Consider the following 56,776-nt stretch of genomic DNA (forward strand, 5'->3'; position numbering starts at 1 on the left):
GCCCTGTCCGGGTGCAGGCGCCGGCGCACGGACTGGGCCATGGCAAGCGGTGTCCCCTGCTCGTCGGTCAGCAGCAATCCTATCTGGGGTTCTCTGGGGTAGTCGAGAAAGAAGGCGAGCTGCTCGGCCGTCGCAGGCTGCTTGGCCCGCATGAAGCGCAAATAGACGCTCTGCTCGCTCAGGGCGTCATAGGCCGCGCTTATCCGCTCCGGGTCGCTGCCCGCCAGCTCCTGCAAGCGGCAAGTCAGCCCCCCCACTACCATTGTCATCGGCAGGTCGCCCCGTGAGGCGGGAGCCGTCCAACCCGTCATCCCCTGCCACAAGCGCGTCTCATTGAGCGGCCAGCAAAGATAGCGAGCCATTTACCAGCGCCCTGCCACGCCGCGATCCTGCCACTGGGCGGCATCCTGCAGGTTGAAGGGGTCGTCGAGGTAGAGCGCGATGCCAAGCTCCCGGGAGCGCTGGATGAAGCGGGCCAGCAAGGAGTCGGCCGCCATCGCCTCCAGCTCGGGCAGCAGGTGTTGCCCGAGTAGCAGGGATTGCAACGGCAGACGCTCGATGAGATCAAACGGCAGGTGCTGGGCATGATCGAGCAGCAGCGCGAGTCTGGCCCCCGCGAGGCTCGCCTGCAGCACCAGGGCGAAACGGTCCGCCTGGCTCAGCAGGTGATCCCGTCGATGGATGACCAGGGTCAGCTCGCCTGCTTCTCGTCCATGCTGCTCGAGCCAGAGCTTGAGCGGCTCCCAGTGAGGGGGAAGGCCGCTCAGGCTCAGCCAGATCGGCAGCGTGCAGGAGGCCGCATCTGTCAGCAGCCCAAGCTGTCCTCTCGCCTCTCCCTGCCAGCTACGCACGGTGCGCTTGAGCCCGCCCAGCCTGCGCTGACGCTGGGGGCCAAGATAGAGCATCTTGAGCAGACGCAGCAGATCGTCGCTTTGCAGCGGCTTGGCCAGGGCGGCCAGCACGTTGAAACCCGCATCGTGCAGGAGACGCCGGGCACCGTCTATCAGGGTCTGATCATGAGCGGAAAGCAGGATGATGGGCAGACCGCTGTGGCGATACTGGGGATGGCTCATCAGCAGGCTGATGGCATCCTGCTCCGCCAGACTGAGATCACAGATAAGCAATCTCACGCCCCCCTCTTCCAACGCCTTGAGGCACCCTTCGCCATCCTGAACCCAGTGGCAGGGCAACCCCAGTCCCTGGATCTCCTGCTGAATGCAGGCTCCCTGGAAGGGGTGATCTTCGAGCAGCAGGATCTGGCACTGGGCGAGCCAGGCACGCCACCCCTGCTCCCGTGCCTTCAACCCCTCGAGCCAGGGATCGCTGAGGCGATAGATCCCCGCCCCGGGAGCCAACAGATGAGGCAGATAGTCGGCCCCCTGATGAGAGGCAGGATCAAACAGGGCGATGGCCCCGGCGGCAAACAGCCCTTCCCATTGCCAGCCGGCATCGGGTCGGGTGCGGTGCAGATTGGCATAGGCCGGCAGGCCCGCCCCCTTGACCGCCTGATGGGAGACGGCGTCCAGGGCATAGACGCTGACCGGGTAAAACGTTGGCTCCTGGCTGTCATCAGACTCCAGCAAGGCCATCAACTCTTCATCTGTGATGATCATGTCATGCTCTCTCGCCCAGTTGTCGGCAGACCTCTTCCACGCACTGCCTCAAGGCGGCTCCAAGGGGATGTCCGGGGGCCTCCTGCCAACGGTCGATCACCTCTACCAGGGGGGTAGCCCCCACCATTTTGGCGGCCCCCTTCATCTTGTGTAAAGCCGTATTGAGGGCCTTCTCGTCCCCTTGTGTGACACACCGCTCAATGTCGGCCAGATCCTGGTGAACCGATGCCAGATAGATGTCAACGAGGGCCGGGCTGAGGGACACGGGTAGGGAAAGGGCTGCCGTTGGCTGCGGTGCCTTCCCCCCGTCATGGGGGCCAAAGACGGTACGAAGCAGTACGGCCAGATCCCTGAGCAAGACGGGTTTGTCCAGATGGCCCTGACAGCCGCATTCCGCCAGTCGCTGCGCCGCCTGCTCGCTGAGATCGGCGGTGATCACGTAGACGGGTAGATGCTGCCAGCGTTCATCGGCGTGCAATTGCCTGCAGAGCTCGGCGCCGTCCATCACCGGCATCTGCAGGTCCGTCAACACCAGATCCACCGACTCCGATTGCAGGATCTCCAGTGCCAGACGGCCATTGGCCGCGCTCAATACCCGTGCACCCAGCTGCCCCAGCTGCATACTGATCAGCATTCTGTTCACTTCGTGATCTTCCACCAGCAACACCCGCCTGCCTGCCCCCGGCAGATCCGTGATCTCCTCGGCGCCACGGACGAGTCTGGGTTGCAGCAGGCTGACCACAGAGCCCGGGATCCAGGGTTCCCCCTGCCAGTACCAGGCGCGCAAGCCCCCATCGTCCTGCATGGCCCCAAGGCAAGGTGCAGCCGGGTCCTCGGCCACGCCAAACGCTGCGAGCCAGGCCCGCATATATTCGAGCTCCCCGGGCAACAGTTGCAGGGAGACCGTCTTGACGCGCGGTTGCCAGGGCGCCTTCTCCTGCGCATGCCTGAGGGGCAAGGAACAGAGGAAACGGCTGCCCCCGCGAGCCAGAGGTTCGACCCGGATCTCGCCCCCCATCTGTTCCATCAGCTGGCGGCAGATGGCCAGCCCAAGCCCGGTCCCCTGGGCTCTGGGCTGGCCAGGCTCCTCCCCTTGCTCAAAGGGCTGGAACAACCGGGGCAACAGCTCGGCACTGATCCCGGGCCCCTCGTCATCCACCCCGCACAAAATCCACTCCCCTTGCCGCCGGGCCCAGAGCACCACCTCTCCCCGCTCGCTGAACTTGATGGCGTTGGAGAGCAGGTTGTGCAGCACCTGTTGCACCCGGTGGGGATCGAGTTCCATCAAGGCGGGCAGCGCCGGGTCGAGCGCCAAGCGCAGCTGCAGATGGCGGGATCGCGCCTTGGACCAGTGCACCGCCGCCACATGCTCGCACAGCTCCACCAGATCCGTGGGCAGCACGGAGAGGCGCAACTGGCGCGTCTCGTTGCGGCTGAAATCGAGCACGTCGTTGAGCAGTCCGAGCAGTTCATTGCCCGCCTGCCTGACATGGGCCAGAACCGAGGCCTGCTCTGCATTGAGTTCGGTCTGCTCGAGCCACTCCAGCAGGCCGAGCATGGCGTTCATGGGGGTGCGGATCTCGTGGCTCACGGCGGCCAGGAAGCGCCCCTTGGCAAGCACGGCCTGCTGGGCCTGCTCGTGGGAAAGTTGCAGGGAGTGCTCCTGCTCCACCCTGGCCGTCACATCCTGCACCACCCCGTAGATCCGCCACCCCTCTCCCTGACGGCGCCCCCTGCCGGAAAATTGCAGCCAGCGGGTTCCCTTGGCGGGGTGCTGATAGCGCAGCAGATGGGAGAACGGTCGTCCGGCTTGCAGCATGGCCAGCATGGGAGCTCGCATCTCGCGCCTGTCCTGGTGGGAAATGCGGGTCAGGGTCTCGTTGGGATTGACCCTGATCTGCTGGCTCGCCAGCCCCAGCAGCTCGTGACTGCCCCGGCTCACAAACTCCACCCGGGTGATGGCTCCCCCCAGCAGGGTGAATTGCAGCACCACACCGGGCACCGTATTGGTGAGGGCGCGCAGGCGCCGCTCCGCCTGACGCAGCAGGCGGGTACGCTCGCGCAGAGCGCTGATGTCGGAGAGGGCGATAAGATCCCCTGCCGGTGCCTGGGGCCCCAGTCGCAAGGGGATCTGGGCATAGGAGTAGACCTGCTCGTGCAGCGCCAGCTCCCCTTCGGCGCCCTGCAACTGTGGCGCGGGCAGCACCAGATCGGCGGCGTAGCGCGCCTCCATGCGCTTGGCCCGCTTGTTGCGCTTGATCACCTCCCCTTTGTCATTGCGCAAGAACACGGGAACGGGGAGCGCCTGGAAGAGAGACTCCCTGAACTTGCTTTCCAGCGCCAGCGCCTGCTCTACCTTGTGACGCTCGCGGGCCTCCTGGGCCAGTTGCTGGCGGGATCGCCAGACTGACCAGATCACCGCCATGCTGATCAGCAGTGCCAGCAACACGGAACCAAGCCAGAAACCGTAGCTGACACCCTCCTGCTGGTTGACCACCAGGTGGCGCCAGCGTTGCACCAGCTCGTCCACCTGCCGATCATTGAGGGTCATCAGGCTCTGATCCAGCACCCCTGCCAGGCTGGTCTGTTCCGGCCGGATGGCAAAGCCGAGGCCGAAACGCTCCGGCAATTCGGTGATGGTCAGCTCGCTCAACTGGTTGTTTCGAATGGGATATTGGAGCTGGTACAACTCCGCCAGCATGGCCTGGGCATCCCCATGCCGCACCGCCGCCAATCCCTGCAGCAGGTTGTCGGTGACCTCCCACTCATGCTGGCCGAACCGGGCAAGCAGGCCGGGATCATAGAGCATTCTCGGGACCACCACCTTGCCACTCACGTCCGCGAGGGAGACAGGCCCCCTCTTGCTGCGACTGACCAGGGCATAGCGGCTGGTCGCCACCATCCTGGTGAAGTCGAACTCCTTGTTCAGGGCGGCGGACTCCATGAGTCCGACCATCATGACGGCATCGCCACTGCGCAGCAATGCCAACGCCTCCTCCCGGCTGGCGGCGGGCACCAGCTCGAAGCGCAGCCCCGTCTGCCGACTCACTTCCCGCAAGACATCCGCACTCCAGCCAATGAGCGCTCCCTGCCGGTTGACGCCGCTGTACGGCATGAAGCCGGGATCCGCCACCATCTTGATGGTGTGGGCCTTGCCGACCAGCCAGGCCTGCTCCTTGTCGGTAAAATGCAGGGGATTCACATCCTGCTCACCCTGAGGCAGATACTTGCCAAGATCCCGGTAGAGACTGCCCGGCGGCAAATAGCGGATGACCGTATCCACCAGCTCCAGCAACTCGGGCTGGTTGCGCATCATCAGCCGGTAGCTGATGACCAGATCGTCGCTGCGAAGACGACGAAGGCGCAGCCCTTCATCCGGGAATTCCCGCATCAGGTAGCGCAGTTGCAGATAATCACCGAGATAGGCGCTGCCCTTGCCGGCCACCAGGGCGCCATACCAGTTCTCGGCATCGGTCAGCAGTTGCTGGGATGAACCAGGATAGAGACGCTTCAGTGCCTCCTGGGCCTGCCAGATGGGTGACACCAGAAACTGCGCCTGATCGAGCTCACCCCGATAGAGGATGGCAGACTCCGCTTCCAGCATGGCGCGGCTCAAGACGGTATTGCTCGAGTTCGACCGGGCAGGCCCGACGTGAGGAATGAGATCGCAGCGCCCGTTCAGCAGATCCTGCGTCATGGCTGCCCAGCTCGGCCGCTTCTCGACATGTACCGGTACCGGCAACAGCTCTGCCAACCGCGTCATGCGATCGATAAGCAAGCCCCCCTCCGCCTCCAGATAGGGAGGACGTTGCAGGGCCGGGTAACAGAAGGTCAGTCCAGTGAGCGAATCGGCATAAGCCTGGGCATCCGGTGACAGCGGGAGTATGGCGGCACGCAGTGGCAAGGTCAGCAGCGCGCCGGACAACAGAAGGATTTTTATCATCGGAATGGAAAAGCCAGGCGATTGCCTGGCTTTTTGTCACTCGTTGGGTTCAACATTTTCTACCCTGGCCTTGAGCTTCTGGCCGGGCCGGAAGGTCACCACGCGACGGGCGCTGATGGGAATATCCTCCCCCGTCTTGGGGTTGCGTCCGGGACGCTGGTTCTTCTCGCGAAGATCGAAGTTACCGAAGCCGGAAATCTTGACCTGTTCGCCACGCTCGAGCGCCTGTCTGATCTCCTCAAAGAAGGCTTCCACCATATCTTTGGCTTCACGCTTGCTCATCCCGAGCTGGGTGAACAGGTGCTCTGCAATGTCGGCTTTGGTAAGCGCCATAGATCAATCCCTCAAGGATGCATTCAACTCTTCACCGAGGGCCCGCACGACATTGTCCACGGTCTCGGCGATCTCTTTCTCCTCCAGGGTGCGCTGGGTGTCTTGCAACACCAGGCTGATGGCCAGGCTCTTCTTGTCCTCTGCCATACCAGCGCCCTGGTATACGTCGAACAAGTTTATTCCAACTAACTGATTTCCGCCAACTTTTTTAATTACTGCCAGAACGTCGCCTGCCAGGATCTGTCTGTCAACCACCACGGCGATATCGCGACGGTTGGCCGGGAACTTGGATACTTCGGCAGCAACCGGCACCTTGGCCGGCGTCAGTTTGTCCAGCTCCAGCTCGAACATGACAGCGCGGCTCTTGAGCCCCAGCTTCTTCTCGAGGCTCGGATGGATCACGCCGATGTGGCCGATCACGACGCCATTGCGCAGAATGGCTGCGCTCTGGCCCGGATGCAGGGCACTGTGCTCGGTGCGCTCGAAGGTGAAGGTAGCCCCTTCGGCAGTCAGATCCAACACCGCTTCCAGGTCACCCTTCAAATCGAAGAAGTCGACGGGACGGGCCTTGACATCCCAGTGCTCGTCCCCCTGGTTGCCGGTGATGATGCCGGCCAGCATGGGCTCCTGACGGATGCCGTTCTCGGCATTCTCGTCCTTGATGAAACGCAGGCCCTGCTCGAACAGGCGCACGCGCGGCTGCTGACGGTTCTGGTTGTAGACCACCGCCTGCACCAGACCCGGGAACAGAGAGACGCGCATGGCGGACATCTCGACGGAGATCGGGTTCGGCAGCACGATGGCATCGCTCTGCGGGAACAGGGTCTGCTGAGCCTTGGGATCGACGAAGCTGTAGGTGATCGCTTCCTGGAAGCCGCGATCAACCAGCAGGTCGCGCACCCGCTTCAGGGTCACCTGCCCTTCTGCCTGCTCCACCATCGCCAGAGAGGCGGCGGGTTTGAGGTTCGGGATGTTGTTGTAGCCGTAGATGCGGGCCACTTCCTCAATGAGGTCTTCCTCGATGGCGATGTCGAAACGCCAGGAGGGTGCCAGCGCGGTCCAGCCGTCGGCGTCCACAGTGACCTGCATGCCAAGGCGAGTCAGGATCTCGACCACCTGCGCATCCGCCACGCTGATGCCGATCACCTTGTCGAGCTTGGTGCGACGCAGCTTGATGGGGGCAGCCTTGGGCAGATGGGCATCGGATTTGACCTCGATAACCGGGCCCGCTTCGCCGCCGCAGATATCCAGCAGCAGACGGGTGGCACGATCCATCACCTTGGCCTGCAGCTCGGGATCCACCCCGCGCTCGAAGCGGTGGGAGGAGTCGGTGTGCAGACCGTAGGCACGGGCACGGCCGGTGATGGAGAGCGGCGCGAAGAAGGCGCACTCCAGCAGGATGTCGGTGGTGGTCTCGGAGACACCGGTGCGATCGCCGCCGAAGATGCCGGCCATGCAGGCAGGGCCTTTGGCATCGGCAATCACGAGCGTGGTCTCTTTGAGCTTCACTTCGTTGCCATCGAGCAGAGTCATCGGCTCGTCGGCCTTGGCGCGGCGCACCACCAGTTCCCCTTCAAGCGTCGCCAGGTCGAAGGCGTGCATCGGCTGACCGTATTCCAGCAGCAGGTAGTTGGTGATGTCAACGATGGCGTCGATGGAACGAATACCGCCACGGCGCAGCTTCTCCTGCATCCAGAGCGGGCTCTGGGCGTGCAGGTTCAGCCCCTTGATGACACGGCCCAGATAACGGGGGCAATCTGCCGGCGCTTCAACCCGGATCGGGAAGGTAGCATCGATAGTGGCAACAGCCGGCGCCCAGGTCGGCTCGACCACGTCCACGCTGTTGAGCACGCCGATTTCACGGGCCAGACCCGCGATGCCTAGGCAGTCGGCACGGTTTGGGGTCAGATCCACATCGATGCTGACGTCGTTGAGCGCGAGGTATTCACGGATATCGGTCCCGATGGGGGCATCCAGCGGCAGCTCGATGATGCCATCAGCCTCGACGTCGATGCCCAGCTCGCTGAAGGAGCAGAGCATGCCGTGGGACGGCTGGCCGCGCAGCTTGGCTTTCTTGATGGTGAAATCACCCGGCAGGGTCGCCCCGACCTTGGCCACGCACACTTTGAGGCCGGCACGGCAGTTCGGTGCACCGCAGACGATGTCCAGCAGCTCGGCCTCGCCCACGTTGACCTTGGTCACCCTCAGCTTGTCGGCGTCCGGGTGCTGGGCGCACTCGACCACTTCACCCACCACCACATTGTTGAACTGGCCGGCCACCGCTTCCACGGCGTCCACTTCCAGACCGGCCATGGTGATCTGCTCGGCCAGTGCATTGTCACTCAACTCGGTGCGGACCCACTCCATCACCCAGGATTTACTGAATTTCATGTTCTCTCGCCCTTACTTGAACTGCTTGAGGAAGCGCAGGTCGTTTTCGAAGAAGGCACGCAGGTCGTTGACCCCGTAACGCAGCATGGTCAGGCGCTCAACGCCCATGCCGAAGGCAAAGCCGGAGTATTTTTCCGGATCGATGCCGACCGAACGCAGCACGTTCGGGTGCACCATGCCGCAGCCCAGCACTTCCAGCCACTTGCCGTTCTTGCCCATCACGTCCACTTCGGCGCTCGGCTCGGTGAACGGGAAATAGGAAGGACGGAAGCGAATGGTCAAGTCTTCCTCGAAGTAGTTGCGCAGGAAGTCGTGCAGGATGCCTTTCAGCTCGGTGAAGCTGGCATGCTCGTCGACCAGCAGGCCTTCGACCTGGTGGAACATCGGGGTGTGGGTCATGTCGTAGTCGTTACGATAGACGCGGCCCGGCGCGATGATGCGGATCGGCGGCTGCTGATGTTCCATGGTGCGGATCTGCACACCGGAGGTGTGGGTACGCAGCATCAGATCAGGATTGAAGTAGAAGGTGTCGTGATCGGTACGCGCCGGGTGGTGAGCCGGGATATTCAGCGCATCGAAGTTGTGGAAGCCATCTTCAATCTCGGGACCACGGGCAACCTTGAAGCCCATCTCGCCAAACAGGCGCTCGATGCGCTCGATGGTACGGGTCACCGGGTGCAGACCTCCATTCTCGATGCGGCGGCCCGGCAGGCTGACGTCGATGGTCTCGGCGGCCAGCTTCTGGTTCAGCACGGCGACTTCGAGGGCTTCACGACGCGCGTTCAGGGCATCCTGAACCTGCTGTTTGGCCTGGTTGATCACGGCGCCCGCGGCGGGACGCTCTTCAGCGGACAGGGCGCCCAGGCCCTTCATCTGCTCGGTAAAAAAGCCCTTTTTACCCAGATATTTGACCCGGATTTCGTCGAGGGCGGCGATGTCGCTTACGCCCTCAATTTCGGCCTTGGCCTGGCCGACTACTTCTTCAAGCTGTTGCATGTCTTCCTCGTCACCACTCCCGGAACAGGAGCCTTTAGGCTAAATAAGGTCAAGAGGGGAATAATACAAAAAAAGCCCCTTGGCTGACCATAGTTATGACGGGCTTTTCTCCCTGCAAATCATTTTGTTATATGGAGAAAGCCACAAGCCAGATGCAACAGGATTGAGACAAGCGTCGTTTGTTCTAGTTTGTTGGCATATGGAAGGATAAAGCATTCATGAACGTGGCATGCTACCTGCCCACGCTCAAAAATGAGCAACAAAAAAGGAGGCCTGAGCCGCCTTCACATATCCAGTCAAAACAATTACTTAGATAAGTATCAATGAGTTAGGTGCTACTGGGAGTGACGCTAAGTCACCCCGGATGACCCTGTTTGGGGCAATTTGTGGACACTTCATCATGCGGCAGGTAGCGGGTTTTCCAGCGGGTTGAAGCGCACCGCATCGCTCAGATAGTCCGGTGCAAAGTGGGCATAGGTCATCGTTTGCTGGATGTTGTGATGGCCCAAAATTTTTTGCAGCGCGAGGATGTTGCCCCCGGACATCATGAAATGTGATGCAAAAGTGTGCCGGAACACATGCACCGCCTGCCCTGCTGGCAGATCCGGCGCCACTGACTTTATCACGTCGCGCACCAGTAGATAGTCGAGGTCACGGAACAGCGGGCCCCGGTTCACCCCGTTCGTTATCTCCTGGCACAGCTCGGCCGAGATCGGCACGGTGCGGTTCTTGCCATTCTTGGTGTTGATGTAGGTCACCCGGCTGGCCAGCACATCCTCGCGGCGCAGATTGGCTGCTTCACTCCAACGCGCTCCCGTGGCCAGGCAGAGTTTGACCACTTTCAGGTTATCCCCCGATAGCGCAGCCAGAACGTCCTTGATCTCATCCTGGGTCAGGTAGCCCATCGACCGCTCAACCAGTTTGACCTTCTTCATCTCTTTGAGCGGGTGCTCGTGGTGGTAGTGACCGAGATCGGTGAGCACCGAGAACACCCCGCCCAGCATCTCCTGCTCGCGGTTCACCGTCTTGGGTTGTCGGCCGGCATGCAGTCGCTGCGCCCGATACTCGGAGAACAGCGCCCGGGTCACCTGTCTCGCCAACGGGTGGCGCAACGCAGCATCGATATTGTGGAGTTTCTTGCGCACCGCCTCCCCTGCTTTCAGGGTCTGGCCATGGTAGCGCCACCAGAGCTCGATAAGCTCGGAGAGCGGCCGGTTGTCTGCCGGGCGATCCACCCACTCTTTGTTGTGCTCGGTGGCGATCACCCAACGCTCGAACTGCTGGGCCTCGGACTTGGTCTTGAAGCGCTTGCGGATCCGCTTGCCCTCCCTCCCCTGCGGACGGATATCGACCAGGTACCCCTCGGGCGTGGACTTGATGCTCATTGCCCCTCCTTATAAAGGAAGGCACTTACCCATCTCCGCGACCAGCTCATCAACACCGAACACGACCACTGCAGTCTCACTGTTACCCCCCTCCATCAAAACACTGTGCTTTTATACAGCATTCGGTGATGATTAGCAGTGTTTAACTCAGGTTAAAGCAAACATGCGGAAATGGGGATGACATAACGTATATGGGAGGAAAAGGTAATCTTATAAAAACCGTACTCAATAGCTCGATGTGATGGATGACTTAGTCAACTGTTTAGTTAATTACCCAGTCTTTCCATTCAATACTTAAGTTATTTCATAGTTTATAACTGTTGGTAAAAACATAAAGCATTACATTCATTGAGACAATAGAAGTTCAACAACGAACTGTAGATTCCAAACAATTATAGAAAGTACAGTATACACAATCGCAGTGAATGCGCCGACAATAAGCAATGTGATCAGCCGTGATGTTAAAGGCTCTATAAAACGCTGAACCCTGTCTTCACTCGATGAATATTGCTGTAATACAGTAAGCCATGTTCGGCTTTCTTTATATGACAGCGTTGCATCACGCCAATGAATAAAAAGTGTAACAAAGCACGTTATTGCCAAATATATTGAGATACACTTCAGCATTAAACCTGCTTCATTACTTGACAACAATTCATGTATTTGCTTTCGGTCAAACTTACCAATAAAAGACATAGAAACGAATAGTAAAACACCTAGCGCATCCCGAGCTAAAGAACCAATAAGATCTCTCACTTTAGCTGCATATAAATCTGCTTGAGATTTCATATCCTTCATTATCTCACGCAGCTCTTTATAATAAGAGTCCTTGCGATCTAATATTACAAAGGCATAGCTATCCCTTGCCTGCTGCAGAGCAAAATCAATATTTTCACAAACATTTGTCAAAAAACATTTGTCTAAGCTTGCATCAATCGACAAACGGTCAGTAATTAGCTGAAGTCGCGTTTCTGCTCGTTCCGAGTATATCCACCTTATGGTGTTCATGATGTTATCAAAGCAATTTGTTGATACTAAAGCATTCTGAGAACATAACTTTAACGTTACTTTTTTGGCACCACGAATGGTAACAAAGTAATGCCCGCTCTCTTTTTTTATTTCCTGAGCAAGACATGCCACCATAACTTCAGACAATTTTCTTATTAGTGGTAGAATATCATCGCTTTGATAATTACCCCATGTTAAGCAAAATAACTCAGGTGACACCCTGATGCCATCAGAGCTGTTTGTGCGAATCAGACTACTAATATCACCACTATTTGGAAAGTCAGCGATAGAAAAATCTAAAATTTCTTCTTGACCATATGGGACATACCAAACTTCGTTATTCCCGAATGCAGTTGTGAGTCCAACAATAATAATTGTCGTTTTCCTACCTAACCTTAAAGAAGATGGCGTATCGAATCTGAAGGGGTCATAATCAGACATTAACTCATTAAATGAGCCAAGAGATAAGAAAATATATTTACTCTCATTTTCTCGGTAACTTACATCAGAAACAAGGGCTGCTTTACTGAAGAACAGAACCCACTTTTCTCCATCTAAGTGATCATCATCAAAATCTTCTTCATGGAAATAATCTTCTGCACATCTTATGTTTGGCTCAGGAATTTGCAATTCTCTGCAAAGCTCATAAAATGCAGAGAAGCAATGACGGATAGACTTATTAAGATTATCACCAGTTATCCGTACTCGTGCTGATTCCTCACAATAGACCTGTGATAATGATTTCAACCTCTGTAAAATTTCCAGTAATTTAGTTAAGTCTCTCACGCCAATTCACCATTACCTAATTGTTAATTTACTTGTTTTTATTGTTATTGTTGATGAACCATCTTCTAATGATTTTACCTCTATATTTGCAGCATCTGCTGGACCTTCATAATATATGGTAACACCTTCCTCTGTCAGATAAACCTGTTTTCTGTCTTTCAGAGTTATGGCTTTAGGCATAATTGTGAAGCTTTGGCCAGCAATACCTTCTTCAATTAAAGTATTTCTTAATGATGCCGTTGCACGCTGCCTTCTTTCTGGATCAGAGTCTCGGATTACAGTTTCAATAAATCTATCTGTATCAAAGGTAATATGATCTAGCAAATAATTTAATGACCGACCAGATAAGGTATTTGCATCTTCACCATCCGCTAAAAACTCTAACGGCAATGTTTTTGCCCATCGCCTAACTGCTCGATGTGTTTTCTGAGTTAAAGTAGTATTAGTTAACCGAGGCTCAACATTTAAAAATTCTCTGAAATAGTCACTCAAGTCTGGTTTCTTCGTTCTATCATAAGCTAATACATGCCAAGCATATTGGCTCGAGACATCAATTAGCGCACTTTTTTGGATTGTATCTTTCTTCTCACCAAGACTATTTTCATTTTCTTCTATTACAGCTATTCGTCGCCCGTCACGCTCAATAAAGCTATATTTGAATGATGATTGCTTATCCATTTTAACTAGGAAAACAAACTTCCCTATTTTTCCATTGGAAATGTTATAGTCAATCTTACACACAACAAATATGCCAGATGACATGTTCCCACTATGATGTTTAGCGAAATCCGCCGTCACATTTTGAGAAAACTGATCGAAAGTCAGTTCATGCTCTGGGTCTTCTAAATCAGCTATTATTCTTTTAAGTGAAACTTGGGGGGTAGAGAACAAATATTGAGTGCCAGAGGTAGCATCTTTTATTCTTTCAAGGAAAAATTCTTTTTGCCGTTCATTCAAAACAATTTCATCAAGGTAAACAACACCTTCATTTTCTTCTTGGTGTTCAACATCAATTATATGAAAAATAAAATCTGTAATTCGAAAGCTATTCTTCTGTCCATCAGAAATGCTTGATTCTATTTGTTGTGTCATAACGTGGCACTCTTTTATTTACATTCTCATAGCTAACAAACAGCTAGCTCCCAAAAACAAAAAAACAGGGCAATTTAGCGCCCTGTTTGTCTTTTTCTGTATGACCTGTGTTCTACCATCACGCCGATGATCTGGATGTGCTGCCGGTCGGAATGCATGGTGGGGAAATCGTCATTGAGGGGGACCAGTTCAAACACCTCTTGTCCACTCTCGTCGATGCCACGGGGCCGGTACTTCTTGAAGGTAGCTTCTTCGCTGCCGTTCCTGGCTACGACGAAATCCCCTGGTTGGGGCGCTTCGTCGGGATCGACGATGATGAGGTCGCCTTCTTTAAAGAAGGGTTCCATCGACTGGCCACGCAACCAGAGACCGAAACCACAAGGGCCGACATCCACCCCCGCCGTCACATACTCGACGTTGCCATCAAAAGCGGTGGCCTGTTCACACATCTCGTGCCAGTGGCCGGCCTGAACATAGCTCAACACTGGCACGCGCGTTCCTTGCGGGATCACGGCCGGTTCGACGTTGTGATATCCGGGCATCGCCTCTGGTGCAGGTTGTCCCCTCGCCTCCCCGTCTCCAGTCAAAAGCCAGTCAACAGTGACCCCCAGCGCTGCCGCTAGATCATTGAGATAGCGGCCTTTTGGCTGGTTAAGTCCCGACTCCCACTTGCTAACAGACGCATGGGAAATACCAACACGTCGGGCAAGCTCAGCCTTACTCATTTTCTGTGCCTGCCGGCTGGCAGTTATGCGGTCATTGATCGTTTCCATGAAACCTAAGTTACCACTCCAAAATCGCACTTAAGTATCAAACTCTCTTGACTCCCGTTTATTACATAAGTTACGCTTCGGCCATTGATGATCCTTAAGTTATATTTTGTGAGGTCGAGAATGCAGAAACATGACGTCTTAGAACACTTCGGCAGTATCACTGCCATTGCCAGGGCTATTGGGATCTCTCACGCCGCTGTCAGCAAGTGGGACGAAACCATCCCCCAAGGCCGCGCCTACCAGATCGAGGTGCTGACCGGCGGCAAATTGAAGGCCGGCGCGCACAGCAACCCGCAACAACCCACCCCTGTGTTTGAACCCCCTGAGTAGGATTCATCATGGTTACTCGAACCAAACCCATCCGTATCCCCAGCGATGTGAGCCAGTTGCCGCTTGATTACCCCTTTGGCAATCGCGTCAGCGAAAGCCTGGAGGAGTACGCCAAGCGTCAGGGCTTAACGATTGGGGCAGTTAAAAAGCGCGCCGACCGCGGCCAGTTGCCCATCTTGCAAGACGGCCCGGGCGCACCTCGCGAGGTCAACCTTTACGCCCTGTTCCTGCAGGCCCGTTATCAGGCCGAGCGCTACGTCACCATGACGCTCGCGTGAATCTGCCAACACCATAACGAGTCAAGGAGACGCTCGCATGTTTACCGAATACGCCAGCAAACATCCGCACTGGATCAGCGCCTGCCAACGCTTTGCGGCCAGTCACAACATGGCCGAGATAGCCCAGCGGGCTGGCATGAATCCGCAGCTCCTGCGCAACAAGTTAAACCCCGACCAGCCCCACGAACTGACAGTGGCCGAGCTGATTGCCATCACTCAGGCGAGTGAGGGCGATGAAACCCTGTTCGATGGCGCCCTGTTTGGCTGTGGCTTGACGGCCGTTGCCATCCCCCAGGCAGAACGGGCCCCTTCCCTGCCCCATCAGGCCATCGATCTGAACGCCAAGATCGCCAGCATAGGCCAGCGCGCGCTGGAGCTGACCGACCGCGGCCGGATCACTCGCTCGGAGCGCAACACCCTGGTGAGCGTGGCCACCTCGGCAATGGGATCGCTCGCCATCTTGATCCACGACATCGAGGCCCGCTTTCAGGCGGTACCCGCCCTGGCCTGCGCATCAGACATCCTGATGCAGGCCGCGACCATGTGAAGGGGAAACCACCATGCAACGCATCGAACATGAACAACGCAATCTGGCAGGCCTGACGCCCACCGAACAGATAGCCATGAACACCGCCGGCTGCCTGCTGTTGCGCGAGCTGTTCAGCAAGACACGCTCAAGTCTGGATACCGACTGGCTGGCACTGAGCCAGACCAAGAAAGCAGCCATCTGTGCCATTGCCCGCCAGCCGCGGGGCGAGCTGATGACCGCCACCCTGTCAGCCCTGCCCCATGCACAGCGTGAGGCGATCAGGCTGGCGGTGATCGCGCTGGAGTATCAGAAAGCCTTTCACGGCGGTTGTGACAGCAAAGTCTGGCATCCAGCACTAAACACCAGATCCATCGGGGATATCGAGAGGGAGAAGAAAGAGAGAGCGGAAAAGCTTCGCTTGAAGCGCGCCGTGCTGGCGGCAAGCCAGATGACCGGGCAAGGGCCGCGCCCTATCGGGCAGTAAAAAGCCCGCATAACGGAGCTGCAACTCCAAGCGGGCCTCTATCAACAACGTATGAGGAAGTCGACATGGCAACTTTAGCGATCCCCTGCGCCCTGCGCAACCTTCGCATCCAGCAACGCAAGCTGACGGGCCGCTATGGCACCCGTCTTAGCCAACACCCTGACGGGATTGCGCTTATGGAACGCACCACCGCACTGGCTTGGGCTTCTCTGTTCAGCCGCATCAATCCCTGCACTCTTTCACAAGGAGCCTGACCATGCACACCCAACCAACCCAGATCAACCTGCTCAACCACCATGCGGCCAAGCGCCTGCGCCAGTTGCGGGAGCAGTTGAAACTGAGCCGCCCCAAGTTTGCCGATCAGCTCGGCATTCCAGCCACCACGCTCAAGAACTATGAGCTGGGATACCGCGAGATCGGCGGCGGTCTGTTCCTGCTGATCGCCAATCACCCGGATCTGAAACACCACTGCGACTGGTTGCTGACTGGCATCGCCACGCCGGAGGTGCAGGCATGAGCCGGATTTTTCATCCCATATCGGAACAGGAGGCACTGGCCCGGGCGGCAGAGCTGCCCCTTAACCTCGCCAGATTAACCCGTGTGCGTTTGCGCGGGTCGGAAGGGCGCAACCTGCGTGCCCAGGGCAAAACCAGCCAAGGCTGGCACCAGCTCTTTGTCACCTTGAACCGGAGGGCCTGCCCATGAGCGACGCCATCAAGATTGCCCGTCAGGCCCCCAAGCTCGTCGAAGGGCTGCTGGCCGACATGTTCGCAGCCAATGCCGAAGATAACCGCATCGCCCTGGGCGGGATTTACTCCGGCCAGCAATACATCCAGCTCCAACTGGTCGCCACCTGCAATCCGGCCGCCCTGCTGGATGACGACAGCGGTGAGGACGATGACGAAGAGGGGCCGGCCATGACCCCGACTCATGGCCCGCTGGTCACTCACTGGCTGGCAGCCCGCGCCGAGTTTATCGCCGCCGGTGGTGAAGCCCGGGGGGATAGAGACATCGCCCGGGAGCTGCTGGCACTCGGGGCCGTGCGATCCGTCTATTGGCTGGCGCTGGGTCAGGGTGAAACCGCCCTGGCCCGGGAGATTGGCGAGTGGTGGCGCGAGTGCGCCCCGCTGCACGGACAAGGTGAGGTGATCCAGTGACCCATCACCTGCAGCAGGAGCTGGCCAGCCTGATGCACCGCTGGCAAGAGACCTATCGGGAAGACGCAGCGCGGCTGCGTCTTTATCAACGGGAGCTGGCCAAGGTGCGCCAGCTGCCTGCACGACCCCGGGCAAGCATTACGCTGTTACTGCGCCAGTGTGCGGCAGCCCGCCGCATGAAAGCCCATGCGCAGCAGCGCATCCAAGGCTGCCAATCCCGCATCAGCTTGTTATCTGGTACCGCCATCCAATGAGTCGAACAACCACCCGGCTGCCGCTGTCGAAAAGGACACTGCGGCAGCGCATCGATACCCTTTCCAATGCTCTACCCGGCGTCAATCTTGACGCTGCTTTCATTGGCGTACCCGGTCAATCTGATCTGGCGTGGGCCGTGCAACTGCTCGATGGCCTCCCCCCCCAACTCAGCCTGACCCTGTTCAAACAATACGTGCGACGCCGTAAAGATGGCAGCACCCGCCATGCCCGCAATGGCAACATCTGGCTTCGTGAGCGGACCAAGCTGGTGCGCGGCCTTATCCAGGCCTTGCCAGTGGACTCGCAGGTCCTGCGCGATGAAGAGAGCCGCAAGCGGGTGGCGCATCAGTTCGCCAACCAGACGGCCGCCATCTGGCACAACATCGAGCAGGGCATCAAAGCCGGCGATGAGCCGGATCTGCTGCTGACATGGGAAGCCATCCGCCAGCCTGCCGACCAGTGGGACTTTATAGGGGAGTTGCCCGAATTCAAAACCGAGGAGGTGCGTGATAACTGGATCCTGAGCGTGATGGTGCGCCTGCTCTCTGCCAAGTGGTGGGAAAAGCGGATCAACCGCACCTGGGACAGACTGCAGGAGCACATCAACATCGTGCTCGGCAAGGTGCGCAAGGGGGTGTCGGCGTATGTGTCGAACGCCACCATGAAGGTAGTGCGTGAGCGCAAGCGGGCCATGATGCGCTGGTTGGCTGAGTCGGAGGTAATGAACACACAGCATGACCTGGTGATCTCGATGAAGGATTGCTGGGAGGCCAGCAACGCCAACCCGGTCAACCGCCGCAACGAGATGATGGTGCGGATGCGCGGCTTTGAAGATTACGCCGAAGAGCAAGGGCATGTGGGGGTCTTCTTCACCTGGACGGCACCTTCCCGCTTTCATGCCTGGACACAGAAACACGACGGCAAGACCGTAGAGAACAAACACTATGAAGGGGCAACGCCGCGGGAAACCTGCGCTTATCTGGCCAAGCTATGGAGCCTGACTCGGGCCGCCCTCAAACGCAATGATTTACCTGTCTACGGCTTTCGGGTGTGCGAACCGCATCACGACGGTACCCCGCACTGGCACATGCTGCTCTTTATGCGCCCTGCCAATAAATGGCGGGTGATCAGCACCCTGCAACGCTATGCCCTCACCGATGATCATCAGGAGCTGGTGCGCGAGATCCAGGGGCGCCCGCCCTTCACTGACATCAAACCCCGCTTTGACTGGAAAGAGATAGACCCGGCCAAGGGCGACGCCACCGGCTACATCGCCGCCTATATCGCCAAGAACATCGACGGTGAGCATGTGAATGGTGATCAGGAGTCTGACACTCCTGCTGATCAAGGGGCCCAGCATGCATGCGCCTGGGCCAGTTGGTGGGGGATCCGCACCTTCCAGCAAATTGGCGGCGCCCCTGTTGGGGTGTGGCGCGAGCTGCGTCGCATCAGCAACGCCAAGAAGCATGGCGATCTGGTGGGCCCACCTAAACCGGTGTTGCAAGACCCACGCTTTGAGGCCGCCCGCTTTGCCGCGGATAACGGCATCTTCCGCTGCTACCTGCAGGCCATGGGCGGCGCCCTGGCGACCCGGGCCGAACACCCCATCAAGCTGGCCCACCTCATTGAGGAGCAGGCCAACACTTACGGCGAAGACATCAAACGCCTGATGGGCCTGCACACTGCCCGCCTGGGTGTGCGCACTCGTTTGACCGGGTGGGAAGTGGTGCCTGCCGGTACCTTTGAGGCCACCAAGGCCGCCGTGGGTTCGGCTTGGGGGGTTGGGGTTAAGACGGGCGACAGCCCGGCTCCTTGGAGCTCTGACAATAACTGTACGCGGCCGGATCCTGATGCCTTCGCAGACCAGATCATGAGGGAGCAATGGGGTTTATCACCCTTCTCTATCGGCCGTTTATGGGCAGGCGCCAGCGTCAGCGCGAACGGTTATACCCATTGGCTTGAAAACGGGCAGTTGCAGAGCCACCGAACGATACCGAGTGAACCAGATTGGTTACCGGATTGGTTGCCGGCAGCAGAATCGGATCCGCAGGCAGAACCAGATACCATTGATCCAGATGATGAACGTTGGCCAGCACTGGTGATGGATTGTTACGAGTTGTTCAACGCCTACGGATTCGCGGCATGCCAGCAGTGGATCGAAGCGCAGCCCAATCCATATCGGTGTGAACTCTGGCGCGTGCTGGATAAAATAGACCGTGCCGATCGGCTCGAAGTAGAAGGCCATCTTTTTGACGAACTGATGAACGAGGTAGAGTGTGACTGACCTATTTGCCAAGCTGGCGGCCCTGCAAGGCGAGCTGCCTACGACATCCCATACCTATAAACCGTTGAGCGCAGCACAATACGAAGAGCTGGAGTGCCAAATCTACCGAATGGGACCGCAGATTGACGGCACTCCGGCTTGGGAACCTGAATTGATGCTTGAGTGGCTGCAGCAACAAACGCCGCAGAGCAGAGGCATAGCTATTACCATGATGCGTCGGGCCTACAAGCCGCAGCGGGTGGGGCTCCCTCCCTTGCCCCACCCTATTGCAGGCCGGAGAACGGCTATTAAGCAGAAAGCAAAACCCACCACCTCCCCGCCAATGACAACGCTGCTCTCTGAAGATGGACGCACGTTGGGTAAGCGCCACCTTGTGGGCAACCTCCCCCCCGTGGTCATCGACCAAAGCGGCACCATCCGTTGCGCCAGCACAGGCCGTACCCTCTGGATAGCACCGGGTAGCCCGATCGATCGCGCCAACCCTGGCGCAGCCGAACAGCTCAACCCAACATATCGGCCGGCACTGCATCAGGTAATAGCTGACCACCGTCAACATGTAAAAGCTGCCACCAGATGAGTTTCAGTGAACACAGATCAGGGCCTGCTGGTATGCTCACCAGAAGGCCCTATCCTTTCACTTCTCTCTCGTTTCGCCATCCTGCATCTTGGCCAACTGCATCATGTGTTACGGGTCGCCTCGATCACAGTCATTACTGATTCACGAAGACGAGGTTTGGTGATGCTTTCCATTGCAACTCCTTGGCTTTTTTTTTGTGCAACCGTAGTGGTGGCGCGAGAAAGATGAGGTCCAGCGAATACGTCTAGACAGCGAACATATACAGGTAATATCATGATATGAAATGATTTTTTCAGTGCCATGAGAGTAGGGTGGAGTTATATGAAAGGCTATATTAGTGGCTTAATACAATTTTCCATCTAATCACTTTTAATCTATTTGAACTAGGAGGATCAATTGATAGAGTTTTTAAGGGATATTCCAACTTCCATTTGGTCAGTAACATTGGGCTCTTTTATTACATTTCTCGGCGTATTAATTTCCAATAGACACAACAGAAAGAGATTGGAAATTCAACTAACCCATGATGAAGAGCTTAAAAAAATTGAAAGAAAGGCATCAATTAGACGCGAGGTTTATTTGAGCGCCACTGAAGAACTGGTCAAGGCAAGCAATTACCTTGGGTCTCTTGCACAAATAGACCCTACCAAAACCAATATTGCTGACGGCCTTCAAGGCTTTTTTATTTCAGCAGCCAAATTAGGATTGGTTGCCGAACAGGAGACGGGAAAAGCATTAAATGACTTGATGTTGTCTTATAGCGATCTATTCTTTAAATTACTAGCGAAAACCACCCCTATTAGTGATTTGAAAATCAGAATAAATATAATAGATCTTCACTATGAAGAGTCTCAAACACAAATCAAAAGACTTTTAGCTGCAATGACCAGTCAACATGAGTCTGGAAGGCCAGATGAAGCTATATTTAAAGCCTTAAGCGAGTCATTTGAGTTTCATAGTAACAGGTCAAATGAGCTATCAACCGAAAGAGAGCAACACTGGGACAAATTAAATGAACTCACAATCAAGTTTGCAATAGAAGTGGCCCAAGAAATGAAAACCATTGCACTACTTCAACTTCCAGTTATGGTAGGGATACGCAAAGAATTAGATATAGAAACCGATATCGAAACTTATAAACAACAAGCACTAATTAGTGCTGAAAAAGTTAGCAAGCAACTTGATGGATTTATATCAGAAATGGAAGAGCAGGTTTAACAAGTCAATCTGGCGGATGGTTTTCAAGTTGCATTTTTTCATTCTGCCTCGCTCCACTTCATGGCAAAAGTGCGACTTAAAAACCACCGTTATCCTCGGCGTCAGGCATTAATAAAACAAGGAGTAATAATCTTGAAAAAAAATGTTTTCATTTCCTACAATCATTCCAATGAAAACACTGAAGCTATTCGTAACATTGCCACTAAACTTAGTGAGATGGGACTTAAAGTTTGGCTTGACCAATATGAATTAAAACCGGGGGATAGTATTCTTAAAAATATAAATAACGCTATAGATAACTCTTCATACGTTATTGTTGTTGTTTCGCCCAATGATAAAAAAAGTTATTGGGCAACACATGAGCTTAACCTAGCTGTTAATAAAGGAAAGCGGATAATTCCTATAATGGTTAACAACGCAACACCTTCTGACTTACCAGATATAATTTCTGACAAGTTAGCTGTAGATATATCTAAAAATATAAATAATTTAAAGATTGTTTACAATTCAATTGAATCCGATAAGAGCGTCTGGAATAAACTTAAGGGGTATCTAATAAATGATTGATATCCCAGCAACTATACAAGTCTTTTTGTGTGGACTTACAGGAAGCATTTTAGTTGAAGTTTTAACGATTCTTAAATATTACCAAAGCCCAGGTAAATTCCCTATGCGCTATCAGAAAAAGGGATTCTGGTGTACTCGTATAGTGTTAGCTTTAGGGGGTGGTTTTTTTGCCTTTTTATATAATCCAGCGAGTTTACTTTTGGCAGTTCATATTGGTGTATCAACCCCTCTACTAATTGCTTCTTTAACTGAAAATTTGCCGAGTGAGTAAATATAAGGGGCGCTATTGCGCCCCCAGTCCCTTGAGTACCAACTGCCGCCCCTCTGGAGTCAGCGACCCCATCAAGCTGAGTACCAACTGATTCGTGGTCTTGGCCGAGGGGCTTAGGGTGTGGGCGAAAGACAAGGTGGCCACCCAGCTATGGCCACACTCGGCATCGGTGCACTGGCAGTAGAGATCCGAGACATCATCGCTCAGTCGGTTGGTCTTGGTAATGCGGCCCCGCTGACCACACTCTTTGCAATAAACCCGCATCAGATCTCCCCTTCCCCATAAAAATCAACGATCTATTTTGCCACAGCAATCACTGTTTGTTTATACAGTGGAGCCTACATTCTCCCGAAAATCGACCAAGAGGGATCGAGGGAGTCCAGCGCTGTTGATGGCATCCTGGATAAGCTCGCACAGCGGCAGCACCTCGTTCCTGGCATAGGTGGCGTCGTACTTCTCGGGATCCCCGAGCCCTCCCCCGCCATTGGTCGGGATGATGCCAGCCAGCGCCGCCGGGAAGCGATGGGATGTCAGCACATCCTGGGCGGTGATCCCCTTGATGGCCGCGAACTCATCCTTGGTCGCGATGTCCCCCACCGGGATCAGCTTGATGCCATCGGGCTTGCCGTCCGGGATGTTGACGAACATGGATCGGAAGTTCCCCACCCCCTTGCTGCTCGCGATCATCTCCTTCATCTCCTCCTCGGTGTCGTCGTCCATGTTGGGATCGGTGGCGTAGAAGATGAACCCCATGTGGGCACCGTTGAGGAAGTATTTGCGCCGAAACAGGGTGGCGTCCTGGTTGAGCAGTGCCGACTGCAGGCCGCCCAGGTAATCGGGCATGCCATAGACCTGCTGCTCGGGATCGTACTGGGCCAGCCAAATCACATCTTCAGGGCGGTAAATCAGGTTAGGCTTGCCCTGCTGCAGGTAGACAAAACACCCATCCTCGCGCCGGCGCAGATAGACGCTCGAGAGCGGGTGCAGCCCCACCACCTGGCCAAAGCCGTTGCGCAGTTTGAGTAGTCCCGCATCCCCAAACTGCAGGTAGTTGTGCACGAACGCCGTGATGGTCGCGCGCTGGTTGGTGAAGCGCCCCGCCACCATGTTGCGCCTTGCCATCAGGATGGCCCCATGGTGGGCGTTGGCCCGAGCCACCTTGGCCAGCCCCTTGCGCTCGATAGGCGGCTGGTAATATTCCCCATAGGGGTTGTAGAACACCCCGGTGTAATCGGTCATCCAGGCCGTGGGGTCGATGGCCTCTGGCATGCTGAAGGCCACGGCGCTGCGGTTGGGTGAGGCGACCGCGTGGGCCGGTTGTTGTTTCTGTCGCTTGGTCATGCTGCCTTCTTCTCCTGGCTAGTTGCCCAGGTGGATTTGCGTTTGCGGTGGGTATCGAGGGGCTCATTGGCCACGGCGTGGGCGATGGCAAAAAACACGTCGGCGTGTCCGGTCACGTTGTCGCGCGCCGCCCTGAACGTCATCTGGCCACCGCCGGTGGTGCTGCGCTTGATGGCGAGGAAGGCGAGCGGAATGTCCCGATCCGAGCTGTCCCACTCGATGCGGTTCGCCTCCACCACGTCGATCATCTTGAGCACCAGCCGCGATTTGCTCTCGATGCTGTAGTTGATGGGGTGGCACACCCCTTTGAAGACAGGCTTCAAGAGGTCAAACACCCCGGCGCCGATGCCGGAGACATCGACCCCGAGGTACGTGACCCGGAACTTCTTGGCGATGCGCTCTATCTCCTGGGCCTGGAACTGGAAGTTGAGCCCGCGCCAGTAGTGCTTTTCCAGCACCCGGAAACGCTCGCCGGCGACGGAGGGCGGGGCGATCACCACCAGGGTGGCGTTGTCGCGGGTGCGGCTCGGGTCATAGCCCAGCCACACCTCGCGCCGGCCAAACGGATCGGGGCGACCGGGCTTGTAGTCCTCCCACCGGGTCGGGTCCACCCCTGCCCGCTCCATGTCCTGGAACTTGAACACCGACAGGGCATCGTCGATAAAGCGGCACATGTAGAGCCTGTTGAACACCTCCTCCGGGTACTCGTCTTTGAGTTCCTCGATGTCGATGAGGTGGCAGCCAAGGCGAATGGCATCCTCGATGGTGATGACGTAGCGCCACTGCCTGTCCGGGCAGACGCGGCCACCGTCGCGCAGGTCATCCTCACCCGGGAAGTCGATGGCCACCCGGCTCGGGCGCTGCCCCTTCCAGCGATCTCCGGTCCAGAACCTATACGCTTCATGCACCTTGCTCGACGGGGTCGAGAAGTAGGTCTTGCGCCAGTGGCTCTGGGGGGCCATGGCACTGGCCACGTCCGAGAGCTTCTCGAAGTTGGGGATCCAGAAGTATTCGTCGATGTAGACGTTGCCGGAGCGAGATTGGGCGCTGTTGGAGTTGGTGGAGCAAAAATGCAGCTCCGCCCCGTTCGACAGGACGATGGGGTTACCGGTCAGGGGGACGCCGAGGAAAGTCTGGGCAATCTTGCAGATGTAAGAGCGAAACACCTCAGCCTGGGCGCGGGTAGCTGACAGGAAGATCTGGTTGCCGCCTGTAAGCACCGCATCTTCCAGCGCTTCGCCGGCGAAGTAGTAGGTCATGCCGATCTGGCGAGACTTCAAGATGTTGCGGGTTCGCGGCAGTGCCGGGTCGTTTTTGGCATCCCGCACCCGCAACTGATAGCCAAACAGGGTGCCCATCCACTCGGCAAAGTCATCGGCCGTCAGGTGGCCGATCTCGTTCTTGGCCTTCTTGCCTCCCTTGCGACTGCCACCTGCCTGGCTACTGCGCTCACGCTTGCCACGGCTGGGCCCGGGCTCATGCCCTTGCTCACGCTGGACCTTGAGGGCCTGCTCGCGCTCGGCCCACTTGAGCGCCTTCTCTTTGAGGCTGACATGGTGGCCGATAAGTCGGTCCAGCTCCTCCTGCTCGCCCGATGTTTTCTTCTCCCGGTGCAGCAACACCTGCACCCGGCGAGCGATGGCATCCTCGACCGCTTCCTCGGTTAGCAGGTCACGCCAGCCGAGCTTTTCGGCCCAGTAGTAGATGATGCGACAGGAGTTGAGCCCCAGTTCGTCCTTGATCTCCTGGGGTGTCCATCGTTTAAGGTAGAGTCCCTTCGCCGCATTGCGGATCTCTTCGGGGTACGCCACGGCGCCTCCATCCGGTGAATGATGGCGCCATCATAGCCAGCCCCCTCCCCCCACTTATCCCTCTGATGTTCTGAGCAATTCGGATTTCCTGCTGGATCCGAATCCCGCCGAACACCTTAGCGTGAAACCCCCTTGCCGACCCGATAGCCTGAGCCCGCATCACTTGGGAGCAGGCATGAACGAATCAACCTTGAGAACTGGCTGGGTCTGTATCGCCACCGAAGGCAAAGCGGTGGACGGGCGGGACATTACCCGCGACTGGCTCACCGACATGGCCGAGACCTACGACCCGACCTATTACACCGCCGTCATCTGGCCCGATCACGATCGCTGGTCCAGCTACGGCACCGTGCAGGCCCTCAAGACCGAAGAGGTGGATGGCAAGCTCAAGCTGTTCGCCATCCTCTGCCCGAATCGGGATCTCATCTACTACAACCAGAGCGGCCAGTATCAGTTCTGCTCCATCGAGCCCTTCGAGAACTTCGCCGATCTGGGCCGCACCTACCTGCTGGGCCTCGGCGTCACCGATGAACCGGCCAGCATCGGGACCACCCATCTCAAGTTCAGCAAGAGCAACAAGGGGCAGGCCGTTGGCACCAGCGAGCCGCTGGACCTCTCCACGTTCAAGCTGCCCAAGCACGAAAAAGCCGATGGCCTGATCGCCAAGTTTTTCAGCTTCCTGGCCAGCCACGGCGAGCAAGCGCCCCAATCACCCCCCAGCCAACCCGAGGATGAGGAAATGACCAAAGAACAGTTCGATCAGATGCTGGGGGCCCTCAATGGCCTTGGCACCAAGATCGATGGCTTCAGCGCCAAGCTGGGCACCAACCCCGCGCCCGATCAACCCGCCACCACAACCACCGAACCCGACAAGGTGGAAGAGAAACCCGGTATCAGCGCCGAGCAGTTCAGCAAGCTGGAGCAGACCCTGGCCAGCCTGACCGACAAGTTCGGCGAGCTGAACGGCAAGATCGACCAGTTCTCCGTCGAGAAGCCGGGCCAGCGCCCGGGCGCACTCGGCGGTGACGATACCCCTGCAGTCTATTAAGGAGCGACCGTGAGCCAGACCCTTACCGTCCAGGCCATGCAGCGCCTGGAGCAATACAGCCATGCCCTGGCCAAGGCCTACGGCATCCCCGTCAACGCCCTGGCCAAACAGTTCAGCGTCACCGGCCCGGTGGAAACCGGCCTGCGCGCCGCCCTGCTCGCCTCCGTCGAATTCCTCGGCCTGATCACCTGCCTGGACGTGGACCAGATCAAGGGGCAGGTGGTGCAGGTTGGCATCGGCAAGCTGTTCACCGGCCGCAAGAAGAACGGCCGCTTCAACGGCAAGATCGGCGTCGATGGCAACACCTACGAGCTGACCGAGACTGATTCTTGCGCTTCGCTGGACTGGGCGACCCTGTGCGTCTGGGCCAACGCCGGCAGCGAGGGCGAGTTCCTGCGCCTGGTGGGTGATTTCATCAACAAGGCGTTTGCCCTGGACATGCTGCGGGTCGGCTGGAACGGCGTGGAAGCGGCCGCCGATACCGATCCCGCCGAGCACCCGCTGGGGGAAGACGTCAACAAGGGCTGGCACCAGATCGCCCGCGAGTGGAACGGCGGCAGCCAGATCATCAAGGCCAAGGCTGGCGAGAAGATCTACTTCGACCCGGACGGCAAGGGGGATTACAAGACCCTGGACGAGATGGCCTCCGATCTTATCAACACCACCATCGATCCCCTGTTCCGCCAGGACCCGCGTCTGGTGGTGCTGGTCGGTACCGACCTCATCGCCGCCGCCCAGGCCAAGCTCTACAGCGAGGCCACCAAGCCGAGCGAGCAGATCGCCGCCCAGAAGCTGGCCGAGTCCATCGCCGGGCGCCGTGCCTACATCCCGCCCTTCTTCCCGGGCAAGCGAATGGTGGTCACCCCCCTGGACAACCTGCACATCTACACCCAGCGCGACACCCGCAAGCGCAAGGCGGACGATAACCAGGATCGCAAGTGCTTCGATAACCAGTACTGGCGCATGGAAGGCTATGCCCTCGGCGAGCACCTGGCATATGGCGGTTTTGAAGAGGCAGACATCGAGATCGGCGCCGCGCCGGCGGCCCCCGAGGCCTAAGCCATGAGCTCACCCGGTCAACGCCACAAACAGCGCGTGCACGCCGTGCAGGGGGCCCAGCAGGCCGCCAGCTCAGGCGTGGCCACCGGCGCGGTGGCCGACAGCCTGCACCTGCAACTGATTGCCCTGGAGCAGGACATGATCCGGCTGCGCAAGCTGGCCCGCATCGGGGACCGGGTGAACATGAAACGCGATGAGCTGATGCCCAAGTACCGCCCCTATGTGGAGCGCTATCTGGCCGCCGTCAGCGAGTCTGGCCAGCCCTATCAGAACGAACTGTTCCAGCGCCTCATCATCTGGGCTTTCGATGTCGGCGACTTCGACGCCGGCATCACCTGGAGCGACCTCGCCATCACCCAGGGCCAACGCACCCCGGCAAACATCAAGCGCAACTGGGCCCACTTCGTGGCCGACACCGTGCTGGAGTGGGCCGAGAAACAGGCGGCCGAAGGGCACGCCGTCGAGCCCTGGTTCTCCCGGGTGTTCGACAAGGTGCGCAATGACTGGCGCCTCAACGAACGGCTGACCGCCAAGTGGTTCAAGGCCGCCGGTTGCCTGCTGCTGCGGGGCCACAACGGCCAGCCCCGCCCGAGCGCCGTGGGGGACAGCGCCACCCTGGAGCAGGCCGATCACTGGCTGGCCCAGGCCGAGCAGCTGCACGGCAAGGTGGGCGTCGGCACCTTGCGCCAGAAGATTGCCATGCGCCTGCGGGCGCTGAACCCAGAGCACTGACACCGGAACAAACCGACTCTCCGCGCCGTCGCACCCCGGCGCGAATGCCATGGACCGCCTCTGGCGAACCCTGCGGCAATTGCGTGGCTACAGGGGTGCACCCATTCAACCAGCGAGGCAAGCCATGTTTGCAGGCAAGGACATCGACTATAGCGCCGCCACTATCCGCAATGACGGGTTCTGGCCGGATGTGGCCGTCGCCGACTTCGAACGCCGCCGCGCCCTGCCTGCCGATCTGGACCAGCAGACCACCGGCGCCGCCTTGCTGGCCGCCGTCTCTGAAATCAACCTGCAGCTCGCCAGCCATCAGACAGCGCTGCAGGGCAAGGGCTACACCACTGCCGCCGAGGTACCTGGGACCAGCCTGGAAGGTGGCAACAACGCCCTGACCGAGCAGTACCTGGCCGCCGTCTTCGCCCGCGCCAAGGCCGCCTTGCTGCCGGAGTTCGCCAGCGTCACCGAACGGGCCACCGCCAACAACCAGGTGGAGCGATCCCCGGACCAGCGTGCCCAGTTGCTGGCCGAGAGCCAGCAGCTGGTGCGCAGCATCAAGGGCAAGCACCGGGCGGGGGTATCGCTGATATGAGCGCAGCCATGAACGAGCAGCAGGCCCAGGGATACTTCCTGCAGGCACTCCACGCCGAGTTACTGCGGGTGCTGCCGGGCAAATGCCACAAGCGCCTGGATAGCTGGATGGAGAACGGCACCATCAAGCTCGAACCCAGGAACATGGGGCCCACCGGGGTGGATGTAGCCTGGCTCACCTACCAGGCGGTGTTCACCATTGAGCAACTGCCGTTTCGAGAGCTGGATCCGGCCATTCTGCTGGCGGCCGTCGCGGCCTGGGTGCAGGAGCACGACGACTTTCGCGAGCAGTTCGAGCTGCCTGATCCCGAGTACGCCGTGACCCCGAACGACGAGCAGACGGCCGACCTCGAGATCCAGCTCCCCTTCGCCGAGCCGCTGCGCCTTATCGAGCACCCGCAAGGGCCTATCAACTGGCTCGGCAAGCGCTGGAGCGTTGCCCCCTATGACATCTGGGTGGCCGAGCACATCGACCTGAACGTGGGTGATACCGGTCAGCACCGGGTCGGGGGCCCAGCATGATCACCATCACGCTCGACGCGCACCGCAGCAAAGACCAGCTCAACCTGCTGGCCCTGCCACCCAAGAAGCGCCAGCGGCTGGTATGGCGAGCCGCCAACGAGATGAAGAAGCTGGCCGCCCGCAACGTACGCCAGCAGCAAGACCCCAATGGCAATGCCTGGGCCCCACGCAAACGGGGCAAACGCAAGATGTTGCGCGGCCTGCCCAAGTTGCTGGAGATCCGCCCCCCCCGTCAGGACGTGGCAGAGCTGGGGTTCACCAAGGGCACCATGAGCGCCCACGCAGGGGTCATCGCCAACACCCACCAGAAGGGGCACACCTACAAGGTGACGGCCGCCAGCCGGCGCCGCATTGCCCCCAGTGATGTGGGCAAGAACAAGCAGGCCAGCAAGGCACAGGGCCGCAAGCTGCGCGAGCTTGGGTTCAAGCGTCCTGGCAAGCGCAAGCGGGCATACCGCTCGGCATCGCTGGGTTGGATCACCGCCAATCTCAACTACGCCCAGGCGGGGTTGCTTATCAAGAAGCTCAAGGACGAACCGGTGAAAGAGAGCTGGGAGATCCAGCTGCCGGCCCGCCCGTTCCTGGGCGCCAACGCCAGGCAAAGGCAGCAGGCCTTCGCCCGCGCCTTGCAGAGCATCGATTACGGCTGGGACGTCAACAAGCAAGACATGAAGGGGAAATAACGGCATGTGGCCTTATGTACAGATCAACAACTTGAACCAGATGCAGGGGCCAGTGACCGAGGTCGAGCGCCACCTGTTGTTCATCGGCAGTGCCGCCAGCAACACCGGCAAGCTGCTCTCACTCAACACCCAATCGGACTTTGACACCCTGTTGGGTGAGGGTGAAAGCGAGCTCAAGACCAACCTGCTGGCCACCCGTGACAACGCAGGCCAGAACTGGACGGCGGCCGCCTACGTGCTGCCAGAAGATGGCGACTGGCTGGCCGCCGTGCGAACCGCCCAGCAGACCCAGTCGTTTGAAGGTGTCGTGGTGCTGGGTCAGGAGTGGGACCAGGCAGGCATCAATGCCGCCCATGCGCTCAACCAGGAGCTGATCGCCAAATGGGGGCGCTGGCAGTTCATGCTGCTGGCGGTACCGGGCATCATCTCCACTGGTGAGGGTAGCCAGGACTGGAGCGAATACGAAGCCACGCTGGCCGCCCTGCAAAACGGTATCGCCGCGAGCTCGGTTTCTCTGGTGCCGCAACTGTGGCCCAACCTCGCCGGCGTCTATGCCGGTCGCCTGTGCAACCGGGCGGTGAGCATCGCAGACAGCCCCTGCCGGGTGAAGACCGGTGCCCTGGTGGGCCTTGGCAACAAGCCGGTGGACAAGGCCGGGATCCCGCTGCCGCTCGCCACCCTGCAAACCCTGGAACAAAACCGCTACTCGGTACCGATGTGGTTTCCGGACTATGACGGCACCTACTGGGCCGATGGCCGCACCCTGGACGCCGAGGGCGGTGACTACCAGGTGATCGAAAACCTGCGGGTGGCCTACAAGGTAGCTCGCCGGATGCGCCTGCGGGCCATCGCCCGCATCGGGGACCGCTCGTTCAACTCCACTCCGGGCAGTACCGCGGCCGCCATCATGTATTTCGGCAAAGACCTGCGCGAGATGGCCAAGGCCACCACCATCAACGGCCAGCCGTTCCCGGGTGACATCGCCTCCCCCAAGGATGGAGACATCAGCATCCAATGGACCGCCAAGAACCTGGTCTCCGTGTACGTGGTGGTGCGCACCGTGGACTGCCCCAAGGGGATCACCGTCAACATCATGCTCGATTTGAGCCTCAACAACGGGGAGGGCTAACCCATGACCAGACGCATTTCAGGCCAGAGCTTCGACACCACGCTGATGGGCACCATGGTCCATGTCGAGAAAGCCAGTCTCTCCATCACCGACAACAGCGCCGTGGCCCAGACCCGGGGGATCCCAGATGGCTTCGTCGATGGGGATGTCGCCGCCGAGGTGGAGTTCGAGCTCGATGCCAAGAATTTCACCCTCCTGAGCGATGCCGCCAAGCGGGCGGGGAGCTGGCGCGGTATGGCGCCGGACGACGTGCTGTTCTACGCCGACACCGGCGACGAAACCATGAAGGTGGAGGCCTTCGGCGTGAAGCTGCAGATCTCTGACCTGCTCGACGTCGATCCCAAGGGGGGCAGCAAGGGGGTTCACAAAATCAAGGGGTTCGTCACCTCCCCCGACTTCGTTCACATCAACGGCGTGCCTTACCTCTCCCAGGAAGACACCCGCCACCTGCTGGGTTAAGGGGGAAGCTTGGACGACATCGATCGCGCCAACCATCACGCCGCCCGCATGCTGGCGATCCAACTCGCCAACCAGGTGGGCAAGGGGCATTACCAGGGGGAGAGCCTGCACCAGTGCGAAGAGTGCGACGACGACATCCCCGAGGGACGCCGCCGCCACGTACCCGGGGTGCGCCTGTGCGTCCCCTGCCAGACCCGCCTTGAGAGGCTGGACCGCTAATCAGAGCAACGGACATGAACCACATGCCTCATAAAGACCCGACCCTCGCCACCGCCCTGCTGGCCTGGCTGATGGACAACTGGCCCGCCGTCTATGGGGCCCTGCTGGCGCTGGCCATCGCCTTCCTGCGCATCACCTACGCCGGTGGGCGGGGTCGCCGCCGGCTGATCGAATCCCTGCTGTGCGGCCTCATTACCCTGGCGGCCGCCACCGGTACCCACCTGCTCGGGATCCCCCAGGAGGCCACCCCCTTTCTGGGCGGCGTGGTGGGGCTGCTTGGGATCGACATCATCCGCGACAGGGCGGCCCTGATGTTTCGCAAGAAGGAGGACAACAATGCCGCGCAGTGACTGCCATCCCCAGATGGCCGCCTTTCTCGACCTGATCGCCTATGCCGAGGGCACCAAGGGGCTGGGCGACGATGGTTACAACAAGCTGGTCAACCCGGCCGGGTTCTTTCAGGATTACCGCGAACACCCCGATGTGTTGGTGCGGGTCAACCCGACCCTGCACAGCACAGCCGCCGGGCGCTATCAGTTCCTGTCCCGCCATTGGCGCCACTACCAGGCGGCTCTCCGCCTGCCGGACTTTGGCCCCGCCTCCCAAGACACATGGGCCATCCAGCTAATCCGCGAGCGCAAGGCGCTGGACGACGTGATCAAGGGGCGTATCCCCCAGGCAATCGCCAAGTGCGCCAACATCTGGGCCAGCCTGCCCGGTGCCGGCTACGGCCAGCGCGAGCACAAGCTGGCTGATCTGCTGGCCAAGTTCACCGAGTTTGGCGGGGTGCTGGCATGAGCACGCTCAGCAAGGTGCTGGGGATAGTGGGCCTGCTCCTGGTGCTGGCGCTTTATGTCACCCATCGCCGCACGGTGGATATGCAGCGCACCCTGACCGAGCAGCAAACCACGATCACCAATCTGCAGGATGCCAACGACCAGCAGGCCACCGAGCTCCAGGAACAGCAGTTGATAACGAAGGGCCTGCGCCTGCTGCTCAGCAACCAGAACGCCGCCTTGGCCAAGCTCGACAACCAGAACAGGAAAACAGCCGATGAATTGCAACAAGCCCTGGCCACGCCGCCGGCGGGCCGCCCGGATTGCGCTCGCGAGCCTTTGCCTGCTGGCGCTCTGCGCCTGCTCCAGCCACCCCACGACAGTGGTGCAGACCCGGGTGGTCAAGCGGCTGCCACCGCCGGGGCTGGTGCCCAACTGCCCGGAGCCTGAATTCACGGGGAGCACCTACGGCGATGCCGTGCAGTTTATCCCCACCTTGCAGACGGCGCTGCGCTGCTGCCAAACCCAGATCACCACCCTGACCAACTGGATTGAACAAGAGGAAACAACCCCATGAGCACACCGATCATCACCCTGGAAGTCGCAGGCAAAGAGCTGAAGTTTGCCCCAACCATGGTGGCCTACAACAGCTTCATCAACGACATGATGCCCAACGACAAGGTGGCACCTGCCCACAACTACTTGAAAAAGATCGTCTGCCAGGAGAGCAAAGAGGCGCTCGATGACCTGCTCAAGCGCCCCAGCGCAGCCCTGCAACTGGCTGGTGCCGTGAATAAGGAATTCGCGCCCGATCTGGACATCACCGTAAAAAACTGACGGCGCGTGCCGAGGCCATCGAGCGCAACCAACTGGAGCAGGTGCTGGCGCTGCGGCGTTACTACCTGCCCCATGAAGAAGACGACATCGACAGCCTGGCCCGCGCTATGTGGATAGACAAGCACCACCGAGAGTCCAACGCCGCCACCGTGGCCGAGGGCATTGCCAAAGCACTGAACGGGTAACGACTGATGGCCTGGATGGAAAAATTGATGATGCAGGTGGCTCTGGTTGACCAGGTCACCAAGCCCCTTGCCGGCATCAACGCCCAGATGGACAAGGTCAGCAAAGCGGGCCGCCAGGGCTGGAGCAATATGGCCATGGGGGCCACGACCGTGGCGGGCGGCGTCATGGCAATCCAAGGCGCCCTTGGCCCGGCCATCGAGATGGACAGGGCCCTCGCTGAGGTGGCCTCCCTTGATGTGCAAAAGGATGTGCTCGGGGCGCTCGGCCGCGAAGCACTCAAGTTGTCCGTGCAGTATGGCAATTCGGCCACCGAGATCGTGCGCTCCTCCTACGACATCCAGTCCGCCATCGCCGGGCTGGAGGGTAACGAGCTGCCAGCCTTCACTCGCGCCTCCACTACCTTGGCCAAGGCCACAAAAGCCGACACCGCCACCATCACCAACTACATGGGCACCATGTACGGGCATCTTCGAGCAGCAGGCCAAGCAGATGGGCAAGGCCAACTGGGTGGAAGATGTCGCCGGCAAAACGGCGCTGGCGGTCCAACTGTTCAAGACCACCGGCCAGGGCATGGCCGATGCGTTCGGCGCGATCGGTGCCAACGCCACGGCGGCCGGAGTATCGATGGATGAGCAGTTCGCTGTGCTGGGCCAGTTGCAGGCCACCATGAGCGGCGGCGAGGCCGGGACCAAGTTCAAGTCCTTCCTGGCTGGTGTAGGTGGCGCTCAGAAGGCGCTCGGCATGCAGTTCACCGACTCGGCAGGCAACATGCTGCCGGTGCTCACCATCCTGGACAAGCTCAAGATGCGTTACTGTGAGACCATGAGCGTGGCCGAGGGGGATGAGCTCAAGAAGGCGTTCGGCTCGGATGAGGCGGTCGCCATGATCAAGCTGCTCATGACCAACACCAAGGGCCTGGCCACCAACATCAACGCGCTGGCCAACACCCACGGCATGGGCAAGGCCGAACAGATGGCCGCGTCAATGACCGATCAGTGGGAACGGGTGACGCAAGGATGGTTCGCCATCCGTGCCGCCGCCTTTGGCGTGGTGCTGCCAGCCATCAATGCGGTGGTCGGTCTCTTTGCCGATGGCGCCAATGATGTGCTGCGGTGGACTCACCTTTTCCCTAACCTGACCAAGGTGATCAGCTATGCCATGTTGACCATCGTAGGCCTGAGCATGGTCACCGGGGCGTGGATGCTGGTCGCGGGGCTGGCCAAGTTGGCGACCCTGGGAATGGGTATCGCATGGACCATCATCATGGCGCCGCTCAACCTGCTCAAAGCGGGGCTGGTTGCCTTTCGTGCCATCCTGCTGGCGGTCAATATCGCCATGTATGCCAACCCAATAGGCCTGATCATTGCCGGGATAGTGCTGCTGATCGGCGCTGTCGCAGCGGTCAGCTACTACTGGGATGACCTGAAAAAAACCTTCTCAGACTGGGGCGTGTTCCAGTTGCTCGGCAAGTCTATCGACTGGCTCATCGACAAGCTGAACATGATCCCGGGCGTCAACATTGAGGCGGGCGCCATGCCGGACCTCAACCTGCCAAACCCAGAGAACATCAACGCACCGCTTGCACGCTATCGCCAGGGCGGTCAAAGCAACGTCCCATCCGGTGGCATTGGCCAGCAGCTGATCCAGGCCAACGCAGCAGCGACCACAGCGAACCAGAAGCCGACCAAGGCCATGCATATCGGCGAGGTGCACAACCACTTCCAGAACCAGGTGTCACCGGGAGAGATGGAGCAAGAACTGTGGATGACCACCCCATGACCGATCCCAAGTACATCGACATCCTGGTGGTGGATGGCGCTTGGCAACTCGACGCCGGCGGCCAGCCGCGCCTCACCCAGGATCGGCACAGCATCGGCCAGGACATCAAGCACCGGATCATGGAGTCGGGGCTGGCCCGCAAGCTCATCGGCGAACGCAGCCCCACCCTGCGGGCGGATGTGATGACCGAGATCGAACTGCTGGTCGAGAACGACTTACGCCTGATCCCGGGCACCATCCTGATCAGCGAAGAATCGCCGGAACGCATCCTGGTCACGGCCCGTACCTATGAATTCGGCGATCTGGAGGTAACCCTGTGAACCTGCGCCCCACCGTGGATTTTATGGCCCTGCTGGCAAAAAGCGGGGTGCCGACAACCGAGGCGGCCATGGAGGCCGAGCTCAAGAAAGAGGTGGAGGCCGCAGGCTCACTCATCACCAACGACAGCGATGTGTCCCCGTTCTGGCGTCTGGTGCGCGGCGTGGTCATCACCCCGGCGCTCTGGCTGATCCGCACCCTGCTGGCGGGCCATGTGCTGCCAGCCAGCTTTGCCGCGACCGCCAATGATACCTATCTCGACCTCAAGGCCTGGGATGTTGATCTCACCCGTAAAGCTGCCCAGAAAACCCGGGGCCTGGTCAACTTCACCAAGGTCAATCCGGCAGAGGCCGTCACCATCCCGGCCGATGTCTGGATCACCACCGAGCGCATCAACGGCACCATCTATCGCCTGCGCCCCCTACAGGAGATGGTGAGCCCTGCCGGTGAGGCCGTAGCCAAGGTGGTCTGCGAGGCTGAGTTCGCCGGCAGCGCCTGGAATCTGGCCCCCGGTTATTACAACCTGCTGAGTAAACCGGTGACCGGTATCCTGTCAGCACGCAACACCGACCGCGATTGGGTCACCACACAGGGGGCCGATGCAGAGAGCAACGATGCTCTGGGGCTGCGCATTCAGAACCAGTTCTCTGCGGTAGGGCGCTACCACATCGACGCGATTTACCGCTCCATGCTCGCCAGCGTGGCGGGGATCCGCGCCGATCACATCTTCTTCGAGCACGACGCACCGCGGGGCCCGGGTACCGCCAATGCCTTCATCCTGCTGGAGGTTGGCACCACGCCGGCCAGCTTGATCGACAAGCTCAACGACTACGTGAGCAACCAGGGTAACCATGGCCATGGCGATGACCTGCAGGTGATGGCCATGCCGGAGACGGATCACACTCTTCACCTGGACCTGTGGCCTATCGATAACTTGACCGCAGAGCAGCGGCTGGCACTCAAACGGGATGTGGAACTATTGGTGAAGGCGGCATTCCGTCAATCTGCCGATTACCCCACTGTGACCCGCACCTGGCCCCAGTCCCGATTCTCACTGAGCCAGCTTGGCCGCGAGCTGCACCAGGCATTCCCCGAGATCAAGAGCCTGCACTTCACCGAACTGGACATCGTCTCGGGTCTCGATATCCCGCGCCTGAGCGATTTGGAGGTGTTCCTCCATGACTAAGACCACCGAACTGAATCACCAGGACAAGGCCCCTCTGCTGCCAGACAGCACCGCCCCATGGTGGGAAGACGGCAAGACCATCGCCGAGGGGGTGCAAGAACCAGCCTTCCTGGCCAAAGGCATCATGTCGTTCTGGCGTCGCGTGCGCGGCTGGCTGCTGCAGCCGCTGACCCAGCAAGACCCGATGACCTGCTCTGAAAGCATGCTGGCCCTGCTCGCCTGGGAACGAGATATCACCCGCTTCAAGGGAGAGCCGCTCACCCTGTTCCGCAAGCGGGTGAAATTCGCCTTCATCAACGCCCAGGATTCGGGCGAGGTGGCGGGGTTCAAGCGCATATTCGAGCGCCTTGGCATCGGCTGGTGTGAACTGCATGAGCGCCAGGAGGGCACCCCCTGGGATGTCATTACCATCGAGGTGGCCGACAGCGCTCTGGCGGAAAACCAGCAGTTGATGGAAACCCTGATCCAGCACTACGGACGTACCTGCCGCCGCTACCGCTTCCAGGTGCTCTATCCCGCCGTGGCATACCTGCATGCGGGGCATTTCGACATGGCCCACCAGGTATTCGCAGCATCCCTCAATAAACCAGCCTGCAAGGGTTACCTACAAGCCGGTCAAATCCATTTCATTCAACACGTTTACGGGGCGTCTCTCCCCCGCAAGGAGTCCTGATGAGCCAGGTCATTACCAACGCATTCGAACAATATTGGCAGTCCAGCTTGGCCGCAGAGCAACCGGTCGTGCTGGATGAATTCATCCTGGCTGATATTCCCAACCTCGATATCACCGCCCCCATCGACCCGGACACAGTCCTGCCGCCGGAGAGCCAGATCGTCCACCGCCAGAACGTGGACCAGCGCGGCCGCGTCAACAACAACGCGGTGGCCTACACCATCGTGATGGACACCACCATTGGCGATTTCAGCTTCAACGCCATGTATCTGCGCAACAAGCAGAACGGTGTGATCGGGATGATTGTCTACAAGGGGCGCGAGACAAAGCTCAAGACCGACCAGACCACCGGCCAGACCGGCAACTCCCTGGTCAAGTCGATGCTGATGGGTTACGACCAGGCGGCAGAGGCCACCCTCACCCATGTGGATGCCGGAACGTGGCAGATTGACTATGCCGCCCGCCTGCGCGGGATGGATGAAGATATCCGCCAGCTGCAGGCCGATCTCTATGGCCATCACACCTTTGTCGGTGACGGCTTCAAGGTGGTAGAGACGGATGGTGCCTTTCAGGTCACTCCGGGTGTAGCCATCGTCGGCGGCCTGCGGGTCGAACTGAAACAACCCGAAGTCATTTACCCAGGCACCAAGCCGATTGGCGTCTGGGTCGATGTACATCGTGCTGGTTCGCTGCTCTCCGAACATCAGAACCACTTCACGCTCATAACCAGCGTAACCGACCTGACCGACCATGTGGATGGCAGCGGCTATCAGCACTTCGTAGCCAAGCTGGGCTCCGTGCAGGTGGACAGCACCATCATTGATGACCGTGGGCAGGTTAGCAGCAGCGGTTCGGGGGCCATCCCTGACACCTTCGCCCTGTGGAGGCGCTCGATGGCCGAAGCGGGATATGACCTGATCGGACAGTTCGGTGTAGAGATGATCATCGAAACGGCAAATCAGGTGGTGCTCAGCAAAGACGGCAAGGGGGTTTATGCATGGACAGGAGATTTGCCAAAAAAGGTTGAATTGAATGAAGTGCATAGCGGAATGCATTGGGTTAAGTGTGACAATCTTCTTAGGGATACTTTTTTAGATGAGAACATTTATATAAGTAAATACAAGATGCCTTTCTTGAGTGTTCATGATGCTGTTGACTCAGCATTAGCGGCAGCGGTTGGGCGTGATTGCGTTGTTGTGTGTGACGTGGGTTTTGTGGTTTCAAGACCGATTATTCAGCCACCTAGAACAAGGGTTCGATGGGAGTGTGTTTGCTATATAGGCAATGACTTTATTGGTGATGTTTTATATCAAATAGATGGTGGTTATGCGTATCCATTTTATGACCCATCGCATACGTGGACTTTGCCTGGCAGGACATCGATGTGTGGCCTGCGGTTATATGCTAAGGATTTTGAGAAGGGGGTTGATGCAGAAGCTCTTGTTGTGAGGCGGTCAATTAATACGGCGTGTAAGGATGTCGTGATTACAGGGGCGAACATAGGCGGGTTAAGAGTCCAGGAAGGGTATGAGCCAAACATTCAAGATGTCAACGTTATTGTTTCCAATGCCAGAAGTGATGCGTCTATAGGTTTAGGTGTGAATTGCTCAGATGGGTACATTTGTAACGTGGTGCCTGTTGGTTATGCCACTGGGTGCAGGGTTACTGGTGGCTCAAACCACATTGAGGCCATCCACCCTTGGGGGAATACGGAGGGGATGGATATAGGTGAGCTGGGAAGAATGTTTTTTGGTTTTTATGTTACTGAGGGCGCCGAAAAGAACACATTTTTGTCATGCTATGCTGATTCACCGACGAGGATTGATGTTTATCAAGATCCAAGCAGGGAAAATGGTGGGGCTGGGTATGTTGTGGATGGTTGGTACTCGAGTCTTTTGTCGTGCAAGCATCTTGGCCATCATACCAATCCAGATAAAACCATCATCCCTTTGATAATAAGTGCACAGCAATGTGAGGTTTCTGGATTTAATGATTTAAAGCCGTTAAAAACAAAACAGCCGGTAGTTGTTTTTGAAAAGTATGCATCACCTGTGAACAATACGTTCAGGGGTGGGTCTATAGGTAGATATATTAGTGGCAATTTTGGTTATTTTACGCCAAGGTGTAACTTTCTTAGCTCTGTATAATTTAAGCAAACCCCTGATTATGGTGTTGTAGATCTGGCTTTTACCATTAATGATTCGGGCGTGTTGGTGCCATCTGATAGTAATGAGATTCTATATATTACGCTTCCTGATTACATACAGGTAAACACTATAAGAGGGTTTGCTAGTGTGTCGCGGTTCCTTTATTTATTTAGAAAAGCCTATGAGGGGAATGGCAGGGTTCCGGTGGATGTTGTTGCTGAGATTGTGCCTAGTAGTAATCGAGTTCAATTTGTAATTTTGTATGCGGATGGTGGTAGTAGTGGCTATGTGAGAGCATCTGCAATCACGAATGGTGATTCGGGGGTGTTTGCTACATTTGTTATTGAAGGTGTAGCAAACGATAGGGTTTAAGGAGTGTGTGTGAGTTCATGTTTGTTTTGTAGCGGTGATGCTTTGTTTTGTTTGGGTTTGCTGTCTGCAAAGTTAAATGATGGTGCTGACTATCTAAAGCCTAAAGGGCAGCTATATGCCGTGACATGGATGGTTTCTGCAAATAGCGAACAAGAACTGGCTGTCAAGTTGGCAAAGGTGTGCGCCGTGTTGCCTTTGCCTGAATGGTGCGCCACCCTGCGCCGACTCAATGCCGAGAACAACCTGATGGCTCAGCCGGTGGCAGCTATGGCGCCGCGCTGGAGGGCGGGTGACCCGCTGATCTGGGATCCGCTGCGCCGCCATCTGCTGGTCTCTGCCGCTCGCTCTGCCTTGCAGCAGAGCGAGGACAATTCGCCATCACCGGACGCCACCCGCGCCAAGCTGGTCGCGCTGACCAACAAGCGCACCGCCCGCATCGCAGAACTGGACGCCGAGCTGGCCACCAAGCCGAGCTTAGCTGGCAAAATGTGGAGCTGGCACGGTTACGGTGAACCGGCCAGCCTGGCGGCCGAATTGCTCAAGAGCGATCACCCTGACCACAGCCACGCCGTCGGCGCCATGCTGCTCTCCGCTGAACCGCTCACCTATTGGCAGGAGTTAACCCTATGAGCAGAACCGCCATGCTTACCCTGGACGGCGAGCCCATCGTGATGAAGTCGATGCGGATCTCCGCCTCGATGCAGTTCCAGGACAAGGACCAAAGCGGCCAGACCAGCAGTGCCGAGCAGGGCGAGAAGGCAAAGGAACTCGACGTCTCAGGGCTGGTGCCGTTCAACGATGAGCAGACCCTGAGCCGCCTGTTCGAGCTGGCGGATGCCAAGGGAGACGGCGGCAAGCGCCATATCTACCGGGTAGGCTCGCTGCTGGCTAAGTCGGTGATGGTGCGCCAGGCCAAGTTTGCAGGGCGTATCAACGCCAGCGAACAGGAGGGGCTCCTGGCGTGGCAGGTGCAGTTCACCCTGCGAGAACATAACTCGGTACCGGAGAAGCGCGAGCAGCGCCTCCCCAAGGCCCCAGCCACAGTGGGGCAAGGCACCGCCAATGCCACGCCGGCGAAAACAGACAGCAGCGCGGCAGCGTCTGAGCAGGAGCAGCTCAGTTCCTGGGAGAAGATGGTGAAGGGGCTGGATGACAAGCTAGGAGACGTAATGGCGTGAAACTCTCGACCAGCCTTACCCTGGGTGGCCAGCCGACCCACCTGGTTGACCATGATGTCGTGCTCGACATCTCTGCCGGTGGCCGTGCCTCCCTGACCATCGAAGGGACGGCAACCAAGGGGCAGACCCTGACTCTGGATACCGGCTACAACGGGGAACTGCGCCGCTGGTTCACCGGTTATGTCTATGACGTACAACCCGCCGCCAACGGTGCCAGCAAGCTGCTATGCCGTGAGCTGGCAGGGATCCTGGGCAGCAAGTTCCCGGTAAGTATCCAGCATGCCACCCTGCGCAGCCTGCTGGCCTGGCTGACCGACCAGACCCAACTCACCTTCTTGCTGCCGGACGGGACAGACTACACCGACACCCCGATCCCCAACTTCACCAGCGCCGGCACCGGCTATCAGCTGCTCGATAATGCGGGCCGTGCCTTCTCGGTACCTGACTTCATCTGGCATCAACAACTAGATGGCGCCATCTTCGTAGGCAGTCATGCCCATAGCCGATGGGCAGATAAGGCGGTGGAGCTGGACTCGGCCTTCTCGGCACGCCAAGCGGGCAATACCATCACTCTGGCCCCGATCCCGGCCATGCGCCCGGGGGCCATCGTCAATGGCAAGCGGGTGGAGCGGGTACGGCTCAAGGGTGACGAAATGACCCTGACCACAGCCACACCGGGTAAACCGGTGAAGTCGCCGGAGCGGCGCAAGATGGAGGGGGAATTCCCCGAGCTGGCCGACAAGATGCACCTGCCCAAGTTCGGGCGGGTTGAGTCCATCAGTGACCAGGCCGCGGCCGGTCAGCTCAATGATCCGTTTCGCCCGCGCTATGCGGTAGATGTGCAGCTACTGGGCGAGGATGGTGAACCAGATGAAGGGACGCCGCTCTATCGAGCCGTACCACTGCCGGTCATGTTCGGCGGGCCTGAGCAGGGGCTGCTGCAGTTCCCGGTCGAGGGGACCATGGTCGAGCTGGGATTTGCCTTTGGTCGTGCCGATCGGCCGTTCGTCCGCACCATCCTGGGCACTGGCTGGCCGCTGCCGGATATCGAACCGGGCGAGCAGCTACAACAGCAACGGGCAGAGGTGTTTAGCCGTACCGATACCGTGGGCAACCAGTCACGCCATACTGACCGCCGCCAGCACGACAAGGCCATGCAAATGATCCGCGAGGCGGACGAGTACCTGGGCGAGTTCGGCAAGCACCAGCTGACCGTCTTGGCCAACAGCGTGGAAGAGATCGGGGCCATGAAGCGCATCGAGGCGCTCGGGGATATCGAGCTGCTGACCGCAGAAGACATGATACTGGGCAGCGCCGGTAACATGAGCCAGACAGCAGGCGGCAACCTGGATGAAGATATCGCCCTGGTTCGTCGGGCACTTGCCGGCGAGCTGCAGCACTTCGAGTCACCCAAGTCGTGGATGGGGAGCGATGGGGTGAACATCTTCCGCTTGCTCAACCAGCTGATGGACGTGGTCCAGCAACTGGCCGCCACCGCAGCCAGTCATAACCACGGCGGCCCACCGCCAACCAATGCAGATATCTTCACCGGCCAAAGCCAGCAGGCCGGTCAACTGGCGAACACCCTCTCCCCCATCATCGAGTGACCCACCGAATGAAGAAGGCCCCACAATGTGGGGCCTTCGTCTATCTGCCTGACAGCGCCTGAGCATGGCCAGGGAAGGGCGCCGCATGAATGGGTGCCATCGGGCAGCGCTGCATCATACGTGAAGCCTACGCTCGCTCACAGCCTCCCTGCGCACGGCCGGGGGCCCACGGCGGCGTCTGCGCCACGGAATCCGCGCTCATCCGCTCCCGCCTGCGGGGTTCATCAGGAATAATTTTTGCAAAAGTGGATTACTGCAAAACGATAGGCCCAGGCCGCGCCCCATCAAGGATCCGCAGGGCATTGAGGATCTGCAAAGATGGATCTTTTTTGCAGAGATTTACAGTTTGGATGAGAGCTATTTAACAACGATGAGACCATAACTCTTTGAATATATTTGATTAATCTAATTTTTCGTGACTATTTGAATGAACGAGCAGGATCTGTAGCCTTACTTCGAAATGACAAAAAGCCTCTTATTCTCATATTGTTAAGTGATAACTACTATTTTTTGGAAACTGAAAGGTTGCAGACTCGCACCATACATCCCAACCGCTCACACAGATTTTCATCCGTCGTAGGAACGGTACAATGTTGGACATGTTTGAAGCTCGCAATGTCTTACGTAGGGACACATGAAGAAGAGAAAAGAGATTAACTGGGAACGCTGGCACTGGTTAAGACAACACCTCAAACGGGTGCGAAAAACACCAGAACCAGAAGAACCTCAATCTGAGATATCCAAATTCCTAACTATCATTTTCGCCGCGATCCCATTAATAACTGGTGGCATCTACCTAATCGGAATGGCTTATCATTTTGGTGAGTGTTCTGCTCATGGACTGGACATCATTGAATTCCCATGGCCTGCAGATGTCACCCTAGCGATGGGATTCCTACAACTGCTTAACTCGATTAAAGAGTATGTGGGGCCCATAACACTAGGGGCCATTAGCCTAGTGACAATCTTCATTTGTTTGCTCTTCAGTCCTGGGCTCCGGTTAGGATGGGCATGGTTCTGTCACCGTCAGTTTTCTAAGTCACCAAAAAAACTCCGGCATTTTTTCCGGAGAGGAGCCCGTGTACCGCCCCACCGACTCTTCTTCTTGTTAATCTGGGTAAAAATTTTCTACGACAGATTTGCCATTCTGCTGATTCCACCTTTACTCGCTCTCATGCCGGCCTACTTTAGCTTTAACCAAGGAGTAAAGGCTGCCGAAGCCCATATTAAACCAGTAGATAGTATTGAATGGACTACAGATAGAAATAGCACTCAGTCTGCTCTGCTAGGAGATACTCCGCACATCCGCCTGATGTGTAATAGCACTCATTGTGCCTATCGCTTAAAAGGAGGGTTAGTCCGGCTCGTTCGCCACGATCAGGTCGAACAGGTGACCTGGATGGTCCCCAAAGACACTTCAGATAACTCATCGAAAGAAAGCAGCACAGAGAAATAACACAGCTTAAAAAAGTGATAATTCTTTATGTCCTTCAACTGCTGACCAAGAAGAAGGCCCCAAAATATGGGGCCTTCTTCTAGCTGTTTGGTACCTAGGTCAGTGAGCCGCCAACTCACGAAACAGGTCTGGCTTATCCTGGATAAGCCCCAGCACTTTGGCAGCCAATCCCGTTGGATTGCGGCGCCGGGTTTCCCAGCTCTTCACCGTATCCACACTTGTTCCCAGTGCTTGGGCAAACTCTTGTTGTGAAACCTTGAGGGCCAGGCGAATGGCCTTGACGTCAGCGACCTCGTATTTGGTCCGTGCAGCAGGCTCTACGTGACCCTGCTTGATCTCGACAGCCTCTTCCAGGGAAGCCTTCAGTTCGTCAAACATGTTCATATCAAACCTCCCCTTTCAGTAACGTGGTCAATTTCTTCAGCTCAGCCTTTTCTGCCGCAGTGAGGCTCTCTTTCTCACTCTTTGCATACGCCAGTACCAGGTAAATCGTCTCTACAGTTGCCAAGAAGTAGATCACCCTGGCACTGCCACTTTTCCCTTGCTGGCCTGTTGCCATTCGAACTTTTCGCAAGCCACCAGTACCTTGGATCAAGTCGCCTTTCTCTGGCTGGGCAATCAGCTCGACTTGCAGTGCTCTGAGCTCATCGTCTGTCGCTAAGGCTTTTATCTGTCTGGTGAAGATAGACGTCTCAATAAATTCAATCGCGTGACTCACGCATCACTCACTCTGAGCATTCATCATGGTGTACATAGTACACACTACGAGTCAGCAAGGCAACATGGCCACTCTGGCTGTGCCACCCCCTTGCAGCCAATACGCCCACCAGGCTCTCAGCCTACGATGGCATCGAGCAAAATGAATGGGGCAATATGTGGACATTAAAAACAAAAAAGCCATATAAAACAGCTAATTACAGATACAAAAAAGGAGGCCTGAGCCTCCTTTATTTTTATAACAGAGCTGGATTAGACCAGAGCTGCTTTAGCTTTTTCAACCAGGGCGGTGAAAGCCAGCTTGTCGTGAACGGCGATATCGGACAGGATCTTGCGATCGATCTCGATGGAAGCCTTCTTCAGACCGTCGATCAGACGGCTGTAGGACAGGCCGTTCTGACGGGCTGCAGCGTTGATACGCGCAATCCACAGTTGACGGAACTGACGCTTCTTCTGGCGACGGTCACGGTAGGCATACTGACCAGCTTTGGTTACCGCTTGTACCGCTACGCGGTAGACACGGGAACGGGCGCCGTAGTAACCCTTGGCGGCTTTCATTACTTTCTTGTGACGAGCGCGAGCGGTCACACCACGTTTAACTCTTGGCATTTTTCACATCCCCCCTTATGCGTACGGCAGACAAGCGACAACACGTTTGTGGTCGGCAGCGGAAACAAAGAACTTCGGTCCCAGCTGACGCTTACGCTTGCTGCTCTTCTTGGTCAGGATGTGACGCAGGTGGTTGTGCTTGCACTTGAAGCGACCTGAGCCAGTCTTCTTGAAGCGCTTTGCGGCGCCCCGGTTGGTTTTCATCTTCGGCATTTCATACTCCGCATTGTGAGTGACAACAAAATCGCAAGGCGAACCGACTCATGGGGCCAGCCCCATGAGTCAATTTCTTGTGGGCCTTAAGATTTCTTCTTGGGTGCGAGGACCATCACAGCTTGACGGCCTTCGACTTTCGGGAACGATTCGACTACGGCCAGCTCTTCCAGATCGTTCTTGACGCGCTCGAGAACCTTGATACCAAGATCCTGGTGGGCCATTTCACGACCACGGAAGCGCAGGGTGACCTTTGCCTTGTCCCCGTCTTCCAGAAAGCGAACCAGGTTGCGTAGTTTTACCTGATAGTCGCCTTCGTCGGTGCCAGGACGGAATTTGATTTCCTTGACCTGGACGACTTTCTGTTTTTTCTTCTGTTCTTTGGTGGTCTTGCTCTTTTCGTAGAGGAATTTGCCGTAATCCATGATCCGGCAAACGGGCGGCTCAGCGTTCGGACTGATCTCGACCAGATCCACTCCTGCCTCAAGGGCCAAGTTCAGCGCATCCTGAATGGAGGTGATGCCAATGGCTTCACCATCCAGACCAGTCAGACGAACTTCTTTCAGACGGATCTCTTCATTGATCCGGTGAGCGCGGGCTTGCGGTTGCTTGCCCAGTTTTTTTCCGCCTTTTATAGCTTATTCCTCCACTTTCTTTTGTCCGCGGGTCTGAACTTCCTGGGTCAACAGAGCAATCAGCTCTTCAACAGGATAAGAGCCCAGGTCAGCCCCTTTACGAGTACGCACTGCAATCTTGCCGGCTTCTACTTCTTTGTCGCCGCAGACCAGCATGAAGGGTACTCGCTTCAAAGTATGCTCGCGGATTTTAAAGCCAATCTTCTCATTTCTCAAGTCCGCTTTTGCGCGAAGGCCCGCATCATTCAATGCCTTGGCAACTTTCACAGCATAATCGGCCTGGTTATCCGTGATATTCATGACCACGGCCTGGGTCGGAGCCAGCCAGGTCGGGAACAGACCGGCGTACTCTTCCGTCAAGATCCCGATGAAGCGCTCCAGCGAGCCCAGAATGGCGCGGTGGATCATCACGGGGATGTGGCGCTCGTTGTCTTCGCCCACATAGGTGGCGCCAAGACGGCCCGGCAGGGCAAAGTCGAGCTGCACGGTACCACACTGCCAGGCACGATCAAGGCAATCGTGCAGGGTGAACTCGATCTTGGGACCGTAGAAAGCCCCCTCGCCCGGTTGCAGGTCGTACTTCAGGCCGTTGAGTTCCAGCGCCTCGGCCAGCGCGGCCTCGGCACGATCCCAGGCTTCATCAGAGCCGATACGCTGCTCCGGACGGGTCGAGAGCTTGACCACGATGTTTTCGAAACCGAAGGTGCCGTAGACGTCATAGACCATGCGGATGCACGCAGACACCTCTTCCATGATCTGCTCTTCGGTACAGAAGATGTGGGCGTCATCCTGAGTGAAGCCCCGTACCCGCATCAGGCCGTGCAGGGAGCCTGACGGCTCGTTGCGGTGGCAGGAGCCGAACTCGGCCATGCGCAGGGGCAGATCGCGGTAGGATTTCAGACCCTGGTTGAAAATCTGCACGTGACCCGGGCAGTTCATCGGCTTGATGGCGTACTCGCGGTTTTCGGACTGGGTGGTGAACATGGCCTGGGCGTATTTCTCCCAGTGACCTGAACGCTCCCACAGCACGCGATCCATCATGAAGGGGCCTTTCACTTCCTGATAGTCGTACTCTTTGAGCTTGCCGCGGATGAAGGTTTCCAGCTCGCGGAAAATGGTCCAGCCATCGTTGTGCCAGAACACCATGCCCGGCGCTTCTTCCTGCATGTGGTACAGGTCGAGCTGCTTGCCGATCTTGCGGTGGTCGCGCTTGGCGGCCTCTTCCAGACGCTGCAAATACGCCTTGAGCTGCTTCTTGTCGGCCCAGGCGGTGCCGTAGATGCGCTGCAGCATCTTGTTGTTGGAGTCGCCGCGCCAGTAGGCGCCGGACATCTTCTGCAACTTGAAGTGGTGGCAGTGACGCATGTTGGGCACGTGCGGGCCGCGACACATGTCGATGTACTCTTCGTGATGATAGAGACCGGGCTGGTCATCACGGGCTATGTTCTGATCCAGGATCTCGACTTTGTAGGTCTCGCCACGGGCTTCGAACACGTCGCGCGCTTCCTGCCAGGAGACCTTCTTCTTGATGACGTCGTAATCCTTGGCGGCCAGCGCCAGCATGCGCTCTTCCAGGGCAGCCAGATCTTCGTCGGTCAGGGTGCGGTCGAGATCGATGTCGTAGTAGAAACCGTTGTCGATGACAGGACCGATGGCCATCTTGGTCTGGGGCCAGAGTTGCTTGATGGCATGACCCAGCAGGTGAGCACAGGAGTGGCGCAGGATGTCCAGACCTTCTTCGTCTTTGGCGGTGATGATGGCCAGGGAGGCATCGGCTTCGATCAGCTCGCAGGCATCCACCAGTTCACCGTTTACCCGACCGGCAATGCACGCCTTGGCGAGACCGGGACCGATGTCCGCGGCCACATCCATGACGGAAACGGCGTGGGCAAATTGACGTTGGCTGCCGTCAGGCAGAGTAATGATTGGCATTAGGTGTTTCCTTATACAGTGGTGACCCCTACCAAAGGCCACATGCAGGTTGGAGAAACCCTTTCATGTCCAGCTGTTCACTCCCGAGTTTCACCGTTCACAATACGGTTGGTACACGGCAGTGGCACACCATATGGCGTGTGCAAGGCCATCCATTGAGAGGTACAGCGGGGGATTGTATCAGACGCGACAACCCAGACAAGCTGTCTTGGCGATTTTGCATACCGCCTAAGCGCGGGTGTCAACCTGTCCTACTTGCGAGGGCGCCCTTCTGCTGCCATACCCTGTACCAGATTGAGGCGTCAGCCAAAGCAAGGAGAGCATGATGTACACCTACGACATTTCATTTCCGGAGCATGCAGAAAAGCTGGTTCATCCGGATCACCTTCTCACGACTCACTGTCCCGTCCATATCGGTGAGCTGGTGATCCTGGGCGATGGCTGCAAGCGGGAGGTATGCAGCATCGTCCACAGTGCCGAACGCAGTACCCTCTATGTCACCGACGTGACGCCCGGCAAAGTCACCGCCAGCCGTTGATCCCTAACCGGCGTTCAGAAAAGAGTGGCCATTGAAATCGAAGGCGCTGCGTCCCTCCTCGGCCAGCGCCATCTCCTGCAATACCTGGAGTGCCATCTTGTTGCCCTTTTGCGAGGCCTGATAGAGCCACTGCTTCGCCTCGGCCAGTTCAACCCGCCCGTTGACCCCCATCAGGTGCAGGATGCCCACCTTCAGCATGGCGGGCACATCACCGTTTCTGGCTGCCAGCTCCATCCAGCGAAACGCCTCGTGCAGATCCCGCTTTACCCCGGCCCCGCGCAGATAGACCTCTCCCAGCCGATACTGGCCGAAAGCGTCCCCCGCCTGCGCAGCCTGACGATAGAGTCGGATGGCGCGATCCATATCCTGCTCGCTCCCCTGCCCCACTTCATGGCACCAACCCATCAGCGCCTGTGCCCGTGGCTGGCCCTGCTCCGCCAGGGGCGCCCAGATCCGGGTCGCCTCATCAAAGTGCCCTGTCCGCCAGGCGCGGTTGGCCGCCGCCAGCTCCTGCTCGGTGGAGAGCGGGATCAGACGCCAGATGACCAGCGCAATGAGGGCAATGAAGAGCCAGCGGGCGGTAGTAGGTTGCATGACATTTTCCGTGATCTGGTTCGCATTTCGTCTATGTAAACGAAATGTAGCAACAGATCAAGCAGGAGATCACCTGGGTTCACCCTCTTTCATGGGGTCGCTCTTTGCGAACTTGCAGTTTGACGGGCGACACAGCAAAATAACTGTATATATAAACAGTGCATTGGTGATGTGATGGCAGGACGAGGCGCGAACCACAATGTCGAGCACCGCTTCAGCGGCCCGCAAATCGAAACCGTTGACGACGGCTGGAGTCAGAGCGACTGGGACGCGGCATTTGCCGCCAGCGCTCCCCGCACCGAGGTGACGGAGATCAGCGCCCGCAGCATCATCAGCTACAACGATTCGCCGGATCTTCCCTTCGGTCGCTCCATCAATCCCTATCAGGGGTGCGAGCATGGCTGCATCTACTGCTATGCCAGACCCAGCCACGCCTACCTTGAGCTCTCCCCCGGGCTGGATTTCGAGAGCAAGCTGTTTGCCAAAATCAATGCTGCCGAGTTGCTGCGACGGGAATTTGCCAAACCAGCCTATCAGCCACAAACCATCGTGCTGGGGGCCAATACCGATCCCTATCAACCCATCGAGCACCACTATCGCCTGACTCGTGAACTCCTGACGGTGATGCTGGCTCATCGCCATCCGGTAGGGCTCATCACCAAGAGCGCCATGATCCTGCGCGACCTCGATCTGCTGACCGAGCTGGCCCGGGAAGGGTTATGCCAGGTGATGGTGTCGGTCACCACCTTCAATGAGACGCTGAGGCGACAGCTGGAGCCCAGGGCCAGCACGGGGGTTGGGCGGATCAAGGTGATCGAACGACTGGCCAAGGCCGGTGTGTCGGTCGGCGTGCTCGCCGCCCCCATGATCCCCAGGCTCAACGAGCCGGAACTGGAACAGATCATCAAGGCCGCCGTCGACGCCGGGGCGGGCTGTGCGGATTATATCTTGCTGCGATTGCCCCACGAGCTCACCACCCTCTTTTGCGACTGGCTCGATACGCACTATCCCGGCCAGAAAGAGGCGATCCTCAACCAGCTGCGGGCGAGCCGGGGTGGCGCACTCAACAGCGCCACCTTTGGTAGCCGCATGCGAGGTGAAGGACAGTTTGCCGACCTGCTCGCCCAGCGCTTTCGCCTGATCAGCAGGCGGCTGCAACTGGGCAAGCGCCATATTGCACTCAATACAGCCGCCTTCATCCGCCCGGGCGAGCAGTTGCGTCTGTTCTGAGCGCCATCAGCCCCGTGGTCTCGGCGGGTAGCTCCCCGCTGGGTGGCGCTGTGCAATCAGCTCCGCAGGCAGGCGGGATGGCTCGTGCGCCACCTCCTCCTCATCCACCCTAAGGCGCGCCTTCTCCTGCCCTCCCCACATCCGGCTCCACCAGATCTCCCACATTACCCAGCTCGTCATAACAGTGCTCCTGGCAAGCGATGCCTGCCTCTGTGGTGGCCTCATTCAACGCAGGCAGCATGGCTGGCCGTCATGACAGGGCCATGACAACCGAGTGAAGGAATCGTGTTGATGCGATGGGGCTAGCCCTGCATATCAGGAAGATGACGCCGTGGCAGGCAGGGCTGCATGCACGGCAGACGGAGCCTGGCAGCAGAGAAGAGAGCTGCTGGGCAAGCACAAGGACGGGGAGAGCCTGCGGTGAGGCGGACAAAAAAAGAGCGACCATCAAGGTCGCTCTTTTGCACCGGACAAAGGGGACGATTACTCGTCGCCCGCCTCCCCGGTATCGACGGCGCCAGCGTCCGCTGCGGTGTCGGTGCCTTCAGACACCTCCCCTTCAACAGCCAGGGCCTCGGTTTCCTCTTCGTCGCTCTCGGCAACGCGCTGCAGACCGACTACGGTCTCGTCTTCACCGGTACGGATCAGACGCACACCGCCGGTGTTGCGGCCGATGACGCTCACCTCGGACACCCGGGTACGTACCAGGGTACCGCCGTTGGTGATCAGCATGATCTGGTCGGTATCTTCGACCTGGATCGCATCGATCACCTTGCCGTTGCGCTCATCCACCTTGATGGAGATGACGCCCTGGGTACCACGGCTCTTGGTCGGGTACTCGTCCAGCGCGGTGCGCTTGCCGTAACCGTTCTCGGTGGCGGTGAGGATGGCACCATCACCACGGGGCACGATGAGGGAGACCACCTTGTCACCGGCGCCCAGCTTGATGCCGCGCACGCCAGCAGCGGTACGACCCATGGGACGTACGCCCTTGAAGGTGCCCTTGCTTTCGGTGCCTTCGCCGTTGTCGCTGCCGTCATCGTCGTTGCCGGCGTCGTCATCGGTGTCGACCTCGTCAGTGCCATCGGCATCGGCGCGACCGCTGCCTTCCGCGAAGCGAACCACCTTGCCCGCATCGGAGAACAGCATGATCTCGTTGCTGCCATCGGTGATGTCCACCCCGATCAGCTCATCACCCTCTTTGAGGTTGATGGCACGGATACCGGAGGAGAGCGGACGGCTGAAGTCGGACAGGCTGGTCTTCTTCACGGTGCCGTTGGCGGTGGCAAAGAAGACATACTTGTCGGCGTCATATTCTTTCACCGGCAGGATGGCGGTGATGCGCTCACCCTCATCCAGCGGCAGCAGGTTAATGATCGGACGACCGCGGGCGCCACGGGACGCTTCCGGCAGCTGATACACCTTGAGCCAGTAGACCTTGCCACGGGTGGAGAAGCACAGAATGGTGTCGTGGGTGTTGGCCACCAGCAGACGCTCCACAAAGTCCTCTTCCTTGATCCGGGTGGCCGACTTGCCACGACCACCGCGGCGCTGGGCCTCGTAGTCGGAGAGCGGCTGATACTTCACATAGCCCTGGTGAGACAAGGTAACGACCACGTCTTCCGGGGTGATCAGATCTTCGATGTTGATCTCGGCGCTGGACATGCTGATCTCGGTGCGACGCTCGTCGCCGTACTGCTCGCGCACGGCCAGCAGCTCGTCACGGATCACTTCCATCAGGCGTTCCGGGCTTGCCAGGATGTGCAGCAGCTCGGCGATGAGATCCAGCAGAGACTGGTACTCTTCCAGGATCTTCTCGTGCTCGAGGCCGGTCAGCTTGTGCAGACGCAGGTCAAGGATGGCCTGGGCCTGGATCTCGGTCAGGAAGTACTGCCCTTCACGGATGCCGAACTCCGGCTCCAGCCACTCGGGGCGAGCCGCGTCGTCGCCCGCTTTTTCCAGCATGGCGGCCACGTTGCCGAGTTCCCAGCCCTTGGCTACCAAGGCGGCTTTCGCATCCGCCGGGGTCGCACTGTGGCGAATGAGCTCGATGATGGGATCGATGTTGGCCAATGCCACCGCCAACCCTTCCAGGATGTGCGCCCGATCCCGCGCCTTGCGCAGTTCGAACACGGTCCGGCGGGTCACCACTTCACGGCGGTGCAGCAGGAACGCATCCAGGATCTCTTTGAGGTTCATCACCTTGGGCTGGTTGTTGTCCAGCGCCACCATGTTGATGCCGAACGTGGTCTGCATCTGGGTGTGCTTGTAGAGATTGTTCAGCACAATCTCGCCGGACTCGCCGCGCTTGATCTCGATGACGATGCGCATGCCGTCCTTGTCGGACTCATCGCGCAGGGCGCTGATGCCCTCGATTTTCTTCTCTTTGACCAGCTCGGCGATCTTCTCGATCAGGCGAGCCTTGTTCACCTGATAGGGGATCTCGTGGACGATGATGGTCTCGCGACTGGTCTTCTCGTCCACCTCCACTTCAGCCTTGGCCCGCACATAGACGGAGCCGCGACCGGTACGGTACGCCTGCACGATGCCGGAACGGCCGTTGATGATGCCGCCGGTGGGGAAATCCGGGCCGGTGACATGGGTCATCAGCTCGTCAATGGTGAGGTCGCCGTTTTCGATCAGCGCCAGGCAACCGTTGACAATCTCGGTGAGGTTGTGAGGCGGGATGTTGGTCGCCATGCCCACCGCGATACCGGAGGAGCCGTTGACCAGCAAGGTGGGGACCTTGGTGGGCATGACAGCCGGGATCATCTCGGTGCCGTCGTAGTTCGGCACCCAGTCCACGGTCTCTTTGTCCAGATCAGCCAGCAGCTCGTGGGAGATGCGCGCCATCCGCACTTCGGTATAACGCATCGCCGCGGCGCTGTCGCCGTCGACCGAACCGAAGTTGCCCTGACCATCGACCAGCATGTAACGCATGGAGAAATCCTGCGCCATCCGGACGATGGTGTCATACACAGCGATATCGCCGTGCGGGTGATATTTACCGATTACGTCACCGACCACACGGGCCGATTTTTTATAGGGCTTGTTCCAGTCGTTCCCCAACTCGTTCATTGCAAACAGAACGCGGCGGTGAACCGGTTTCAAGCCATCACGCACATCCGGCAGAGCTCGTCCTACGATCACGCTCATGGCGTAATCAAGATAGGAACTCTTGAGCTCTTCTTCGATGTTGACCGGCGTGATCTCTCTGGCCAGATCGCTCATAGAAAGCCTTAATCCCTAATTAGTTGTTCTTTGGCTTAAACAGCGCGACATGGTAACACACTGAGCCAAATACATTAAGCCACAAATCCGATGAGCACATCGGGCTGGTGCGACGAGGTCGGTCCGTTATAATGCGCGCCAGGACAATAGATTGCGCGCGCCCAGCACGCTGCGCGCCTTGCCACAGGATCATCAAAACATGAATAGTGATGCCAATGTCGATCTGACAGAAATCGCCAAATTTGAAGCCATCGCCTCCCGCTGGTGGGACATGGAGGGCGAATTCAAGCCGCTGCATCAAATCAACCCGGTGCGCCTTGACTGGATCACCGACAAGAGCGGCGGCCTGTTTGGCAAGCGCGTGCTCGACATCGGCTGCGGTGGCGGCATCCTCTCCGAGAGCATGGCCCGTCGGGGGGCCCGGGTCACCGGCATCGACATGGGCAAGGAACCCCTCGGCGTCGCCCGCCTGCACGCGCTGGAACAAGGTGTGGAGCTCGAGTACCGCCAGATCACCGCCGAAGCCCACGCCGATGAAGCGCCTGGCCAGTATGACGTGGTCACCTGCATGGAGATGCTGGAGCACGTGCCGGACCCGGCCTCGGTGCTGCGCGCCATCGCCACCCTGGTACGGCCGGGGGGCAAGGTGTTCGTCTCCACCATCAACCGCAACCCCAAAGCCTATCTGATGATGATCCTCGGCGCCGAGTACCTGTTGAAGATGGTCCCCAAGGGCACTCACGATCACAAGAAGTTCATCACCCCCGCCGAACTGTGTCGCATGGGGGAAGCGGCGGGCCTCCTGGTGCGGGACATGAGCGGCGTTCACTACGCCCCGCTCTCCAACAGCTTCAAGCTCGGCAAGAATGTCGACGTCAACTACATGGTGGCGTTCGAGCGCCCGGAGCAAGGCTGATGAGCACACCTCACCCGATGCCCCTTGGCTGCGTGCTGTTTGATCTGGACGGCACCCTGCTCGACACCGCGCCAGACCTTGGCGCCGCCGTCAATCACGTGCTGATAAGCGAAGGCTTTGCCCCGCTCTCTGACGACATCATCCGTCAGACCACCTCCCACGGGGCCCTCGGGCTGCTCAGGGCAGGTCTTGGGGACGAGCTGCTCGAGGAGCTGGGGGCTACCCGCCTTCGCACCGCCCTGCTCGACTACTACGCCGCCAACCTCTGCGTCGGCACCCGCCCCTATGAAGGCATGGTGGATCTCATCGAGTGGCTCGACGAAAAAAAGCTGCCCTGGGGCATTGTCACCAACAAGCCGGGTTTTCTCACCGAACCGCTCCTGGCAGCCCTGCCCGAACTCGCCAGTTGCGGCGTGACCGTGAGCGCCGACACCCTGCCGGTGCGCAAGCCCGACCCCGCCCCCATGTTCTTTGCCTGCGAGCGCCTCGGCATCGCGGCGAGCCAGTGTCTCTATGTGGGGGATCACGTGCGCGACATCGAGGCCGGCCGCAATGCCGGCATGCGTACCGCGGTGGCTGGCTGGGGTTATCTCAATGATGACGAGGATCCCGCCCTCTGGGGCGCCGATCTTCACTTTGATACCGTGCAGGCCCTGCACCACTGGCTGCGTTACGAGCTGAGCTGACACGTTCATTGCCCATGACCGACAAGGCATCCGGATAGAGGTGGATCTGCGGGGCAACTTTGATGATGTCCCGATGGCAGTGCGGGCATCGGCCCCGACGCGCAGCTCCCCCCGCAGCACACCAGAGGGATCCTGGACGACCCCTCTTTTTATGGGCTTGGCAACCCCCCGAACGGCGTAACAGGACACCTTTTGACCCTGACTGCACAAGGGATGAGCAGGCCGGATTTGCTAGTAAAAACACCCTGCTTTCGCAAGCAAAAAAAGTTATTTTAATTTTCCATCTTCGATCGCCGGACTTGCATTTGACGGATCGGACGGATGAAAACCCGTTCGCTGTGAGCGTCCACTAACTCCCGTCCCGACACCCACAATTTATCCACAGCTAATGCGTTATCCACAGATTGCATTACCGCATCGACCTCACTATCTTGTAGTTCGCATTAAAAATAACACTACATCTTGTGATTCATCGCACAATCCCTGCCCAGTTTCCCTCGACAGACGGAGCCGGGTTGCGCCATTGTGCGATGGCTTTTCGGGAATCAACCGATACCGGCAGGTATCAATGAAAGGGGTCATCAGCCAATGAACTTGTTTGTGACGAAGCGTAACGGACACAAAGAACCCATCGATCTGGATAAAATTCACCGTGTGCTCGACTGGGCTGCCGAGAAGCTCGACAACGTGTCGGTCTCCCAGGTGGAGCTCAAGTCCCACATCCAGTTCTATGACGGTATCCGTACCGCCGACATCCACGAGACCATCATCAAGGCTGCTGCTGACCTCATCTCCGAGCAAAGCCCGGACTACCAGTACATGGCTGCCCGTCTGGCCATCTTCCACCTGCGCAAGAAGGCCTACGGCCAGTTCGAGCCGCCCCACCTGTATCAGCACGTCGCCAGACTGGTGGACATGGGCAAGTACGACAAGCACCTGCTGGAAGACTACACCCAGGCGGAATTTGAGGAGCTGAACGGCTACCTCGATCACTGGCGCGACATGGACTTCTCCTACGCGGCGGTCAAGCAACTCGAAGGCAAGTACCTGGTACAGAACCGCGTCACCGGCGAGATCTACGAGAGCCCGCAGTTCCTCTACA

Annotated in this window: 62 protein-coding genes and 1 pseudogene (2 of these 63 running past the window's edge); 41 read left to right on the forward strand and 22 right to left on the reverse strand. The window is 58.2% G+C overall.

All coding sequences use genetic code 11. The features are described from left to right. From OKC41_RS02480 to OKC41_RS02525, 10 genes are all read right to left on the reverse strand, one after another. On the reverse strand, positions 1–362 hold the 5' portion of the coding sequence (locus OKC41_RS02480; protein ID WP_201893904.1) for a GNAT family N-acetyltransferase. The gene continues 253 nt to the left of window position 1, outside the view; only the first 362 of its 615 coding nucleotides appear in the window; it begins with the start codon at positions 360–362; its stop codon lies off the left edge, out of view. Beyond that, a complete protein-coding gene (locus OKC41_RS02485; RefSeq protein ID WP_201893903.1) occupies positions 363–1,613 on the reverse strand; it encodes a response regulator in 1,251 nt (416 codons plus the stop codon). A gap of 1 nt (position 1,614) precedes the next feature. Then, a complete protein-coding gene (locus OKC41_RS02490; protein ID WP_201894258.1) occupies positions 1,615–5,538 on the reverse strand; it encodes a transporter substrate-binding domain-containing protein in 3,924 nt (1,307 codons plus the stop codon). Positions 5,539–5,592: 54 nt separating this feature from the next. After that, positions 5,593–5,889, reverse strand: coding sequence for an integration host factor subunit alpha (gene ihfA, locus OKC41_RS02495; protein WP_005300715.1), 297 nt, complete (start codon positions 5,887–5,889; stop codon positions 5,593–5,595). Positions 5,890–5,892: 3 nt separating this feature from the next. Continuing rightward, positions 5,893–8,280, reverse strand: a complete 2,388-nt coding sequence (gene pheT, locus OKC41_RS02500) for a phenylalanine--tRNA ligase subunit beta (RefSeq protein WP_113070236.1) — start codon at positions 8,278–8,280, stop codon at positions 5,893–5,895. Positions 8,281–8,292: 12 nt separating this feature from the next. After that, entirely contained in the window at positions 8,293–9,276 is a 984-nt protein-coding gene (gene pheS, locus OKC41_RS02505) for a phenylalanine--tRNA ligase subunit alpha (protein ID WP_041215128.1), read from the reverse strand. 398 nt (positions 9,277–9,674) lie between these two features. Continuing rightward, positions 9,675–10,661, reverse strand: a complete 987-nt coding sequence (locus OKC41_RS02510; protein WP_270671695.1) for a tyrosine-type recombinase/integrase — start codon at positions 10,659–10,661, stop codon at positions 9,675–9,677. Positions 10,662–11,006: 345 nt separating this feature from the next. Then, positions 11,007–12,455 carry a hypothetical protein gene (locus tag OKC41_RS02515; protein ID WP_270671697.1) on the reverse strand — a complete coding sequence of 483 codons (1,449 nt, stop codon included), beginning with the start codon at positions 12,453–12,455 and terminating at the stop codon, positions 11,007–11,009. A gap of 12 nt (positions 12,456–12,467) precedes the next feature. Next, positions 12,468–13,547 carry a nucleoid-associated protein gene (locus OKC41_RS02520; protein ID WP_270671699.1) on the reverse strand — a complete coding sequence of 360 codons (1,080 nt, stop codon included), beginning with the start codon at positions 13,545–13,547 and terminating at the stop codon, positions 12,468–12,470. Between the two features lie 74 nt (positions 13,548–13,621). Next, a complete protein-coding gene (locus tag OKC41_RS02525; protein WP_202014861.1) occupies positions 13,622–14,320 on the reverse strand; it encodes a LexA family transcriptional regulator in 699 nt (232 codons plus the stop codon). Positions 14,321–14,440: 120 nt separating this feature from the next. On the opposite strand from OKC41_RS02525, the gene OKC41_RS02530 reads away from it, so the two are divergent. The 12 genes from OKC41_RS02530 to OKC41_RS02590 all read left to right on the forward strand — a co-directional run bounded on the left by OKC41_RS02530 (position 14,441) and on the right by OKC41_RS02590 (position 22,270). After that, positions 14,441–14,650 (forward strand): Cro/CI family transcriptional regulator, encoded by a 210-nt coding sequence (locus OKC41_RS02530; RefSeq protein WP_270671702.1) that lies wholly within the window; start codon positions 14,441–14,443, stop codon positions 14,648–14,650. 8 nt (positions 14,651–14,658) lie between these two features. Then, on the forward strand, positions 14,659–14,928 hold the full coding sequence (locus tag OKC41_RS02535; protein ID WP_017786933.1) for a hypothetical protein: 270 nt from the start codon (positions 14,659–14,661) through the stop codon (positions 14,926–14,928). A gap of 37 nt (positions 14,929–14,965) precedes the next feature. Beyond that, entirely contained in the window at positions 14,966–15,475 is a 510-nt protein-coding gene (locus OKC41_RS02540) for a phage regulatory CII family protein (protein ID WP_060389451.1), read from the forward strand. A gap of 13 nt (positions 15,476–15,488) precedes the next feature. Then, on the forward strand, positions 15,489–15,941 hold the full coding sequence (locus OKC41_RS02545) for a hypothetical protein (RefSeq protein WP_270671705.1): 453 nt from the start codon (positions 15,489–15,491) through the stop codon (positions 15,939–15,941). A gap of 65 nt (positions 15,942–16,006) precedes the next feature. After that, complete coding sequence (locus OKC41_RS02550; protein WP_048207736.1) at positions 16,007–16,195, forward strand: hypothetical protein; 189 nt, start codon at positions 16,007–16,009, stop codon at positions 16,193–16,195. Positions 16,196–16,197: 2 nt separating this feature from the next. Next, positions 16,198–16,458, forward strand: coding sequence for a DNA-binding transcriptional regulator (locus OKC41_RS02555; RefSeq protein ID WP_048207737.1), 261 nt, complete (start codon positions 16,198–16,200; stop codon positions 16,456–16,458). A 400-nt stretch (positions 16,459–16,858) separates the two neighbouring features. Beyond that, a complete protein-coding gene (locus tag OKC41_RS02560) occupies positions 16,859–17,098 on the forward strand; it encodes a hypothetical protein (protein ID WP_270671751.1) in 240 nt (79 codons plus the stop codon). Continuing rightward, the gene (locus OKC41_RS02565; RefSeq protein ID WP_270671706.1) at positions 17,095–17,352 is read left to right on the forward strand and encodes a hypothetical protein; all 258 of its coding nucleotides are present in this window, start codon (positions 17,095–17,097) and stop codon (positions 17,350–17,352) included. The genes OKC41_RS02560 and OKC41_RS02565 overlap by 4 nt, the downstream gene beginning before the upstream one ends. Further along, positions 17,349–19,637, forward strand: a complete 2,289-nt coding sequence (locus OKC41_RS02570) for a replication endonuclease (protein ID WP_270671707.1) — start codon at positions 17,349–17,351, stop codon at positions 19,635–19,637. The genes OKC41_RS02565 and OKC41_RS02570 overlap by 4 nt, the downstream gene beginning before the upstream one ends. 973 nt (positions 19,638–20,610) lie before the next feature. Further along, positions 20,611–21,432, forward strand: a complete 822-nt coding sequence (locus OKC41_RS02580; RefSeq protein WP_270671709.1) for a hypothetical protein — start codon at positions 20,611–20,613, stop codon at positions 21,430–21,432. A 132-nt stretch (positions 21,433–21,564) separates the two neighbouring features. Next, positions 21,565–21,999, forward strand: coding sequence for a toll/interleukin-1 receptor domain-containing protein (locus tag OKC41_RS02585; protein WP_270671711.1), 435 nt, complete (start codon positions 21,565–21,567; stop codon positions 21,997–21,999). Then, positions 21,992–22,270, forward strand: coding sequence for a hypothetical protein (locus OKC41_RS02590; RefSeq protein ID WP_270671713.1), 279 nt, complete (start codon positions 21,992–21,994; stop codon positions 22,268–22,270). Before OKC41_RS02585 ends, OKC41_RS02590 begins: the two co-directional genes overlap by 8 nt. A gap of 12 nt (positions 22,271–22,282) precedes the next feature. Here OKC41_RS02590 and OKC41_RS02595 read toward each other — a convergent pair whose 3' ends face one another. The 3 genes from OKC41_RS02595 to OKC41_RS02605 are packed head-to-tail and all read right to left on the reverse strand — an operon-like array spanning position 22,283 to position 25,422. After that, positions 22,283–22,534 (reverse strand): ogr/Delta-like zinc finger family protein, encoded by a 252-nt coding sequence (locus OKC41_RS02595; protein ID WP_159167621.1) that lies wholly within the window; start codon positions 22,532–22,534, stop codon positions 22,283–22,285. 60 nt (positions 22,535–22,594) lie between these two features. Then, the gene (locus OKC41_RS02600) at positions 22,595–23,611 is read right to left on the reverse strand and encodes a phage portal protein (protein WP_270671716.1); all 1,017 of its coding nucleotides are present in this window, start codon (positions 23,609–23,611) and stop codon (positions 22,595–22,597) included. Then, a complete protein-coding gene (locus tag OKC41_RS02605) occupies positions 23,608–25,422 on the reverse strand; it encodes a terminase family protein (RefSeq protein WP_270671718.1) in 1,815 nt (604 codons plus the stop codon). The genes OKC41_RS02600 and OKC41_RS02605 overlap by 4 nt, the downstream gene beginning before the upstream one ends. Before the next feature lie 175 nt (positions 25,423–25,597). On the opposite strand from OKC41_RS02605, the gene OKC41_RS02610 reads away from it, so the two are divergent. The 24 genes and pseudogenes from OKC41_RS02610 (at position 25,598) to OKC41_RS02730 (ending at position 44,373) form a co-directional block, all read left to right on the forward strand. Further along, positions 25,598–26,470 carry a GPO family capsid scaffolding protein gene (locus OKC41_RS02610; protein WP_202014883.1) on the forward strand — a complete coding sequence of 291 codons (873 nt, stop codon included), beginning with the start codon at positions 25,598–25,600 and terminating at the stop codon, positions 26,468–26,470. 9 nt (positions 26,471–26,479) lie between these two features. Next, a complete protein-coding gene (locus tag OKC41_RS02615) occupies positions 26,480–27,529 on the forward strand; it encodes a phage major capsid protein, P2 family (RefSeq protein ID WP_270671721.1) in 1,050 nt (349 codons plus the stop codon). Positions 27,530–27,532: 3 nt separating this feature from the next. Then, on the forward strand, positions 27,533–28,261 hold the full coding sequence (locus tag OKC41_RS02620; RefSeq protein ID WP_202014887.1) for a terminase endonuclease subunit: 729 nt from the start codon (positions 27,533–27,535) through the stop codon (positions 28,259–28,261). A 124-nt stretch (positions 28,262–28,385) separates the two neighbouring features. Beyond that, entirely contained in the window at positions 28,386–28,847 is a 462-nt protein-coding gene (locus OKC41_RS02625) for a head completion/stabilization protein (protein ID WP_202014889.1), read from the forward strand. Further along, a complete protein-coding gene (locus tag OKC41_RS02630; protein ID WP_270671723.1) occupies positions 28,844–29,368 on the forward strand; it encodes a phage tail protein in 525 nt (174 codons plus the stop codon). Before OKC41_RS02625 ends, OKC41_RS02630 begins: the two co-directional genes overlap by 4 nt. After that, positions 29,365–30,051, forward strand: coding sequence for a phage virion morphogenesis protein (locus OKC41_RS02635; RefSeq protein ID WP_270671724.1), 687 nt, complete (start codon positions 29,365–29,367; stop codon positions 30,049–30,051). Before OKC41_RS02630 ends, OKC41_RS02635 begins: the two co-directional genes overlap by 4 nt. A gap of 4 nt (positions 30,052–30,055) precedes the next feature. After that, complete coding sequence (locus tag OKC41_RS02640; protein ID WP_270671725.1) at positions 30,056–31,180, forward strand: DUF2586 domain-containing protein; 1,125 nt, start codon at positions 30,056–30,058, stop codon at positions 31,178–31,180. Between the two features lie 3 nt (positions 31,181–31,183). Further along, a complete protein-coding gene (locus tag OKC41_RS02645; RefSeq protein ID WP_039040909.1) occupies positions 31,184–31,639 on the forward strand; it encodes a phage protein in 456 nt (151 codons plus the stop codon). 9 nt (positions 31,640–31,648) lie between these two features. Continuing rightward, positions 31,649–31,858 carry a TraR/DksA family transcriptional regulator gene (locus tag OKC41_RS02650; RefSeq protein WP_270671726.1) on the forward strand — a complete coding sequence of 70 codons (210 nt, stop codon included), beginning with the start codon at positions 31,649–31,651 and terminating at the stop codon, positions 31,856–31,858. Between the two features lie 23 nt (positions 31,859–31,881). Continuing rightward, complete coding sequence (locus OKC41_RS02655; protein WP_167825649.1) at positions 31,882–32,208, forward strand: phage holin, lambda family; 327 nt, start codon at positions 31,882–31,884, stop codon at positions 32,206–32,208. Continuing rightward, positions 32,195–32,656: a glycoside hydrolase family 104 protein gene (locus OKC41_RS02660; RefSeq protein ID WP_270671727.1), complete on the forward strand. Its 462-nt coding sequence runs from the start codon at positions 32,195–32,197 to the stop codon at positions 32,654–32,656. The genes OKC41_RS02655 and OKC41_RS02660 overlap by 14 nt, the downstream gene beginning before the upstream one ends. Further along, on the forward strand, positions 32,653–33,084 hold the full coding sequence (locus tag OKC41_RS02665; RefSeq protein ID WP_270671728.1) for a hypothetical protein: 432 nt from the start codon (positions 32,653–32,655) through the stop codon (positions 33,082–33,084). The genes OKC41_RS02660 and OKC41_RS02665 overlap by 4 nt, the downstream gene beginning before the upstream one ends. Continuing rightward, positions 32,981–33,211, forward strand: coding sequence for a hypothetical protein (locus OKC41_RS02670; RefSeq protein WP_270671752.1), 231 nt, complete (start codon positions 32,981–32,983; stop codon positions 33,209–33,211). The genes OKC41_RS02665 and OKC41_RS02670 overlap by 104 nt, the downstream gene beginning before the upstream one ends. Next, positions 33,208–33,471 (forward strand): putative phage tail assembly chaperone, encoded by a 264-nt coding sequence (locus OKC41_RS02675; RefSeq protein ID WP_163147975.1) that lies wholly within the window; start codon positions 33,208–33,210, stop codon positions 33,469–33,471. Before OKC41_RS02670 ends, OKC41_RS02675 begins: the two co-directional genes overlap by 4 nt. A 41-nt stretch (positions 33,472–33,512) precedes the next feature. Then, entirely contained in the window at positions 33,513–33,656 is a 144-nt protein-coding gene (locus tag OKC41_RS02680; protein ID WP_270671729.1) for a hypothetical protein, read from the forward strand. A gap of 6 nt (positions 33,657–33,662) precedes the next feature. Then, a pseudogene (locus OKC41_RS02690) lies at positions 33,663–35,436 on the forward strand (phage tail tape measure protein). Next, positions 35,433–35,756, forward strand: a complete 324-nt coding sequence (locus OKC41_RS02695) for a DUF2590 family protein (protein ID WP_039040916.1) — start codon at positions 35,433–35,435, stop codon at positions 35,754–35,756. The pseudogene OKC41_RS02690 and the gene OKC41_RS02695 overlap by 4 nt, the downstream one beginning before the upstream one ends. Next, complete coding sequence (locus OKC41_RS02700; protein WP_226044182.1) at positions 35,753–36,940, forward strand: baseplate J/gp47 family protein; 1,188 nt, start codon at positions 35,753–35,755, stop codon at positions 36,938–36,940. Before OKC41_RS02695 ends, OKC41_RS02700 begins: the two co-directional genes overlap by 4 nt. Continuing rightward, positions 36,933–37,613 carry a phage tail protein gene (locus OKC41_RS02705; protein ID WP_270671731.1) on the forward strand — a complete coding sequence of 227 codons (681 nt, stop codon included), beginning with the start codon at positions 36,933–36,935 and terminating at the stop codon, positions 37,611–37,613. The genes OKC41_RS02700 and OKC41_RS02705 overlap by 8 nt, the downstream gene beginning before the upstream one ends. Next, positions 37,613–39,760, forward strand: a complete 2,148-nt coding sequence (locus tag OKC41_RS02710; RefSeq protein WP_270671732.1) for a phage tail protein — start codon at positions 37,613–37,615, stop codon at positions 39,758–39,760. The genes OKC41_RS02705 and OKC41_RS02710 overlap by 1 nt, the downstream gene beginning before the upstream one ends. Before the next feature lie 558 nt (positions 39,761–40,318). Then, on the forward strand, positions 40,319–40,762 hold the full coding sequence (locus tag OKC41_RS02715; protein ID WP_202014909.1) for a hypothetical protein: 444 nt from the start codon (positions 40,319–40,321) through the stop codon (positions 40,760–40,762). After that, positions 40,759–41,310 (forward strand): hypothetical protein, encoded by a 552-nt coding sequence (locus tag OKC41_RS02720; protein WP_270671733.1) that lies wholly within the window; start codon positions 40,759–40,761, stop codon positions 41,308–41,310. Before OKC41_RS02715 ends, OKC41_RS02720 begins: the two co-directional genes overlap by 4 nt. Continuing rightward, entirely contained in the window at positions 41,307–42,917 is a 1,611-nt protein-coding gene (locus OKC41_RS02725; RefSeq protein WP_270671734.1) for a hypothetical protein, read from the forward strand. The genes OKC41_RS02720 and OKC41_RS02725 overlap by 4 nt, the downstream gene beginning before the upstream one ends. A gap of 634 nt (positions 42,918–43,551) precedes the next feature. Further along, positions 43,552–44,373: a hypothetical protein gene (locus tag OKC41_RS02730; RefSeq protein WP_202014914.1), complete on the forward strand. Its 822-nt coding sequence runs from the start codon at positions 43,552–43,554 to the stop codon at positions 44,371–44,373. A gap of 99 nt (positions 44,374–44,472) precedes the next feature. On the opposite strand, the gene nadS is transcribed toward OKC41_RS02730, so the two are convergent. The 6 genes from nadS to thrS all read right to left on the reverse strand — a co-directional run bounded on the left by nadS (position 44,473) and on the right by thrS (position 48,479). Then, positions 44,473–44,757 carry a NadS family protein gene (nadS, locus tag OKC41_RS02735; RefSeq protein WP_202014916.1) on the reverse strand — a complete coding sequence of 95 codons (285 nt, stop codon included), beginning with the start codon at positions 44,755–44,757 and terminating at the stop codon, positions 44,473–44,475. 1 nt (position 44,758) lies between these two features. Further along, positions 44,759–45,079, reverse strand: coding sequence for a type II toxin-antitoxin system RelE/ParE family toxin (locus OKC41_RS02740; RefSeq protein ID WP_201969418.1), 321 nt, complete (start codon positions 45,077–45,079; stop codon positions 44,759–44,761). Positions 45,080–45,342: 263 nt separating this feature from the next. Further along, the gene (gene rplT, locus OKC41_RS02745; RefSeq protein ID WP_010674800.1) at positions 45,343–45,699 is read right to left on the reverse strand and encodes a 50S ribosomal protein L20; all 357 of its coding nucleotides are present in this window, start codon (positions 45,697–45,699) and stop codon (positions 45,343–45,345) included. A 15-nt stretch (positions 45,700–45,714) separates the two neighbouring features. Continuing rightward, entirely contained in the window at positions 45,715–45,912 is a 198-nt protein-coding gene (gene rpmI, locus OKC41_RS02750; protein ID WP_005300673.1) for a 50S ribosomal protein L35, read from the reverse strand. 86 nt (positions 45,913–45,998) lie between these two features. Continuing rightward, a complete protein-coding gene (gene infC / locus OKC41_RS02755; RefSeq protein ID WP_185219337.1) occupies positions 45,999–46,529 on the reverse strand; it encodes a translation initiation factor IF-3 in 531 nt (176 codons plus the stop codon). Positions 46,530–46,550: 21 nt separating this feature from the next. After that, positions 46,551–48,479: a threonine--tRNA ligase gene (thrS, locus tag OKC41_RS02760; RefSeq protein ID WP_010674801.1), complete on the reverse strand. Its 1,929-nt coding sequence runs from the start codon at positions 48,477–48,479 to the stop codon at positions 46,551–46,553. Between the two features lie 322 nt (positions 48,480–48,801). Here thrS and OKC41_RS02765 point away from each other — a divergent pair, with 322 nt between their 5' ends. Further along, positions 48,802–49,017, forward strand: a complete 216-nt coding sequence (locus tag OKC41_RS02765) for a hypothetical protein (protein WP_201893902.1) — start codon at positions 48,802–48,804, stop codon at positions 49,015–49,017. 3 nt (positions 49,018–49,020) lie between these two features. On the opposite strand, the gene OKC41_RS02770 is transcribed toward OKC41_RS02765, so the two are convergent. Then, on the reverse strand, positions 49,021–49,611 hold the full coding sequence (locus OKC41_RS02770) for a tetratricopeptide repeat protein (RefSeq protein WP_201893901.1): 591 nt from the start codon (positions 49,609–49,611) through the stop codon (positions 49,021–49,023). Positions 49,612–49,785: 174 nt separating this feature from the next. Here OKC41_RS02770 and OKC41_RS02775 point away from each other — a divergent pair, with 174 nt between their 5' ends. Next, positions 49,786–50,841 carry a PA0069 family radical SAM protein gene (locus tag OKC41_RS02775; RefSeq protein WP_201893900.1) on the forward strand — a complete coding sequence of 352 codons (1,056 nt, stop codon included), beginning with the start codon at positions 49,786–49,788 and terminating at the stop codon, positions 50,839–50,841. 6 nt (positions 50,842–50,847) lie between these two features. Here the strand turns inward: OKC41_RS02775 and OKC41_RS02780 are convergent, their stop codons facing one another. Then, the gene (locus tag OKC41_RS02780) at positions 50,848–51,021 is read right to left on the reverse strand and encodes a hypothetical protein (protein ID WP_010674811.1); all 174 of its coding nucleotides are present in this window, start codon (positions 51,019–51,021) and stop codon (positions 50,848–50,850) included. 303 nt (positions 51,022–51,324) lie between these two features. Further along, positions 51,325–54,072, reverse strand: coding sequence for a DNA topoisomerase (ATP-hydrolyzing) subunit A (gyrA, locus tag OKC41_RS02785; protein ID WP_270671735.1), 2,748 nt, complete (start codon positions 54,070–54,072; stop codon positions 51,325–51,327). A gap of 199 nt (positions 54,073–54,271) precedes the next feature. On the opposite strand from gyrA, the gene ubiG reads away from it, so the two are divergent. From ubiG to nrdA, 3 genes are all read left to right on the forward strand, one after another. Continuing rightward, on the forward strand, positions 54,272–54,988 hold the full coding sequence (gene ubiG, locus OKC41_RS02790) for a bifunctional 2-polyprenyl-6-hydroxyphenol methylase/3-demethylubiquinol 3-O-methyltransferase UbiG (protein ID WP_043155501.1): 717 nt from the start codon (positions 54,272–54,274) through the stop codon (positions 54,986–54,988). Beyond that, positions 54,988–55,674: an HAD family hydrolase gene (locus OKC41_RS02795; protein ID WP_029314563.1), complete on the forward strand. Its 687-nt coding sequence runs from the start codon at positions 54,988–54,990 to the stop codon at positions 55,672–55,674. Before ubiG ends, OKC41_RS02795 begins: the two co-directional genes overlap by 1 nt. A 588-nt stretch (positions 55,675–56,262) precedes the next feature. Beyond that, positions 56,263–56,776, forward strand: the beginning of a protein-coding gene (gene nrdA, locus OKC41_RS02800; protein WP_010674815.1) for a class 1a ribonucleoside-diphosphate reductase subunit alpha. 1,754 nt of this gene lie beyond the right edge of the window; the window shows 514 of its 2,268 coding nt (coding positions 1–514); the start codon lies at positions 56,263–56,265; its stop codon lies beyond the right edge, outside the window.

This window comes from Aeromonas sp. QDB17 (genome assembly GCF_027705305.1).
In the GTDB taxonomy this organism is placed as follows: Bacteria; Pseudomonadota; Gammaproteobacteria; order Enterobacterales; family Aeromonadaceae; genus Aeromonas; species Aeromonas caviae.

Excerpts from the sequence above, each read along its gene's own strand:
- OKC41_RS02485 (WP_201893903.1), bottom strand. The coding sequence starts at position 1,613 with ATGATCATCACAGATGAAGAGTTGATGGCCTTGCTGGAGTCTGATGAC.
- ihfA (WP_005300715.1), bottom strand. The coding sequence starts at position 5,889 with ATGGCGCTTACCAAAGCCGACATTGCAGAGCACCTGTTCACCCAGCTC.
- pheT (WP_113070236.1), bottom strand. The coding sequence starts at position 8,280 with ATGAAATTCAGTAAATCCTGGGTGATGGAGTGGGTCCGCACCGAGTTG.
- pheS (WP_041215128.1), bottom strand. The coding sequence starts at position 9,276 with ATGCAACAGCTTGAAGAAGTAGTCGGCCAGGCCAAGGCCGAAATTGAG.
- OKC41_RS02510 (WP_270671695.1), bottom strand. The coding sequence starts at position 10,661 with ATGAGCATCAAGTCCACGCCCGAGGGGTACCTGGTCGATATCCGTCCG.
- OKC41_RS02520 (WP_270671699.1), bottom strand. The coding sequence starts at position 13,547 with ATGACACAACAAATAGAATCAAGCATTTCTGATGGACAGAAGAATAGC.
- OKC41_RS02525 (WP_202014861.1), bottom strand. The coding sequence starts at position 14,320 with ATGGAAACGATCAATGACCGCATAACTGCCAGCCGGCAGGCACAGAAA.
- OKC41_RS02530 (WP_270671702.1), top strand. The coding sequence starts at position 14,441 with ATGCAGAAACATGACGTCTTAGAACACTTCGGCAGTATCACTGCCATT.
- OKC41_RS02535 (WP_017786933.1), top strand. The coding sequence starts at position 14,659 with ATGGTTACTCGAACCAAACCCATCCGTATCCCCAGCGATGTGAGCCAG.
- OKC41_RS02540 (WP_060389451.1), top strand. The coding sequence starts at position 14,966 with ATGTTTACCGAATACGCCAGCAAACATCCGCACTGGATCAGCGCCTGC.
- OKC41_RS02545 (WP_270671705.1), top strand. The coding sequence starts at position 15,489 with ATGCAACGCATCGAACATGAACAACGCAATCTGGCAGGCCTGACGCCC.
- OKC41_RS02550 (WP_048207736.1), top strand. The coding sequence starts at position 16,007 with ATGGCAACTTTAGCGATCCCCTGCGCCCTGCGCAACCTTCGCATCCAG.
- OKC41_RS02555 (WP_048207737.1), top strand. The coding sequence starts at position 16,198 with ATGCACACCCAACCAACCCAGATCAACCTGCTCAACCACCATGCGGCC.
- OKC41_RS02560 (WP_270671751.1), top strand. The coding sequence starts at position 16,859 with ATGACCCCGACTCATGGCCCGCTGGTCACTCACTGGCTGGCAGCCCGC.
- OKC41_RS02570 (WP_270671707.1), top strand. The coding sequence starts at position 17,349 with ATGAGTCGAACAACCACCCGGCTGCCGCTGTCGAAAAGGACACTGCGG.
- OKC41_RS02590 (WP_270671713.1), top strand. The coding sequence starts at position 21,992 with ATGATTGATATCCCAGCAACTATACAAGTCTTTTTGTGTGGACTTACA.
- OKC41_RS02595 (WP_159167621.1), bottom strand. The coding sequence starts at position 22,534 with ATGCGGGTTTATTGCAAAGAGTGTGGTCAGCGGGGCCGCATTACCAAG.
- OKC41_RS02600 (WP_270671716.1), bottom strand. The coding sequence starts at position 23,611 with ATGACCAAGCGACAGAAACAACAACCGGCCCACGCGGTCGCCTCACCC.
- OKC41_RS02610 (WP_202014883.1), top strand. The coding sequence starts at position 25,598 with ATGAACGAATCAACCTTGAGAACTGGCTGGGTCTGTATCGCCACCGAA.
- OKC41_RS02620 (WP_202014887.1), top strand. The coding sequence starts at position 27,533 with ATGAGCTCACCCGGTCAACGCCACAAACAGCGCGTGCACGCCGTGCAG.
- OKC41_RS02625 (WP_202014889.1), top strand. The coding sequence starts at position 28,386 with ATGTTTGCAGGCAAGGACATCGACTATAGCGCCGCCACTATCCGCAAT.
- OKC41_RS02630 (WP_270671723.1), top strand. The coding sequence starts at position 28,844 with ATGAGCGCAGCCATGAACGAGCAGCAGGCCCAGGGATACTTCCTGCAG.
- OKC41_RS02635 (WP_270671724.1), top strand. The coding sequence starts at position 29,365 with ATGATCACCATCACGCTCGACGCGCACCGCAGCAAAGACCAGCTCAAC.
- OKC41_RS02640 (WP_270671725.1), top strand. The coding sequence starts at position 30,056 with ATGTGGCCTTATGTACAGATCAACAACTTGAACCAGATGCAGGGGCCA.
- OKC41_RS02645 (WP_039040909.1), top strand. The coding sequence starts at position 31,184 with ATGACCAGACGCATTTCAGGCCAGAGCTTCGACACCACGCTGATGGGC.
- OKC41_RS02655 (WP_167825649.1), top strand. The coding sequence starts at position 31,882 with ATGCCTCATAAAGACCCGACCCTCGCCACCGCCCTGCTGGCCTGGCTG.
- OKC41_RS02660 (WP_270671727.1), top strand. The coding sequence starts at position 32,195 with ATGCCGCGCAGTGACTGCCATCCCCAGATGGCCGCCTTTCTCGACCTG.
- OKC41_RS02665 (WP_270671728.1), top strand. The coding sequence starts at position 32,653 with ATGAGCACGCTCAGCAAGGTGCTGGGGATAGTGGGCCTGCTCCTGGTG.
- OKC41_RS02675 (WP_163147975.1), top strand. The coding sequence starts at position 33,208 with ATGAGCACACCGATCATCACCCTGGAAGTCGCAGGCAAAGAGCTGAAG.
- OKC41_RS02695 (WP_039040916.1), top strand. The coding sequence starts at position 35,433 with ATGACCGATCCCAAGTACATCGACATCCTGGTGGTGGATGGCGCTTGG.
- OKC41_RS02705 (WP_270671731.1), top strand. The coding sequence starts at position 36,933 with ATGACTAAGACCACCGAACTGAATCACCAGGACAAGGCCCCTCTGCTG.
- OKC41_RS02710 (WP_270671732.1), top strand. The coding sequence starts at position 37,613 with ATGAGCCAGGTCATTACCAACGCATTCGAACAATATTGGCAGTCCAGC.
- OKC41_RS02720 (WP_270671733.1), top strand. The coding sequence starts at position 40,759 with ATGAGCAGAACCGCCATGCTTACCCTGGACGGCGAGCCCATCGTGATG.
- OKC41_RS02730 (WP_202014914.1), top strand. The coding sequence starts at position 43,552 with ATGAAGAAGAGAAAAGAGATTAACTGGGAACGCTGGCACTGGTTAAGA.
- nadS (WP_202014916.1), bottom strand. The coding sequence starts at position 44,757 with ATGAACATGTTTGACGAACTGAAGGCTTCCCTGGAAGAGGCTGTCGAG.
- rplT (WP_010674800.1), bottom strand. The coding sequence starts at position 45,699 with ATGCCAAGAGTTAAACGTGGTGTGACCGCTCGCGCTCGTCACAAGAAA.
- rpmI (WP_005300673.1), bottom strand. The coding sequence starts at position 45,912 with ATGCCGAAGATGAAAACCAACCGGGGCGCCGCAAAGCGCTTCAAGAAG.
- thrS (WP_010674801.1), bottom strand. The coding sequence starts at position 48,479 with ATGCCAATCATTACTCTGCCTGACGGCAGCCAACGTCAATTTGCCCAC.
- OKC41_RS02765 (WP_201893902.1), top strand. The coding sequence starts at position 48,802 with ATGATGTACACCTACGACATTTCATTTCCGGAGCATGCAGAAAAGCTG.
- OKC41_RS02770 (WP_201893901.1), bottom strand. The coding sequence starts at position 49,611 with ATGCAACCTACTACCGCCCGCTGGCTCTTCATTGCCCTCATTGCGCTG.
- OKC41_RS02775 (WP_201893900.1), top strand. The coding sequence starts at position 49,786 with ATGGCAGGACGAGGCGCGAACCACAATGTCGAGCACCGCTTCAGCGGC.
- OKC41_RS02780 (WP_010674811.1), bottom strand. The coding sequence starts at position 51,021 with ATGACGAGCTGGGTAATGTGGGAGATCTGGTGGAGCCGGATGTGGGGA.
- gyrA (WP_270671735.1), bottom strand. The coding sequence starts at position 54,072 with ATGAGCGATCTGGCCAGAGAGATCACGCCGGTCAACATCGAAGAAGAG.
- ubiG (WP_043155501.1), top strand. The coding sequence starts at position 54,272 with ATGAATAGTGATGCCAATGTCGATCTGACAGAAATCGCCAAATTTGAA.
- OKC41_RS02795 (WP_029314563.1), top strand. The coding sequence starts at position 54,988 with ATGAGCACACCTCACCCGATGCCCCTTGGCTGCGTGCTGTTTGATCTG.